Origin of the sequence: Vreelandella indica, from assembly GCF_037070225.1 — a bacterium.
GTDB lineage: Bacteria > Pseudomonadota > Gammaproteobacteria > Pseudomonadales > Halomonadaceae > Vreelandella > Vreelandella arctica.
Genome location: NZ_JBANSO010000012.1, coordinates 1 through 57,091, shown reverse-complemented (window position 1 = coordinate 57,091; position 57,091 = coordinate 1). Strand labels below are relative to the sequence as shown.

Annotated in this window: 56 protein-coding genes (1 of these 56 cut by a window edge); 37 read left to right on the top strand and 19 right to left on the bottom strand. The window is 52.6% G+C overall.

The window, feature by feature from the left end:
* The 6 genes from hemA to V8L71_RS10150 all read left to right on the top strand — a co-directional run.
* Positions 1-792 carry the 3' portion of a glutamyl-tRNA reductase gene (hemA, locus tag V8L71_RS10175; RefSeq protein ID WP_336268563.1) on the top strand. The gene continues 522 nt to the left of window position 1, outside the view, so only the last 792 of its 1,314 coding nucleotides appear in the window; its start codon lies beyond the left edge, outside the window; its stop codon occupies positions 790-792.
* Positions 789-1,877, top strand: a complete 1,089-nt coding sequence (gene prfA / locus V8L71_RS10170) for a peptide chain release factor 1 (protein WP_008957335.1) — start codon at positions 789-791, stop codon at positions 1,875-1,877. Before hemA ends, prfA begins: the two co-directional genes overlap by 4 nt.
* Complete coding sequence (gene prmC / locus V8L71_RS10165; RefSeq protein WP_336268565.1) at positions 1,877-2,737, top strand: peptide chain release factor N(5)-glutamine methyltransferase; 861 nt, start codon at positions 1,877-1,879, stop codon at positions 2,735-2,737. The genes prfA and prmC overlap by 1 nt, the downstream gene beginning before the upstream one ends.
* A 178-nt stretch (positions 2,738-2,915) precedes the next feature.
* Entirely contained in the window at positions 2,916-3,416 is a 501-nt protein-coding gene (locus tag V8L71_RS10160) for an Lrp/AsnC ligand binding domain-containing protein (RefSeq protein WP_336268596.1), read from the top strand.
* 4 nt (positions 3,417-3,420) lie between these two features.
* On the top strand, positions 3,421-4,176 hold the full coding sequence (locus V8L71_RS10155; protein WP_336268566.1) for a HesA/MoeB/ThiF family protein: 756 nt from the start codon (positions 3,421-3,423) through the stop codon (positions 4,174-4,176).
* A gap of 109 nt (positions 4,177-4,285) precedes the next feature.
* Positions 4,286-5,965 (top strand): methyl-accepting chemotaxis protein, encoded by a 1,680-nt coding sequence (locus V8L71_RS10150; RefSeq protein WP_336268567.1) that lies wholly within the window; start codon positions 4,286-4,288, stop codon positions 5,963-5,965.
* A gap of 73 nt (positions 5,966-6,038) precedes the next feature.
* Here V8L71_RS10150 and V8L71_RS10145 read toward each other — a convergent pair whose 3' ends face one another.
* Positions 6,039-6,806, bottom strand: a complete 768-nt coding sequence (locus V8L71_RS10145; protein ID WP_176301955.1) for a class I SAM-dependent methyltransferase — start codon at positions 6,804-6,806, stop codon at positions 6,039-6,041.
* Positions 6,807-7,059: 253 nt separating this feature from the next.
* Here V8L71_RS10145 and V8L71_RS10140 point away from each other — a divergent pair, with 253 nt between their 5' ends.
* The 7 genes from V8L71_RS10140 (at position 7,060) to V8L71_RS10110 (ending at position 13,493) form a co-directional block, all read left to right on the top strand.
* Positions 7,060-7,539, top strand: a complete 480-nt coding sequence (locus V8L71_RS10140) for a metallophosphoesterase family protein (protein ID WP_336268597.1) — start codon at positions 7,060-7,062, stop codon at positions 7,537-7,539.
* 143 nt (positions 7,540-7,682) lie between these two features.
* Positions 7,683-8,471, top strand: coding sequence for an endonuclease/exonuclease/phosphatase family protein (locus V8L71_RS10135; RefSeq protein WP_348534231.1), 789 nt, complete (start codon positions 7,683-7,685; stop codon positions 8,469-8,471).
* On the top strand, positions 8,462-9,673 hold the full coding sequence (clsB, locus tag V8L71_RS10130; RefSeq protein ID WP_176301956.1) for a cardiolipin synthase ClsB: 1,212 nt from the start codon (positions 8,462-8,464) through the stop codon (positions 9,671-9,673). Before V8L71_RS10135 ends, clsB begins: the two co-directional genes overlap by 10 nt.
* 5 nt (positions 9,674-9,678) lie before the next feature.
* Positions 9,679-10,659, top strand: a complete 981-nt coding sequence (locus V8L71_RS10125; protein ID WP_336268568.1) for a lysylphosphatidylglycerol synthase domain-containing protein — start codon at positions 9,679-9,681, stop codon at positions 10,657-10,659.
* A 169-nt stretch (positions 10,660-10,828) separates the two neighbouring features.
* The gene (gene nfsA / locus V8L71_RS10120; RefSeq protein WP_176301958.1) at positions 10,829-11,560 is read left to right on the top strand and encodes an oxygen-insensitive NADPH nitroreductase; all 732 of its coding nucleotides are present in this window, start codon (positions 10,829-10,831) and stop codon (positions 11,558-11,560) included.
* Between the two features lie 156 nt (positions 11,561-11,716).
* On the top strand, positions 11,717-12,682 hold the full coding sequence (locus tag V8L71_RS10115; RefSeq protein ID WP_336268570.1) for a zinc-binding metallopeptidase family protein: 966 nt from the start codon (positions 11,717-11,719) through the stop codon (positions 12,680-12,682).
* Between the two features lie 151 nt (positions 12,683-12,833).
* On the top strand, positions 12,834-13,493 hold the full coding sequence (locus V8L71_RS10110; RefSeq protein WP_336268571.1) for a hypothetical protein: 660 nt from the start codon (positions 12,834-12,836) through the stop codon (positions 13,491-13,493).
* A 28-nt stretch (positions 13,494-13,521) separates the two neighbouring features.
* On the opposite strand, the gene V8L71_RS10105 is transcribed toward V8L71_RS10110, so the two are convergent.
* From V8L71_RS10105 to V8L71_RS10090, 4 genes are read right to left on the bottom strand one after another with little or no spacing between them, the layout of a single operon-like run.
* Positions 13,522-14,334, bottom strand: coding sequence for a PEP-CTERM/exosortase system-associated acyltransferase (locus tag V8L71_RS10105; RefSeq protein WP_336268572.1), 813 nt, complete (start codon positions 14,332-14,334; stop codon positions 13,522-13,524).
* A 47-nt stretch (positions 14,335-14,381) separates the two neighbouring features.
* Complete coding sequence (locus tag V8L71_RS10100; protein WP_336268574.1) at positions 14,382-17,231, bottom strand: bifunctional diguanylate cyclase/phosphodiesterase; 2,850 nt, start codon at positions 17,229-17,231, stop codon at positions 14,382-14,384.
* A gap of 34 nt (positions 17,232-17,265) precedes the next feature.
* The gene (locus V8L71_RS10095) at positions 17,266-18,486 is read right to left on the bottom strand and encodes a hypothetical protein (RefSeq protein ID WP_336268575.1); all 1,221 of its coding nucleotides are present in this window, start codon (positions 18,484-18,486) and stop codon (positions 17,266-17,268) included.
* The gene (locus V8L71_RS10090) at positions 18,455-18,928 is read right to left on the bottom strand and encodes a hypothetical protein (RefSeq protein WP_336268576.1); all 474 of its coding nucleotides are present in this window, start codon (positions 18,926-18,928) and stop codon (positions 18,455-18,457) included. Before V8L71_RS10090 ends, V8L71_RS10095 begins: the two co-directional genes overlap by 32 nt.
* A 430-nt stretch (positions 18,929-19,358) precedes the next feature.
* Between V8L71_RS10090 and V8L71_RS10085 the strand changes: the two genes are divergently transcribed.
* The gene (locus V8L71_RS10085) at positions 19,359-20,267 is read left to right on the top strand and encodes a dihydrodipicolinate synthase family protein (RefSeq protein WP_336268577.1); all 909 of its coding nucleotides are present in this window, start codon (positions 19,359-19,361) and stop codon (positions 20,265-20,267) included.
* A gap of 57 nt (positions 20,268-20,324) precedes the next feature.
* On the opposite strand, the gene V8L71_RS10080 is transcribed toward V8L71_RS10085, so the two are convergent.
* From V8L71_RS10080 to V8L71_RS10070, 3 genes are all read right to left on the bottom strand, one after another.
* Positions 20,325-21,254, bottom strand: a complete 930-nt coding sequence (locus V8L71_RS10080; RefSeq protein WP_336268578.1) for a glycerophosphodiester phosphodiesterase family protein — start codon at positions 21,252-21,254, stop codon at positions 20,325-20,327.
* Between the two features lie 86 nt (positions 21,255-21,340).
* Positions 21,341-23,200, bottom strand: a complete 1,860-nt coding sequence (locus V8L71_RS10075; RefSeq protein WP_336268579.1) for an Lnb N-terminal periplasmic domain-containing protein — start codon at positions 23,198-23,200, stop codon at positions 21,341-21,343.
* A gap of 57 nt (positions 23,201-23,257) precedes the next feature.
* Positions 23,258-23,761 carry a DUF3015 family protein gene (locus V8L71_RS10070; RefSeq protein ID WP_176301966.1) on the bottom strand — a complete coding sequence of 168 codons (504 nt, stop codon included), beginning with the start codon at positions 23,759-23,761 and terminating at the stop codon, positions 23,258-23,260.
* A 349-nt stretch (positions 23,762-24,110) separates the two neighbouring features.
* On the opposite strand from V8L71_RS10070, the gene V8L71_RS10065 reads away from it, so the two are divergent.
* Positions 24,111-24,800, top strand: coding sequence for a VIT1/CCC1 transporter family protein (locus V8L71_RS10065; protein ID WP_101146319.1), 690 nt, complete (start codon positions 24,111-24,113; stop codon positions 24,798-24,800).
* Positions 24,801-24,867: 67 nt separating this feature from the next.
* On the opposite strand, the gene V8L71_RS10060 is transcribed toward V8L71_RS10065, so the two are convergent.
* Positions 24,868-25,248, bottom strand: coding sequence for a hypothetical protein (locus tag V8L71_RS10060; protein WP_336274059.1), 381 nt, complete (start codon positions 25,246-25,248; stop codon positions 24,868-24,870).
* Positions 25,249-25,484: 236 nt separating this feature from the next.
* On the opposite strand from V8L71_RS10060, the gene V8L71_RS10055 reads away from it, so the two are divergent.
* A complete protein-coding gene (locus V8L71_RS10055) occupies positions 25,485-26,114 on the top strand; it encodes an SDR family oxidoreductase (protein WP_336274058.1) in 630 nt (209 codons plus the stop codon).
* 6 nt (positions 26,115-26,120) lie between these two features.
* Here the strand turns inward: V8L71_RS10055 and V8L71_RS10050 are convergent, their stop codons facing one another.
* Positions 26,121-27,059, bottom strand: coding sequence for a LysR family transcriptional regulator (locus V8L71_RS10050; protein ID WP_336274057.1), 939 nt, complete (start codon positions 27,057-27,059; stop codon positions 26,121-26,123).
* A gap of 147 nt (positions 27,060-27,206) precedes the next feature.
* Here V8L71_RS10050 and trpB point away from each other — a divergent pair, with 147 nt between their 5' ends.
* From trpB to V8L71_RS10025, 5 genes are all read left to right on the top strand, one after another.
* On the top strand, positions 27,207-28,436 hold the full coding sequence (gene trpB / locus V8L71_RS10045; RefSeq protein ID WP_336274056.1) for a tryptophan synthase subunit beta: 1,230 nt from the start codon (positions 27,207-27,209) through the stop codon (positions 28,434-28,436).
* Positions 28,437-28,456: 20 nt separating this feature from the next.
* Entirely contained in the window at positions 28,457-29,296 is an 840-nt protein-coding gene (trpA, locus tag V8L71_RS10040) for a tryptophan synthase subunit alpha (protein WP_336274055.1), read from the top strand.
* A gap of 308 nt (positions 29,297-29,604) precedes the next feature.
* Positions 29,605-30,654: an SDR family oxidoreductase gene (locus tag V8L71_RS10035; protein ID WP_336274054.1), complete on the top strand. Its 1,050-nt coding sequence runs from the start codon at positions 29,605-29,607 to the stop codon at positions 30,652-30,654.
* Between the two features lie 360 nt (positions 30,655-31,014).
* Positions 31,015-31,335, top strand: a complete 321-nt coding sequence (locus V8L71_RS10030) for a hypothetical protein (protein WP_336274053.1) — start codon at positions 31,015-31,017, stop codon at positions 31,333-31,335.
* 108 nt (positions 31,336-31,443) lie between these two features.
* Complete coding sequence (locus tag V8L71_RS10025) at positions 31,444-32,163, top strand: YrhK family protein (protein ID WP_336274052.1); 720 nt, start codon at positions 31,444-31,446, stop codon at positions 32,161-32,163.
* 141 nt (positions 32,164-32,304) lie between these two features.
* Here V8L71_RS10025 and V8L71_RS10020 read toward each other — a convergent pair whose 3' ends face one another.
* Together V8L71_RS10020 and V8L71_RS10015 are read right to left on the bottom strand one after the other, a co-directional pair.
* Entirely contained in the window at positions 32,305-33,078 is a 774-nt protein-coding gene (locus tag V8L71_RS10020; protein WP_336274051.1) for an SDR family oxidoreductase, read from the bottom strand.
* Positions 33,078-33,404 (bottom strand): nuclear transport factor 2 family protein, encoded by a 327-nt coding sequence (locus V8L71_RS10015; protein WP_336274050.1) that lies wholly within the window; start codon positions 33,402-33,404, stop codon positions 33,078-33,080. Before V8L71_RS10015 ends, V8L71_RS10020 begins: the two co-directional genes overlap by 1 nt.
* Positions 33,405-33,496: 92 nt before the next feature.
* Here V8L71_RS10015 and V8L71_RS10010 point away from each other — a divergent pair, with 92 nt between their 5' ends.
* Positions 33,497-33,871 carry a winged helix-turn-helix transcriptional regulator gene (locus V8L71_RS10010; RefSeq protein ID WP_336274049.1) on the top strand — a complete coding sequence of 125 codons (375 nt, stop codon included), beginning with the start codon at positions 33,497-33,499 and terminating at the stop codon, positions 33,869-33,871.
* A gap of 195 nt (positions 33,872-34,066) precedes the next feature.
* Here the strand turns inward: V8L71_RS10010 and V8L71_RS10005 are convergent, their stop codons facing one another.
* Genes V8L71_RS10005 through phnC form a run of 5 tightly spaced genes read right to left on the bottom strand, consistent with a single transcriptional unit; the run spans position 34,067 to position 38,492 of the window.
* A complete protein-coding gene (locus V8L71_RS10005) occupies positions 34,067-34,927 on the bottom strand; it encodes a LysR family transcriptional regulator (RefSeq protein ID WP_336274048.1) in 861 nt (286 codons plus the stop codon).
* On the bottom strand, positions 34,921-35,931 hold the full coding sequence (locus tag V8L71_RS10000) for a phosphonate dehydrogenase (RefSeq protein WP_336274047.1): 1,011 nt from the start codon (positions 35,929-35,931) through the stop codon (positions 34,921-34,923). The genes V8L71_RS10005 and V8L71_RS10000 overlap by 7 nt, the downstream gene beginning before the upstream one ends.
* A gap of 9 nt (positions 35,932-35,940) precedes the next feature.
* Positions 35,941-36,771 (bottom strand): phosphonate ABC transporter, permease protein PhnE, encoded by an 831-nt coding sequence (phnE, locus tag V8L71_RS09995; RefSeq protein WP_336274046.1) that lies wholly within the window; start codon positions 36,769-36,771, stop codon positions 35,941-35,943.
* Positions 36,772-36,780: 9 nt separating this feature from the next.
* Positions 36,781-37,650 carry a phosphate/phosphite/phosphonate ABC transporter substrate-binding protein gene (phnD, locus tag V8L71_RS09990; RefSeq protein WP_336274045.1) on the bottom strand — a complete coding sequence of 290 codons (870 nt, stop codon included), beginning with the start codon at positions 37,648-37,650 and terminating at the stop codon, positions 36,781-36,783.
* Complete coding sequence (gene phnC / locus V8L71_RS09985; RefSeq protein ID WP_336274044.1) at positions 37,647-38,492, bottom strand: phosphonate ABC transporter ATP-binding protein; 846 nt, start codon at positions 38,490-38,492, stop codon at positions 37,647-37,649. The genes phnD and phnC overlap by 4 nt, the downstream gene beginning before the upstream one ends.
* 301 nt (positions 38,493-38,793) lie before the next feature.
* Here phnC and V8L71_RS09980 point away from each other — a divergent pair, with 301 nt between their 5' ends.
* Complete coding sequence (locus V8L71_RS09980; RefSeq protein ID WP_336274043.1) at positions 38,794-40,470, top strand: methyl-accepting chemotaxis protein; 1,677 nt, start codon at positions 38,794-38,796, stop codon at positions 40,468-40,470.
* Between the two features lie 122 nt (positions 40,471-40,592).
* Entirely contained in the window at positions 40,593-41,696 is a 1,104-nt protein-coding gene (locus V8L71_RS09975; RefSeq protein WP_176301983.1) for a DUF3541 domain-containing protein, read from the top strand.
* On the opposite strand, the gene V8L71_RS09970 is transcribed toward V8L71_RS09975, so the two are convergent.
* Positions 41,693-42,082: an ester cyclase gene (locus V8L71_RS09970; protein WP_176301984.1), complete on the bottom strand. Its 390-nt coding sequence runs from the start codon at positions 42,080-42,082 to the stop codon at positions 41,693-41,695. The two genes, V8L71_RS09975 and V8L71_RS09970, sit on opposite strands and share 4 nt — an antisense overlap.
* Before the next feature lie 99 nt (positions 42,083-42,181).
* Here V8L71_RS09970 and V8L71_RS09965 point away from each other — a divergent pair, with 99 nt between their 5' ends.
* From V8L71_RS09965 to V8L71_RS09940, 6 genes are all read left to right on the top strand, one after another.
* Positions 42,182-42,517, top strand: coding sequence for a zinc ribbon domain-containing protein YjdM (locus V8L71_RS09965; RefSeq protein ID WP_176301985.1), 336 nt, complete (start codon positions 42,182-42,184; stop codon positions 42,515-42,517).
* Positions 42,518-42,585: 68 nt separating this feature from the next.
* Positions 42,586-43,281 carry a haloacid dehalogenase type II gene (locus V8L71_RS09960; RefSeq protein ID WP_176301986.1) on the top strand — a complete coding sequence of 232 codons (696 nt, stop codon included), beginning with the start codon at positions 42,586-42,588 and terminating at the stop codon, positions 43,279-43,281.
* A gap of 2 nt (positions 43,282-43,283) precedes the next feature.
* Positions 43,284-43,886: a glutathione S-transferase N-terminal domain-containing protein gene (locus V8L71_RS09955; protein WP_336274042.1), complete on the top strand. Its 603-nt coding sequence runs from the start codon at positions 43,284-43,286 to the stop codon at positions 43,884-43,886.
* 197 nt (positions 43,887-44,083) lie between these two features.
* The gene (locus V8L71_RS09950) at positions 44,084-45,592 is read left to right on the top strand and encodes a Fic family protein (protein WP_336274041.1); all 1,509 of its coding nucleotides are present in this window, start codon (positions 44,084-44,086) and stop codon (positions 45,590-45,592) included.
* Between the two features lie 62 nt (positions 45,593-45,654).
* A complete protein-coding gene (locus V8L71_RS09945; RefSeq protein ID WP_336274040.1) occupies positions 45,655-47,022 on the top strand; it encodes a carboxylesterase family protein in 1,368 nt (455 codons plus the stop codon).
* A gap of 173 nt (positions 47,023-47,195) precedes the next feature.
* On the top strand, positions 47,196-48,140 hold the full coding sequence (locus tag V8L71_RS09940) for a zinc-dependent alcohol dehydrogenase family protein (RefSeq protein WP_336274090.1): 945 nt from the start codon (positions 47,196-47,198) through the stop codon (positions 48,138-48,140).
* Here the strand turns inward: V8L71_RS09940 and V8L71_RS09935 are convergent, their stop codons facing one another.
* Positions 48,141-49,037 carry a LysR family transcriptional regulator gene (locus V8L71_RS09935; protein ID WP_336274039.1) on the bottom strand — a complete coding sequence of 299 codons (897 nt, stop codon included), beginning with the start codon at positions 49,035-49,037 and terminating at the stop codon, positions 48,141-48,143. It abuts the gene before it with no gap.
* Between the two features lie 147 nt (positions 49,038-49,184).
* On the opposite strand from V8L71_RS09935, the gene V8L71_RS09930 reads away from it, so the two are divergent.
* From V8L71_RS09930 to V8L71_RS09900, 7 genes are all read left to right on the top strand, one after another.
* Complete coding sequence (locus V8L71_RS09930; RefSeq protein ID WP_336274038.1) at positions 49,185-50,420, top strand: YbfB/YjiJ family MFS transporter; 1,236 nt, start codon at positions 49,185-49,187, stop codon at positions 50,418-50,420.
* Positions 50,420-51,022: a glutathione S-transferase N-terminal domain-containing protein gene (locus V8L71_RS09925; RefSeq protein WP_336274037.1), complete on the top strand. Its 603-nt coding sequence runs from the start codon at positions 50,420-50,422 to the stop codon at positions 51,020-51,022. Before V8L71_RS09930 ends, V8L71_RS09925 begins: the two co-directional genes overlap by 1 nt.
* Before the next feature lie 211 nt (positions 51,023-51,233).
* Positions 51,234-52,028, top strand: coding sequence for a carbon-nitrogen hydrolase family protein (locus tag V8L71_RS09920; protein ID WP_336274036.1), 795 nt, complete (start codon positions 51,234-51,236; stop codon positions 52,026-52,028).
* 84 nt (positions 52,029-52,112) lie between these two features.
* Complete coding sequence (locus V8L71_RS09915) at positions 52,113-52,433, top strand: DUF427 domain-containing protein (RefSeq protein WP_336274035.1); 321 nt, start codon at positions 52,113-52,115, stop codon at positions 52,431-52,433.
* Positions 52,434-52,748: 315 nt separating this feature from the next.
* Positions 52,749-53,081: an AAA family ATPase gene (locus tag V8L71_RS09910; RefSeq protein ID WP_336274034.1), complete on the top strand. Its 333-nt coding sequence runs from the start codon at positions 52,749-52,751 to the stop codon at positions 53,079-53,081.
* A 48-nt stretch (positions 53,082-53,129) separates the two neighbouring features.
* The gene (locus tag V8L71_RS09905; protein WP_336274033.1) at positions 53,130-55,031 is read left to right on the top strand and encodes an ATP-dependent nuclease; all 1,902 of its coding nucleotides are present in this window, start codon (positions 53,130-53,132) and stop codon (positions 55,029-55,031) included.
* Complete coding sequence (locus tag V8L71_RS09900) at positions 55,031-56,887, top strand: UvrD-helicase domain-containing protein (protein WP_336274032.1); 1,857 nt, start codon at positions 55,031-55,033, stop codon at positions 56,885-56,887. Before V8L71_RS09905 ends, V8L71_RS09900 begins: the two co-directional genes overlap by 1 nt.
* Positions 56,888-57,091 lie beyond the last annotated feature (204 nt).

Below are 57,091 nucleotides of genomic sequence, written 5' to 3'. Positions count from 1 at the left end.
TTTGATGATTTTAGCCGTTCACGCGCGTTACTCATTGGCGCTGGTGAAACCATCGAACTGGTCGCTCGGCATTTACACGAAGCCGGTGTTCGCCAGCTTACTGTCGCCAACCGCACCCGCGAACGTGCCGAGCTCGTGGCAGGGCCCTTGGGGGGGACGGCGATTACCCTGCAAGAGATTCCCGACGCCCTTGAGCATGCCGATATCGTCATCTCTTCCACCGCGGCCCCGCTGCCTATCCTCGGTAAAGGGATGGTGGAGCGGGCGCTCAAGAAGCGCCGCCATCGGCCGGTATTTATGGTCGATATCGCCGTGCCGCGTGATATCGAGCCCGAAGTAGGCGAGTTGGCCGATGTGTTCCTCTACACCGTCGACGATCTGGAAGAGGTGATTCAAGAGAATCGCCGTCATCGCCAGGTGGCTGCAGATCAAGCGGAATCGCTGATTGAGCACGGGGTGGGCAGTTGGCAGCATGCACGACGTATTCGCAACGGTGGTGAACTAATCCGTGATTATCGCCAGCATGGCGAAGCGCTGCGCGATCTTTCACGCGATCAAGCGTTAGAGCGGCTGGCGCGCGGTGAAGACCCTGCTAAAGTCATTGAGCGCTTGGCGCATCAGTTGACCAACCGCCTGCTGCACCAGCCGACTCAAGCCATACGTGATGCCGCCTCAGAGGAGCATCACGACTTGCTGAATGCCGCGCCGCGCCTACTGTTGCCTGCTAAGCCAGCCTTTGAAACCACGCCTGCGCCCCCGGTAAAACGCCAGAAGGATGATACGCCCGCATGAAAGAGACTTTGCGCCAACGCTTAGACAGCTTTACAGAACGTTTTGAAGAGCTGGCGATGCTGCTGTCTGATCCGGAAGTGATCAATAACCAGCAGCGCTTCCGCGACTACTCACGAGAATACTCCGAGTTAGAGGAGCTGGTGGCCGCGTGGCAGCGCTATCGTGACATCGAAACCAATATGCATGAAGCCGAGCAGCTTAGCCGCGACAGCGACGCTGACATGCGCGAATTGGCTGAGATGGAACTGAGCGAAGGGCGCGAGCGGTTAGAAGAATTAGATATCGAGCTTAAGCGTCTGCTGGTGCCGAAAGACCCTGACGATGGGCGTGGGGTGTTTTTAGAAGTACGCGCAGGAACCGGCGGCGACGAGGCTGCCATCTTTGCCGGTGATCTTTTCCGCATGTATTCGCGTTATGCGGAAAAGCGCGGTTGGCGGGTCGAAATCGTCAGCGCCAGCCACGGCGAGCAGGGCGGTTACAAAGAGATCATCTCCCGGGTGAAGGGCGATGGTGTTTACGCCCAGCTAAAGTTTGAATCCGGCGCCCACCGGGTTCAGCGCGTACCGGCGACCGAATCTCAGGGCCGTATTCACACGTCTGCCTGCACCGTCGCGGTCATGCCTGAGGTCGACGATGTCGGTGATATCGATATCAACTCAGCCGATTTGCGTGTGGATACCTACCGTTCCAGCGGTGCTGGTGGTCAGCACGTTAACACTACCGATTCCGCCATCCGCATTACTCACCTACCAACCGGCGTGGTAGTGGAATGCCAGGAAGAGCGCAGTCAGCATAAAAACCGTGCCAAAGCGATGTCGCTGCTGGCAGCCAAGCTCAAACGCAATGCGGTAGATTCCCAGCGTCAGGAGCAGGCCGATGCCCGTCGCTCGCTGGTAGGCTCGGGGGATCGCAGCGAACGCATCCGCACCTACAACTTTCCGCAAGGTCGCATCACCGATCACCGCATTAACCTGACCCTGTATAAACTGAATGAAGTGGTCAGTGGCGAGCAGTTGGACGATGTGATTAATCCGCTGATTCACGAGTATCAAGCGGAACAGCTTTCAGCCCTTCAGGACGTCTAATGTCGCTTGATGCGCTGTTGAAACAGGCGGCACAACGGTTACAGGCGGCGGGGTCTACCTCGCCGCGTGTGGATGCTGAAGTGCTGATGTGCCATGTGCTTGAGCGGGATCGTACCTGGCTGTACACCTGGGGCGATAAAATGTGTTCCTCCCAGGAGCATTCGCGCTTCGATGCACTCATCGACGCACGTGCCCAGGGCACGCCAGTGGCCTACCTAACCGGCGAGCGTGAATTTTGGGGGCTGCGTTTAGCGACCTCTCCCAATACGTTAATTCCCCGTCCCGATACTGAAACGTTAGTCGAGCTTGCGCTTAACCGGGCGACGCTGCCCACTGGCCGACTGCTTGACCTTGGAACCGGCACGGGCGCCATTGCGTTAGCATTTGCTAGCGAGCAGCCAGGCTGGCAAGTGCTCGGTGTAGACGTGCGTAACGAGGCGGTCGAGCTGGCAGCAAGCAATGCGCAAGACTTGTGTATTACCAACGCCCATTTTCTGCAGAGTGATTGGTTTAGCGCGCTGGAAAGCGATGCTGAGGCCGGTACGCTTTTCGATATTATCGTTAGTAACCCGCCTTATATTGCTGCCGATGACCCTCACCTTGCCGAAGGCGATGTGCGTTTTGAGCCTCGCTCGGCGCTGGTTGCAAACGCTGATGGCATGGCGGATTTGTTGCACTTGGTGCAGTCCGCTCGGCACTATTTGACAGCGTCCGGCTGGCTGCTTCTTGAACACGGTTATACACAGGCGGAAAAAGTACGCATGGCACTAAGCAGTGCTGGCTATCAGAACGTTGAAAGTGTTCGAGACCTGGGAGGGCATGAACGGGTTACCCTAGGGCGCCTAATAACAGCCACTTAAACTCAGCGGGTTAAATCGACAGCGCTAATGTCAACAACCGCTGCAAATCCTCAAGCGCTGATGTTGAGAGGCTATTTTAATAACTAACTGGTTGATTAGAATTTGTATATAAATGGTCTGATCACTCAGCGCCATTTAGTACAACCCTTAGCAAGGGGCTCGCATGAAGGACACTGGCATGAAACCTAAAAATAGAACGCTGGACCGTATCGATCTTAAAATCCTGCGCTGCTTGCAGGACAATGCGCGTATTTCGTATGTTGATTTGGCCTCGGAAGTAGGGTTATCCACAACCCCTTGTCTCGAGCGGGTTAAACGCTTGGAGAAAGCTGGCATTATCCGTGGCTATCAGGCAATCCTCGATCCGCGTGCCTTGAAGGCCAATTTACTAGTCTTTGTCGAAATCAGTTTAGAAACACAATCGCCCGCCGTATTTGATGAATTCCGCCGCGCGGTCGAGAAACTACCCCAGATTCAAGAGTGTCATCTTGTGTCAGGGCAGTTTGACTACATCTTAAAGTGCCGTATTCCCGAAATGTCGGCCTATCGCCAACTGTTGGGCGATGTAGTGTTAACGCTTCCTGGGGTGAAAGAATCAAAAAGCTATGTGGTAATGGAAGAAGTTAAAGAGAACTTCAATTTACACATTCCTGATTTTGAGGAATTTGAGGATAAATAAGCCGATGATGGATGATCAGGCACTGCTGCGCTATAGCCGTCAAATCATGCTGCCCGAAGTGGATATCGAGGGCCAAGAGCACCTGCTATCTGCTCACGCCGTGATTATTGGGGCAGGTGGCTTGGGCTCACCGGCGGCGCTTTATTTAGCGGCTGCCGGGGTAGGGCGAATCACCATCGCGGATGCCGATCACGTCGAACTTTCTAATCTTCAGCGCCAAATAGCGCATCAGCAGGCAAGTGTGGGATTAAATAAAGCCCACTCTGCCCAGGCCAGCATGCAAGCGCTTAATCCGCACTGCGATGTCGTGGCGTTAGACCAGCATGTAGAAGGCGCAGCGCTTGAGCGCTTAGTGGCTTCAGCGGGCGTGGTGCTGGACTGTACCGACCGTTTTTCAAGCCGTTATGCAGTCAATGCGGCGTCACAAAAGGCTGGAGTTCCATTGATTTCCGGCGCAGCCATTCGTTTTTCAGGCCAACTGGCCGTCTTTGACCCCTGCAAGGCTGAGTGCCCTTGCTACGCCTGCCTATATCCACCCGATGACAGTGGTGACGAAGCGCTTAGTTGCGCAGAGAGTGGGGTAATGGCGCCACTGGTAGGCTTGATTGGCTGCTTTCAAGCGGTTGAAGCATTTAAGCTGCTAAGCGGCGCAGGCACTGCCCACCAGGGGTTATCCACGTTTGATGGTTTGAGCGGCCAATGGCGACATTTTCAAGTTCGCCGTGATCCCGCTTGTCGCGTGTGTGCACAGTACCGTTAAGTCTATTGTTTATTATACAAACGTCTAAAATTACCCCGGAACGTTTCAGTTGTCTTGAGCTTCGCCGATACCTAATTGAATGACTTATAAATGAAAAAGGGATCACCGGATGAAGCACCTCTCTATTAAATGGAGTCTGACTGCCGCGTTAGCCTTGCTGGTGCTGATGATTGGGTTGATCAGCGGGCTTGGGTTCTATGCGAATCACAACAGCTCTCAAGCACTTGAGGAACTGACAGCCACCAACGTAAGACTCACCAACTTAGCCAACCGCACACAAGTGCACTCATTAAGAGCGCAAACCTTCTTAGACCGCTCGGCGAGTTTTAGCACGCAAGGCAACCCCGAAAAAGGGCAGGAAAGCCTTGCCATGGCGGTAGAGGCAGTCGCTGAAGCAGAGGCACGTTTTAATGAGTTTCGTGCTGTGCCAATCAACCCTGAAGGCACTTTGGCACCACATCGTGATGCCATTATCAGCGCTTATGAAGCCTTTGTGACAGAGGGTATTTCCCCATTGCTTGAGGCCGCTCCTTTTCAAATTCAGCGCCGCCAAGAAGAGCTGGGAGCTTTAAGCGCTGAGTTTGATGCAGCCATGAGTGGATTTATTGCCTATACCGAAGGACGCGGCGCTAGTGTCCTTCAACAGGTGAACCACTTAGCCACTGTGATTGGTGTCATTGCCATTACCCTGCTAGTAATTTCACTCCTGGCGGCGGTGGTGATTAGGTGGGCAATGATGCGTAGCGTTGTAAGGCCACTACGCGACGCCAGTGCGTATTTTGCTCGGATTGCCGATGGCGATCTAACAGGGCACATAGAGGATCGTGGCCGTAATGAAATTGGCCAGTTGTTCAGTGGCCTGGCGGCTATGCAGGAGAAGTTAAAACAGCTGGTAATAGCATTACGAGGCAGCAGCGAGCGAGTCTTCAGTGGTGCGGGTGATATTTCAGCGGGAAGTCACGATCTCTCTTCGCGAACCGAACAGCAGGCTTCAGCATTACAACAAACCGCTTCCAGCATGGAGGAGATGTCGACGACGGTGAGTAAAAATGCTGAAACGGCCCAAGAGGCTGATCAGCTTTCAGTCGCAGCGTCGCAGTCTGCGGAGTCAGGTGGTGAAGAGGTAGAGCGTACGGTGCAACTAATGCGTGAGATTGCCGCTAGCGCGAGCCAAGTCAACGATATTATCGGTGTGATTGATTCTATCGCCTTCCAAACCAATATTTTGGCGCTTAATGCCTCGGTTGAAGCGGCGCGTGCCGGGGAGCAAGGTCGCGGCTTTGCTGTGGTGGCCAGCGAGGTGCGTTCATTGGCGACGCGCAGTGCCGACTCAGCCAAAGAGATTCGTAGTTTGATTGAGCAAACCACCACGAAAATTAACGGTGGTGCCGAACAAGCGGAGCGCAGTGGGCAGACTATTCATCAAACAGTGGATGCAATTCGTCAAGTCACCACATTGATGGGTGAAATTTCGACCGCGACGCGAGAGCAGAATAGTGGCATTGAACAGATCAACGCAGCACTTACTGAAATGGACTCGGGAACCCAGCAAAATGCTGCTCTCGTTCAACAAACCAGCTCCGCCGCAAGCTCTTTAGAGAGACAGGCCCGCGAACTAGCCGGTTTGATGGCTACTTTCCGCATTGATGAGAGTGCCAGTAGCAATGGTGCGCTAATTCACCATCATGTTACGCAAGAGCAGGACACTAATCAGCACATTGAAGCAACGCCACACCGGCAAACAACGCAAAGCAAAAAGGCCACCGCTGACAAATGGGATGAATTCTAGGTCTTGGTTTAAGTAAAAGCCGCCGACAGTGAACGTTTACTATCGGCGGCTTTTTTTAGATGCTTGTCAGGTTTTATGCGCGGGCTGAAACGCGTAGACGGACATAATCGGCTGTCCAGTTTCCTTGCTCATCCCGTAGGCTGTGGCCTAAAAGCGTTAAGGTATTTTCCAGCACGGCCTCTCGCACATCTTCATCAAGCCCATGTAAAAATGGGCTGGCAAACGTTTCAAGCCATCCAATCATGCCCGTAGGCAAAGGAGTGGGGCGAGGAATTAGCTCAATGCTTTCTACTTTGAAGCCTACTGTTTCCAGTATACGGCCGTATTCATGTGTAGTAGGAAAGTACCAGGGATGGCGCCCGCGCGCGCTAATGCCCCGGAACTGCAGGGCGGCAATCAGCGCGGTGCAAATGGCGGCTACGTTGCCATGGCCACCAAACTCGGCCACAAACCGGCCCCCAGGTTTCAACGCCCGCTTAACCCCTGCCAAGACAGCCTGGGGATCAAGCATCCAGTGCAGCGCCGCGTTGCTAAACACTGCGTCAAATTCGTGATCAAAGGGCAACTGATGACCATCGACCACGCGCGCGGTAATGCCACGCTGTCGTGCTGCTTCCACCATCTCTTCTGAAGCATCAATCCCTAGTACATCGGCCCCTAATTGCACTAAGCGCTCTGTCAACGCGCCATCGCCACAGCCAAGATCCAAGATGCGTTCACCAGGTTGAGGCGCTAACAGTTTGACGACTTCGCTGCCTAGCTTAGGTACAAAATTAGCATTCTGGGCGTAGCCATTGGCGTTCCACTCTTGCCTGGGTGCGTTTGGAGAAATATTGGTCATGTCGGCTTCCTGGCGTCGTTATTATTCCATCAAGGGCAGTCATATTATGATAGCCAGCATAGTATAGCTTGCTGTTGCTTAACTTATTAGATAGATAACGAAAAACTAAAACAATTACATCGCGATATTTCTGTTGATTTAAAAATATGATCTATTTGAGTAATGTTACGTAGCGTTCTATCAATAAAAGCGACGAAATTGTTACGATAATAAAGTGCAAAAAAGCGAGAAAACCGTATTAATGAACTCATCAATGCCGAGTTACAACATTGCTTCTCCCGTCGGACTTATTGCCGATACTCACGGGTTGTTGCGTGATGAAGCACTTGTCCTGCTGCAGGGGTGCGAGCTAATTTTGCACTTGGGAGACGTGGGCAGCAAAGAAGAGGACAAAGCGATCTTGGAATACCTGAAAACTCTGGCGCCGGTTCACTGCGTGCTGGGCAATATCGACACGGCTGCATGGGCGGGGAGCTTGCCAGTGCATCAGGATATTATGGTTAATGACCATCATCTGCACCTTGTTCATCGTTTAGCGGATTTTGACCCATCGACTCCTTGCGATGCCGTTCTGCACGGCCATTCTCACAAATCTCGCAACGAAACCCAGTCAGGAAAGTTGCTCTTTAATCCAGGTGCAGCGGGAAAGCGTCGGTTTAAGCTTCCCATTACGTTAGGCAAATTATGGATTGATCAACGCGGTATACGCGGGGCGATAATACATTTGTTGTAATTTGTTCTGTCGCGTTGCTCTCCAGAGATTGCCATTGGCTTCAAGAAGAGGCCAGTAAAAGGCAAGACCAAGGCTCTCCTGCTACGCTTTTCCTTGATGGGTTGCCCTACGGGCCATGTCTTGGAGCAGAAGGGGAGTGTTTGGTGAGCGCCAAGGAACAGTCTGCAACAAAGGGGACACGACTTATTACGCCTGTCGCGTCGTTACAGGTCATGACGCTCAATGTGCACAAGGGATTCAATGTATTTAATCGACGTCATATCCTGCCGGAGCTGCGTGAGGCGGTAACGACCCTATCCGCAGACTTAGTCTTTCTCCAGGAAGTGATAGGCGAGCACCAAAAACATGCGGTTCGCTTTCATGACTGGCCCAGCGTGCCCCAGTACGAATACCTCGCTGACACGTTATGGCCAGATTTTGCCTATGGTCGTAACGCTGTTTACCCTCATGGCGACCATGGCAACGCGCTGTTATCCCACTACCCGATACTGCAGTACGACAATAAGGATGTCTCCATTCGGGACACCGAAAAACGTGGCCTGCTCCATTGCCAACTGGATGTGCCCGGCCACAGTGGGGTGCATGCCGTTTGCGTTCATCTCGGGTTACGGCAGGGACATCGCCTAGCGCAAATGAAGCTACTGTGTGAACTGCTCGACACCTTGCCGGATGACGAGCCGGTTATTGTCGCGGGAGACTTCAATGACTGGCGGCGTCAGGCAGACCATGTGCTGACGGAATGTGGGCTGTTTGAAGCATTCGTGCACCATTATGGTCACCCAGCGAAGTCGTTTCCGGCGCGCTGGCCGCTATTGTGCCTTGATCGTATCTATGTGCGTAACGTTTCAGTGCGTAATCCCCGCGCATTGTCTCGAAAACCCTGGACTCACCTGTCTGATCACGTACCCCTCATTGCCGAGATATGCTTGTGAATTTCCAATGGACGGAGAGTAACGAAGCTGAATTGCTAATCAATGGAAGTCAGTATTTTAATAGCGTATTTGACTGCATTCGTTCGGCTCGCGAAGAAGTATTAATTGAAACCTTCATCATTTTCAATGATGAAGTAGGACAGGAGCTTAAGGAAGCTCTACTTGACGCTGCCGCTAGGCAGGTACGTATTGACGTCACGGTAGACGGCTATGGGACAGCGGATCTGGACAACGACTACATAACAGAGCTGATAGACGCTGGCATTCACCTGCATGTTTATGACCCCAAACCGCGCTTGTTCGGTATGCGTACTAACCTGTTTCGCCGTCTTCACCGAAAGATCGTCGTGGTGGATGGCGATGTGGCTTTTATCGGTGGTATCAACTTCGGCGCCGATCACCTGCCCGACAAATATGTCATGGGCAAGCAAGATTATGGCTTGCGAGTGCGGGGCCCGATTGTAATGGACATTCGTGATGCGGCTGGAGCGCTACTGGTAGAGCATCAAGCGGTACAGGGACTGCCGCAGATTCGGGCATTGCCTTCCCCCGCTGGCAGCGCCGCTATACGTCTGGCTATTCGTGATAACAGCCTTCACCGTAATGATATCGAAGAGCATTATCTCCAGGCTTTTCGTTCGGCAAAGTCACATCTAGTCATTGCTAATGCCTACTTCTTTCCCAGTTATCGTCTTTTTCATGAATTGCGAAACGCGGCGCGACGGGGCGTTAACGTCACGCTGATCTTGCAGGGTCGTCCCGATATGCCCTGGGCTAGAATGTTCTCCAGCTCGCTTTACAGCTATATGTTGCAGCAGGGCATTAGCATTTTCGAGTATACCGAGCACCCTTTACACGGAAAGATCGCGATTGTTGATCATGAATGGTCAACGGTGGGGTCAAGCAATCTCGATCCACTCAGCCTGTCACTGAACCTGGAAGCCAATCTGTTCGTTTGCGACGCTGGGCTCAACCAACAGATCCATAAACACCTATCTGAGCTTATCGAGAGCAATTGTAAAAGGATAACAACCGAAGTCGCGGAAAAAGGCCGCTGGTGGCGGGCGCCGCTTATGTTCGTGAGTTTTCATTTCCTGCGTCATTTTCCCAGGCGAATGGGATGGTTACCCGCTCATGTGGCTCGGATGGAAACGTTGGCGCCCAGGTCTCGGAAGCACAAACACAAGCGTGCAGAGGAGTGAGCCGGATGCAGTCAAACAGCAAAAAAGCGAGCGCTAAACTGCGCAATGCCTGGGGGCGTTGGCTGAAGCATGGCGTCACTTTGCTGCTCTTTATGGTGGTCGCGATCTTATTATTTTCACTGGTCCGGAACATGGACTGGCAGGCCGTCATCGAAACGCTGCGCGGCTATAGTCCTGCCCTGGTCATGATGGGGCTTGGTATTACTGCCACAAGCTTTGCCGTCTTCAGCAGTTATGATCTGCTCGGCAAGTTTTATACCGGTCATGAGCTGCCGATCAAGGAGGTGCTGCCGTTAGCCTTCGTATGCTACGCCTTTAACCTCAACCTGGGCGCCTGGGTTGGCGGCATTGCCTTGCGCTATCGGCTATACACAAAGTTTGGCTTGAAAGTGGCGACCGTGACGCGTGTGCTGAGTGTGAGCTTAACCACCAATTGGCTGGGCTATATGCTGCTTGCCGGAACGCTATTTACGCTTAGGCTGATTGAGTTGCCTGCGCACTGGCAAGTTGGCACGCTAGGGTTGCAGTTTATTGGGGCGGGTTTATTGCTTGTTTGCCTTTTCTATCTGTCAGCGTGTCGTTATTCACGGCGACGCACCTGGCTATGGCGGGGTCATGAAATCGTTCTCCCTTCGCTACGACTAGCTCTGCTCCAAATGTTGTTAGGCGCAGCTAATTGGTCCTTGATGGCCGCGCTTGTCTACCTACTGCTACCCCAGGGCGTTTTCTATCCTACTATTCTCGGTATTCTTCTTGTCAGCAGTATTGCGGGGGTGGTGACCCATATTCCCGCAGGCCTGGGTGTGCTTGAAGCTGTGTTCATCGCTTTGTTGCAACATCAAGTGTCAACGAGCGAGATTATTGCTGCTTTGATCGGCTATCGCGCGCTCTATTTTTTGTTCCCGCTGGGGCTGGCGTGCATGGTGTATCTACTGCTGGAGCGCTGGAGCAAGAAACAACAAAGAGAATCAGAGTCACGACACTAAAAAGAGGGCGCTTAAAAGGTAGCTATGGTGCAACCATCGGCAGAAGAGCGATTGGCATTCGATGCTGGCAAAAACTGGTGAGGTTTTGGCATAGCCGATAGGATAAGGGAGTTATGCTAGGTGGTTTTAGCGCTTACTAGCGACAGCCAATATGCCAAGACGAGGTACCATGAACGACGTTATTGAGTTACTTAAATCCCACCGTTCGATCCGTAAATTCAGCGACCGCCAGATCCCACGGGAATTGCTCATTGAGCTTATCAAGGCCGGGCAGGGCGCTGCTACGTCCAGCCATGTTCAAGCATATACCGTTATCCATGTTAAAAATCAGGCTAATCGCGAACAGATTGCGGAACTGGCGGGAGGGCAAGGATACATTGCGACCTGTGCCGACTTTTTAGTGTTTTGCGCCGATATGAAACGGCCTACTGAGGCATCTGAGAAGACGGGTGCGAACGTAGTGCGCGGCATGACTGAACAACTGTTAGTAGCGACGGTAGATACGGCGCTGATGGCGCAAAACGTTGCAGTGGCGGCTGAATCTGAAGGGTTGGGTATCTGCTATATCGGCGGCATACGTAATAATCCCCAAGCAATTAGTGATCTATTACGCCTACCTGAGCATGTTTATCCCGTGTTTGGTATGTGTCTTGGCTACCCGGACCATGATCCTGAAGTAAAACCGCGCCTACCAGTGGAAGCGGTTCTAAAAGAAGACTACTACACTGAAGACGGTGAGCAGGTGAAACGCTTTGATGCCACTATGCAGGCTTACTATCAAGCGCGTAGCAGCAGTAATAAAAATACCGATTGGTCGCATAATCTCAAGCCACTTTTCGATACCAAGCTGCGCCCGCATATGCGTGACTTCTTGATCAAGCGTGGCTTTGAAATGAAGTAGCCTTGAAATGAAATAGCTTGGAAAAGAAATGGCTTTGAAATGAACAGTATTGCAATGAATAAATAAGCGCAGCACTTTTTATTAGGATTTAGGAGAAGAGAAAGCTCAACAGTTTATTTGATGATCTCTTTTCCTCGTTTTCAGGAGCTCCACCGCATGCGCGTATTTGCTAACCCCGTCGGTTCCGGCTCTCTTTGGTTCGACAATCTTACGACGGCTGACGGTGTCCCCGTCGCCTATGATCCCCAGGCCCGGGCTTTTGTGCCTATGCCGCCGTTCTGTATTAATCGAGACATCATCGGTTGTAATTGGATAGCCCCCGAACAAGGCGCTTTTTGCCGCTCTTGTGCGATGACTGCGCTGGCGCCCGATCCCAGCCTTCCTAACGCGATTCCGAACTGGGCCCAAACCGAAGCGGCGAAGCGCTGGGTGCTGGATAACCTGGGCCGCTGGCACTGGTTCCGCCCCGAAGACCCAGGCGCGCCGCCGGTTTTTCATCTTCTAGCGGAAGGCAAAAAGCCCGTGCCCATGGGGCACATTGAAGGTGTCGTCACCATCAGCGTGGCCGAGGTAGATCCTGTTCTGGTGACAACACGGCGTGAGGCGTTAGAAGAGCCTTACCGCACCATGATTGGCCACATGCGCCATGAAATATCGCATATGCTTTGGTGGCGGCTTAGCCTGCGCGAAGATTTTCTTGCTGCTTTCCGGGAAATGTTTGGTGACGAGCGCCAGGATTACACCGCTGCGCTCCAACGTCACTATCAAAACGGACCGCCCCCTGATTGGAAAGAGCATTATTTAACCACTTACGCATCTGCACACCCCCATGAGGATTGGGCCGAGACGGCCGCGCATTTGCTGCATTTAACCGATATCGCCGATAGCTTTGCAGCATCCAATCTCTCTTCACCAGAGCTGCCCAGTCATCAGTGGGAGCCATATGCGGAGCCAGATGCCGATCGCTTGATTTACGTGGCAGCGGCGCTCACCGTGGGCGTTAATCATGTTAACCGCTCTATGGGCTTGCCGGACCTCTATCCCTTTGTGCTTTCTGAGAACGCTCGTCGCAAGCTGGCGTTTGTGCATGATTGGCTGCGTCGGGGCGCCCAGGGGCTTTAATATAAACTTAAATTAAGTCGTTGACGCGGCGTGGCGTGTAGAACTCACAACATTGCCTATACTGCATAAAGTATGACGAGAACCATAGCCGATAAAAACAAAGGCCGGTACACCACTTATGACACCGGCCATTAAGCATGGAGATTGACTGATGAATCTAGACCGCGCTTACCGCCTATTAGCAGCTTTCTACACAGTGATACTTATCATCGGTGTCATCGCCTTATTAGCAGGTGGCGGTACACTGCTCTCTCCCGTGTATTTGCTGGTGGGCGCATTAGCAGTAATTGGGCTGTGGGGGTACACCCTGAAGCGGCGGTTTATGAACCCGCGTATGTGGAGGCCGTTGGCGGGAATACTAGCGGTGGGTATTGTGATTCAGTTAGTCGTAATGCTCACCACACCTTTATCGAGCGTTTTATTAACCTGGATGCTTACCAGCAGTATTTTTTCCGTCATGTTGGTAATTATGCTTTTCCACTACGGGGATCGCGATCAACCTCTATGGGCGACTGAAGAAGAACACACGGCTGCCCAGCAGCTTGATGCCTTACTAACGAGTAACTCTTCCCTAACCGCTGTTACCAGTGATGGTGCTCGAGAAAATAGCGTTAAAGTGACAAAATCTAACAGTGGCTATCAAGCGAGCGTGACGCGGCGTTCGCAAGAAGGTCAAGAGCGCTTTGTAGAGCGCTTTCGATATCCCGAAACGCTAGTATTTTTCTTGGAGAAATTTACCAGCGTTACGGTTAATGATTTTAAGCGTTCGAACACTTTGGATGATCGTGGGAGCTCAACCGCCGAAGCCTAGGCTCTATGTTTATAACAGGCCTTTTTGTTTAAATGGTAAGAGAAATGCTGGCTTCTTGGGCCAGCATTTCTTCTAACTGAGGGGCGAGAGTTTGTTGTATGTGCAGATATAAGGGTAGTAACGTTTTCTTTAAACCACTTTCTGCTTTTTGCTTATCTATGTAGTAGGCGCTTCTTCTGCCATGAAAGTTAATGGTTTCTCCTACCTTGGTGAAGTGAAACCCTGTTAGCGCGAGAAGGCGAGGCAGGCTAGGTTCCATCATGGCAAACACCTGTATTTTACCTAGCTGCTTTCCTAATGAATAACCTGTAATGAATAGCCCGCTTGCTAGTAATGGGAATAGCTGCCTTTCCTCTAGGGAAAAACAGGTAATAGCGCTTGTGTTTGTTAACATGTTTTTTTCTTTTGCTTTTGTTCTGAATAGAGGGTTAACGGCAAGGCGAGAAATTTCATAGTAACTATTGATAGCCAGCTTTTCAGGATGGAATTCCGGATGTGTTAGGCTCTGACTGCCATATGCCTGTAAAGGAAGCTGGTTTAGCGGCTGAGGGCTAGAAGGCTTTGGAATGACGATTCGCACACATCCGGCCACCAGGCCGGTTCTGCAATGCTCAATCAAGCAATGAATAGAATTTTGATCATGAATATCATATTCGAGCTTGTTGTAAGGGTCAGTCGGTTCTTCATATTGCAGCTCTTCGCAGTAAACCTCATGCCTTAAACGGTAAACTTTATGCTTTTCCTGCTCAGTGATACACAGTTTAAATTTAAATTCTTGAATAAACCTTTCCAGTAATGCTGAAGGTGCTTCCCTATTTGTTGCTATACGAGGTGAAGACATCACGCGCTATCCTTTTCAGTCCAAGAATGAAATTTAAACTGCTTCTATTATAAGTAACTGATTCCAAAAAATTCTTCGGTAAGTTTGGTGGGCTTACCTAAATGGTACCCTTGCCCATATGTTATTCCATAGCCTTTTAATATGGGCAACAATGCTTCTTGGTCAACGAACTCAGCAATAGTTTGCTTACCAAAGCCTTTGGCTATATCCGCTATAGCGCGAACGATAACGCGGCTGTCGGGGCTAATTAACAAACTGCGAATAAAAGAGCCGTCTATCTTAATGTAATCAACGGGTAGCTGCCCAAGGTAGTGAAAGCTACTAAAACCAACACCAAAATCATCCAGAGCGGTGCGGCACCCTAGGCTGCGCACGGCTTTTAATACACCACGTGCAGCAGAAAAATCGGTAACCGCTGCGGTCTCTGTCACTTCCAATATTAAATGGTGAGGGTCAGCGCCGCTGGCGGTTATTTCCTCGGCTAAATATTGCTTTAGCCCCTCATCATGCAAGGACTGGCCGGAAAGGTTAACTGCAAACGTAATGCCTCGATCTTGAAGTTGGCTGAGGGCTTTTAAGCTGTGCCGCACTACCCAACGATCAATCAACACGATTTGACCGCTCTGTTCGGCGATAGGAATAAAGTGTGCGGGAGAAACTAAGCTGCCATCTGCGTTGCGCATTCGCAGCAGTACTTCGTAATGTTTTATGTCTTGATCTTCTAGCCTAATGATAGGTTGAACCATTAGCTCAAAGCTGTCTTCTTCCAGCGCACTGCGTATCCGCTCAACCCAGTAAACGCGATCCTGCAGCTCATCTTTGGCATTTTCAGCTTTAGAAAGAAGGTGCCAGTGCTGAAGGCCACTCTCCTTCGCTTTGTACATAGCCACATCGGCGCTCGCCATTAGATCGGCAGGCGTATTGCCATGGGTGGGAAACAGCGCAATACCAATACTCGCCGTGACCCGATGCCGCCGCTCTCCGACTACAAAGCCGATACCGTCTAGCAGCTGAACGATATATTGCGCGACGGTTACTGCTTGGTCGGCATTGGTATCTTCGAGTAGCAGCGAAAATTCGTCTCCCCCTAAGCGGGCGATGACGCCACGGCGGCCTAGCTTATGGAACAGTGTATCGGCCACTTCACGCAATAGTTTGTCGCCCACGTGGTGGCCGCTTAGCTCGTTAACCTCCTTGAACTGATCTAAGTCCAGCAGCAGTACCGCCCCTTTTGCAGTGGCAGAGCGCTCAATGGCGATTTGCAGCGCATGTTGGAAGTAGCGCCGGTTGTATAGCTCGGTCAGCGGGTCTCGCTCGGCAAGCCAGGTTAGCCGCGCTTCGGCGGCCTTGCGTTCAGTGATATCAAGGCCAACGGAAATACGCGATACCGGTTCCTCATTACCTGTATGCAAAGGCGCATGATACCAAGCGATAGTGTGGAGATGATGATCGGGGGTGCGCAGTGTTTTCTCTTCTTGTTGAGGAAGATCAACGGTATTTGCTGTGGTAAAGACGCCAGCCTCGAAGACATCTACAAAATTGCGCCCAAGCAGGGAAGCCCCTGTTATTCCCAACATCAATTGAGTGTACTCATTGACGAGGCTGATGCGTCCTGCGCTGTCTTGGGCAACGATAAATACTTGGGCTGTATCCAGTAAGCTATTGACGAAATCACGCTCTTGGGCCAGTTCATCAATACGCTCAGCTAATTGGCTACCGCGCTCTTGTACTTCGCTTTCCAACCTTTCGAGTTGATGAGAAAGCTCAAGCGTGGTGACTTCGAGTATATCTATCTCGTCTGCAATGCGATGGCGATGATTGGGAAGGGCGGAGCGTATATCGCTAAATTGCCCACTCGCCAGTATGGGTAGCAAGCCAGCGACTCTACGCAGCCGTGCCATAGGGCCAAGCAGTATGACGAGCAGGAGTAATTCAGCGGCAATCCAGCCAAGCACACCAACGAACAATAGGGTGCGTGTATCGTTATTGATGGCATTAATTTGGCTGGTAATATCCGATATCAGCAGGAAGTAACCATTATCGTTGCGCTCACTGCTCTCCACCATGCGTGCGGCGCTAAGCTCCAAATGCCTGCCAGTATGCTCAAAGTGTAACGGTGCCTCTATCAAACGCTCCACTGGCGCGGTTTCTGCTGCTCGCTGCAACGGTGCTAGGCTTTGTTCTTCACTGGTCAGTGCGAGCAGATACCCATTCCATGCCTTCAGTTGTCGTTGAGCCATTACATTACGGCCTTCACTGTCTTCAATAGCGCCTTTGACCAGTAACGCGATTTCGCTGCCAGAGACTTCTTTCGCCTGCCGAGTGACATCCGCTAATGAGCGGGACAGCACGACCATGCCGACACTTTCGCCATCTACCAGTACCGGCACTGCAGCAAATTGTTGGCAACTAGCGGCACAGCGAAGCGTGGTTAGTGGCCGTTCGGTATTCATGACTCGTTGCACCCAACTGAGTATGGGTAGCTGCGCTTCTGAATTGCCGGAGCCCCATGTGCCTAAGACTTGGCCACGCGTATTAATGATTAGGATTTCATCGATTCCCGCCTCAAGCTGGAGTGCAGGCCACTGGGAATCCAGCGCTTGCTCCACCTCAATAGTATTACCTGCTTGTAAAGGTGGGCCTAAGCTTGCTGAAGCAGCGGTCAATCCGGCTAATTGACGTAAATTCTCGGAGGAACGCGTTAACGCTAAATGAATTTCACGCTGTTGACGTTCATGGTGTTGGCTTCGGCTTTCCTGAAACTGGCGGGTGAGATTTTCGTGGCCCAGCCAAGTAAATAGGCTAACTAATACTAAAAGCAGTAAGCTACTCAACGCGATAACACGCCAAGTCAGGCTAAGGCGCTGAGGGGTTCGAAAAAGGGCGGGTGTTTTCATCGCGATAGCATCCTAGCCAGAATCGAGTAACCCATCAAAAACGCAGTGATAACTGGAACAACCACATGTTCCAGCGTCGGCTGGTGGCTGATGAATCCGGGTTGTCCTGAAGGGGCAGCCAGCCAGTACCATCCACATGATGATATTCGCCTGCCAGCATTACCTGAGGGTGCGGCGTCCATTGCAAACCAAAGGTTAAATCATCTGCATACTGAGAGTGAGCAGGCCCCAGGCCATTAGCCTCAAAGGCTTTGCCTGACGCATCATCACGATTACTGACCAAACTGTCATAACGGATTAGCCACTGCCAATCGTCATAAAAGCGCCGCGTATACTGCACATACCAACTTTCACCGGTCGTATCAAAATTTAAAGCCGGTTGATTGAAGTTTTTTAACCCTGAGTGGCGCAGTGCATACTCAGCCGTTAGACTCCAGAGTTCTTGATTATACTGCAACGAAAATACCCAGGGCCTAAAGTAAAAGTCTCCATCACTCACGTTTGGGGAGTGGGTATCTATTTGGGATCTGACATGGGCATGGCTTAGAGCCGCAACGATACGTCCTGCATCATGCTCATAGCGTACTTGTGCAATGCCAGACTGCTGTGGATCGAAAGAGCCCCGGATACGATGCAACTGAAGCGTCTGGTTTAAGCCACCGTCAGCCTGGGGTGTCCCTAAACCAAGCTGACCTCTTATAACGCCGTTATCCAATCGCTCTTCCAGGTAGAGCGTTAGTCCATCCCCTGTTAGAGCCAGTGAGCGGGTGCGGTCAAAATAAAGTGATTGGGGTAACAGTATGCTAGGGCGTGTAAATGCCACATCGCGTGTTTGATTGTAGAACCCAAACGGGTTTTTAATCCTGCCTAGCTGAATACCAAAGGTGCGCTGCTGGTCGGAAACTATTTGGTAATCAATAAGGCCATAGTCAAGCTCTGGATAAGCATCACTACTTTCGCCACCTGCACGGCGGCTTAGCATTTGTGCGGCAAGTAACACATCCTGATGAGGGCGTAATGAAACGTTGAGACCGATTTCGGTGAACTCGAAACTACCTTCATCTTGGCTGCTGGGGCCAAAAAAGTCGTTATCATCAGTAACGACTAACGCCTGACTAAGAAAGCCATGCATCTGCAGAGTATCCCTAACGTTTTCATCGCTACGGGCTTGGGTAGAAGCTCCTAATATAACAACGCCTAACAGAGCGGCAACAGCACGGTATTCACTCCATTGAGATAACTTGGATACTATCATCCAGATACTCCCTTTCTAGGTAGCCAATGGCGCCGGGTGTCGTGGCAACGTGCTCGCGCATCTCTGCCTGATCAGCGACGCGGTCAGGGGCTTGGCCGGTTCCCGAGAAGACCATGCGATCCCAGGCTAACTGAAGCTGGTGCGGATATACCGCTAATTGCTCTTTGGTGAAGCGAGCATGTACGGGATCACTGTTATTTAAAACGAAGACCCTGACAGCTTGGCCATCCGGCCATGTGCGTTGACGCATCGCAAAAATCGCGCGGGTAGTATCACGATTCAACCAGCGGGTGGAGACGTCAGGATGGGCGACTAAAAAAAGAGGGGTCTCCCGAGCGATGGCATTTGTGCAGGTGAAAGTGAACATCACCAGCAAAACGAGGGTGACCACTGCCAGTAACGCCAATCGCATTAGAGCACCGCTCAAAACAGGAGGAGGCATGGGCGGTATCTTACTGGTTGATTGATGAACGCCAGGTTCATGCACGATGCAGTTCTATATTGGACTTTATCTGTGTATGAGTTGATGACGCGTTCTCCCTCGCAGTCTATCGGCATTGCTTTTTATCTTCAGTGCCCTTTGATTAGCTAAGGGATAAGCACCAAAAAACTGTGCCGTAACGATACGGCATATACACAAACACTACATCAAATTAAAAAAAATAACAGGTAGTTATGTTGAAGAAGAGTGAGGGCTCTTGGTGGCAGTTGTTTTTTAATTTTTGTTCATTTAATTTTGTCAATTTAGATTGACTTATGCTTCGCGGCGCTCATGAGAGCTTGAGCTTAATGGTTAAGCGTCTGTGCGATACACATTTCATTTTAAGGCTATTTGAAAATTCCCCTCTGCCATCCTAAAAGGATCATCCGCCATGTTCACCGGCCTGAGTGCATTTCCGCTAACCCCCATGAACGAACAGGGCGTCCAAGAGCGTGAGTTTATTCGCTTAGTGAAGCACTTGGCCGCGGCAGGTGTGGACTCCATTGGTGTGCTGGGGTCGACCGGCAACTACGCCTATTTAAGCGTTGAAGAGCGAGCCCGCGTGGCTAACCTCAGTATCGAAAACGCCGGAGGCGTGCCTGTTGTCGTAGGCATAGGCGCATTGCGTACTCGCGATGTGCTGGCTAATGCGGAATGTGCCCAGCAAGCCGGTGCCAGTGGGGTATTGCTGGCGCCGGTGTCTTATCAAAAGCTGACCGACGATGAAGTGTACGAGCTCTATGCAACCGTCAGCCGTTCGCTGAGTGTTCCGCTATGCGTGTATGACAATCCTGGCACCACCCATTTTGATTTCAGCGATGAGCTGCACGGACGTATCGCTCAGTTGCCACAGGTTCGCTCTATCAAGATCCCGCCTGTGGTGAATGATATTGAGAAAGCGCGTGAGCGTGTGGCGCGGCTGCGCGCACTCATTCCTTCAGAGGTCACCATTGGTATCAGTGGGGATCCGGCCGCCGCTACAGGGCTAAGCGCTGGCTGTGATGCGTGGTACTCCGTTATTGGCGGGCTCTATCCCCACACAGCACTGGCGCTGACCCGGGCTGCTCAAGCGGGAGATACCCAGCAGGTTAATGCGCTTTCCAGTGCGCTTGAGCCGTTATGGGCGCTTTATCGTGAATATGGTGGCAGCTTGCGGGTAGCGGCCACCATTGCAGAGGTAACCGGTAAGGTCAGCCAACCCTGCTTGCCTCAACCGCTTAAAGCGCTACAAGGGGATGACCGTAAACGAGTGGAACAGGTAGTGGCGCAGCTCGACCTGGCCACTGACTTCAGGGCGTAAAGCGATTCACCAAAAACGCCCAGCCAGGGCTGGGCGTACTGAGTGCTTATAAGCGGCTTACTCTACGAGTTCGAGCAGACGATCAGGATAGTTGGTGAAAAGACCGTTGACGCCCATTTCCATCAAACGCTCCATCTCATCGGCTTCATTGATGGTGTAGACATGTACCGGCAGGCCGTTATCGTTCGCCTGACGGATGAAGTCAGCGTCAATCACTTCCTCACCTTCGTAAATGAAATTGGTGCCCAGTCCGACTGCATAATCCGCCACTGCCTGGAAGTCCTCATCGGTGATCTCTTCTGGCCCCGGCGTCACGTCCGTCCACTCCACCAATCGCCCATCCTCCTCTTCGCTGGGGTAATACCAGACCAGTTGAATAAGCGGGATGTTCTCGTTTAATTCGTGCACTTTTAGCAAACTATCTTGCTCAAACGATTGCACCAGAACGCGACCCCTCTCGATCAAATCGTGCTCTTCGAGTAGTGCTACCAATGCCTCTTCCAGGCCGGGATTCAACTGCGGCGACTTGGTTTCTATGTAGTAGCGTGCATCGTGCCCAAAGTGCGCCAATAACTCCTCAAGGGTAAGTATCTGCGCACCTTCAAAGGCAGTATCGGCACTGTCAGGGTTTTGCTCGTTGAACCACGTGCCAGTATCCAGTGCTTTCAGTTCTTCCAGCGTGTAATCATTGATCTCGCCTTCGCCGTCACTGGTGCGGCCAATAGTGTCGTCATGAAACACCACCACCTCACCGTCCGAGGTGATTTGCGCGTCCAGTTCCAGGTAATCGACACCCCACTCTTGAGCCAGTTCGTAGGCCGCCATCGTACTTTCCGGCGCATGGCCGCTGGCGCCGCGGTGGGCAATGACCTGGAATGACTGCAGATCTTTTATCTGCTGTTCCAACGGCGATGTTTCGGCCAGCACGGTGGTAGCAGCAGCGAAAAGGCCCAGGGAAATTGACGTAACCAGTAAACGGCGTTGCATGGGAATTCCTTAATTGAATGTTCGTTCAATAAGCGTACATCCCCTGAAGCGTTAAAGCCAAAAGAGGGAAACTGTTCAGTGTTTACTCAAAAGTAACGGGATAGACCAATACTCGCTTCGTTAGCGGAATAGTCATGCTGAAATTCAAACCGCATGTCCCAATCAGTGGATAGGGCAAAACGATGCTGTAATTGCCACTCTGTTCGTTGGCGATCGCTGTAACCCATATTACTACGATGTGATAACTGAATGTGGGTGCGTTGGCTTGGCGACCAACTACTCACTACGCCCGCCTTCACCATCGGTACCGCCATGCCATCGTAATGCCGCTGTGTTCGCAATTGCGCACCTGCTAAAAAATAAGGTAAATGTGGCCCCAATGACCATGATTTACCGGCTAGCACATTAGCAACACCATCAAAGCAGCGCCGACAACTTAGCCGGTTCCTCTCAATGCCCGCAGATATTTGCCATGCCGTTTGTGGCAGGGTAGGGAGCGCTATGGCATTAGTATGTAAATTGGTAACGTTAAAAAGATCCAAGCGGTTTAACGATACACCTTGATCATCGGCATTAATTTCTACAGTAGCAATTTCAACAGCCGAATTGGGCATACGAGCTTGATTGGTATCGAGCAAATCGTACTGAAGAGGTCGAAACCTTAGACGAGCGCTATTAGTAGAGTAGCTATTATGAACCCCACTGAAACCTACCAATGAGGGCGCTGCTACTTCATGTATTGCAGGCGATGTTTCATAGTTCACTTCGGCATGGCCGGTAGGAAGGCGTAACCGTGCTTGAAGCAGTTGACGCTCTATTTCCGGCAATTGCTTTGTATCGCCCGTTTGGCGCAAAAAAGAGACATGACTGAGCAGCGTATCCAAGACATCACTACGCTGCACTGCTGATAACTCAGAAAACGACTGCGCCTCCATTCTTAAATCATTTTCGGAAGGCCATACGGCGTTAGCTGCACGTTGCTGATCACTATTTAGGGCATTGAAAGAGCGTTGGGTAATAAGCCTTCTTGAAGGTATTTGGCGCGTTTTGACTAATAAAGGGCTGCCATGATGCGTGGTGTTGCTCAAAGCCCTTAATAGATCCTCAGGCGCTACCCATGGCGAAAAGCCAGGTGTAAGATCATCCTCTACTACCAGCTCCAGGGTTCTAGCAATTCGGGAAGCACAGTTTTGCGATAAAAATAAGTACTCGTAGTCTTTGCCAATAATCTCAAATAAGTGGGCGGTTAATAGGGATACTTCTTCCTCTGTAAAGCCTAATTGGTAATGCCATAAGTCGCGCATTTCTCGTTCAGAATAAAGCGTGGTATTGCGATAGAACGAAGCATTTGAAAACTGCGCGTCGTAGCCGCCCAAAAGGCCCTTCGCCATGTAGGTAATCAACCCTTCGTCATTGGGTACATCAGCACCAAAATTTAAGCTGGTGTCTAGCAGATACTGCGCATTAGATGATGAGCTTTGCGTTTCTGGCACGGAAGAGTGAAGCATTACATGGCCAAAAAATGAGGCTGGATTACCCAGATAGCCCGTTGCAAACATCAGGCCTATTTCAGAGCCCTGATGCTGTTCTTGCCATTCATTAAATTGGGAGCAATTAGTGTCGGGCCACTGCTCACCAGTTTTAGCTGACAACCACATTGCTCGTGCCGGGAAGCGGCAACTTGCGTGACTGCCGGTTGCCTCAGGTGGCTTGCGTAAGGCGGCAAGCGTCGCAACGAGTTCCGCCTGGGGGTCATAACGTCCATTTTCGGCAAGGAAAAAAGCGCTGTCGATAACGGCACTTCTAGGGGGAGAGAAAGGGGTTTTACGGTCAAAGTGCAGCAGTGATAGCCACTGTGAGTCTTGAGAAAGGGTCGCGACATTTGCGTGAACAAAGGTGGACGATAGTGAGCAAAATAAAAGAATCGTCAGCCAAAGCCGCCGCATGCGAAATATATCCTTTAGAAAGCGAAGTGGGCTGACTGGGCCAGCCCACGTATGGCATTAGCTAGCTGAACAGTTGGCAGCCGCTTGATTTAAGCTAGTGTAAAAGCTGTAGGCTTTGTCATTATGGCTCATAGAGGAGTAGCTAGAGTCGGCGCTTACAGCGCTCAAGTCGCTACGTAGCTGAGAAATGCTAGTAGCATCGCCAGCGTCACAACCTACCAGTCCGAGTGCAGCGGCTAAGTGGTTACCTTCTCCCATGGCTGCTTCCATCGCGAGTTGGTCGTACGTCTCATCGATGAACTGAGCTACTTTGATCTCTTCGCCTTCACAAGAACCAGGTGAAATAGTTGCTGAAGTCACGGCAGTGGTGCCTGAGTCCCAAATAACGTTTGAGATCGCTGCAGCGGTAGTGTTGTCATCAAAAATAGCAGCGCCGATGCCGCAATGTTGCCAAGGATTGATTTCGCCTTGATGATCATTAGCAAAAGTGGTCGCGCTTAATGTAAGTGCAGTTGTCGCACCTAACAGTGCAATAGAGGCGGTAATAGAACGTTTCAACATGAGATTCCCTAATGATTTTTTTGTCGGTTAGAATTTTTATCTAGAGGTACCGACAAGCCTCAAGATTTGTACATACGTTTGAGGCGAGCTGTTCGCTAAATATTCTTAATTCTACCATTAGTCGCATGCTTTTTTTGTAAGTTATAACTGACAGCTTTGTAAGCAATTACTTACGTTCTTGTAGGTTATTGCTTACAGGGTGGGCGTAATAACTAATAGATTTCTTGCTGCAAAGCGTAAATGCAAAAATTGCTAATCGGTCGTTTTCATAAAAGACCTGCTAGGCTCTGAAGGAGCCCAGTGTATTTAAAACCCAGTCCCGCGACTCAACAACGATGGAAATAAACCCATGATCCATACAGAGCATCATCGCTCTCACCGGTCCGGCTGGTTGCGCGCTGCAGTGCTCGGCGCCAATGACGGCATTGTGTCTACCAGTAGCCTCATTCTCGGTGTTGCAGCGGCCAGCACTGCGCAGAGTGAGATCATGCTGGCAGGCGTTGCTGGCCTGGTGGCTGGCGCTATGTCGATGGCGGCGGGGGAGTATGTGTCGGTGAGCTCGCAATCCGACACCGAGCACGCCGACCTCAACATTGAGCGTAAAGCACTGGCTGAACATTACGAACTTGAGCAGGAAGAACTTGCCGACATATATGTCACTCGTGGCTTAGAGCCTGAATTGGCACGTCAAGTTGCTGAGCAATTAATGACGAACGACGCTCTCGGCGCTCATGCAAGAGATGAGATTGGCATCACCGATACTGGTCAGGCTCGCCCGCTTCAAGCAGCCCTCTCATCAGCAGCGACCTTTACCGCTGGCGCGCTGTTGCCACTGTTGGTTGCCTGGTGGGCACCATCATCATTATTAACTCCTTTGGTAGCGCTGTTTTCGTTGCTCTTCCTGGCTTTGTTGGGCGCTGTTGCGGCTCGAGTCGGCGGGGCACCTATTTTTAAAGCTGCAGCAAGAGTGATGTTTTGGGGCGCGCTCGCAATGGCGCTAACCTCTGCCATCGGTCGTGTATTTGGAGTCGTGGCTTGAATGCGTGAGCGCCGAATTTAGCGTTCGTATCGAAGAGCTGGCAATTATTGATGCCGGAGTGCTTGGATCAGACTTCAGCATTGCTGCGGCCAGAAGCTTCAATAACCTCGTGGTGTATGCGTTGCTGCTGTTCAGCTGAGAGGTTTTGGTACGAACAACCAAATAGTTGTTGCGCGTATCGCTCGAAAAGATCAGCAAGGCTAGGTGGTGTTTTTTTTATCTGCTCTGCTTTCGCCAATCCCTGCTCACTTGTCAGTTTCCTATACTCATTCATGATTTGGTTGCGCATTGCATGGCAGTACTTTGCTGCTTCAAGATAACTGGCTCTGCCTGCTGAGATGTCTGCTTTAGCAGTCGAAGAAATACGCTGAATTTGCGATATATAACGTGCTCGGGTATGAGCATCGTTACTCGCATCAATACCGACACTGTGTTCTCCCTCGGTCATAGACCCCTCCTGGTAACCACTAGGCGCAAAGCGCTCACTGATTCATTATAGCTTTACCACTTCAAGTTCACGCTTAAACCATTCTGTCGGCGTCTCGCTGCCGGTTTAAAAAGCCGTTAGAGAGGCCACTAGTCCTTGTTAAAGTGCCGGTGCAGGGGAGAATTAATCAGCAATAGGTTGAATTACGCCTAGGTGCCTGCACTTATTAATAAGTAACTCATTCACAAGGAGCCGTTATGACAACGTTAGTGATTGGCGCGAACGGACAGATTGGCAAACAGTTTTGCGAACTGGCCCAAAAAGCGGGCACGCCCATCAAGGCAATGATTCGCAGTGAAGAGCAGGCAGCCTGGTTCAAAGAGCACGGCATCGATACCGTGGTAGCTGATTTAGAGGGCGAGTTTGAGCACGCCTTTGACGGCTGCGACCAAGTGGTCTTTACGGCGGGCTCAGGGCCTCACACCGGGCCAGACAAAACGCTGATGATTGATCTTTTTGGCGCCATTCGTACCGCCGATATCGCCAAGCAAAAGGGCCTTTCCCGCTACATCATGGTCAGCGCCATGCGAGCAGAAAAGCCATTGGAAGCGCCCGAGAAAATGCGCCCCTACATGGCCGCGAAATTCGCTGCTGATGCCCACCTTCGCAACAGCGGTATGCCCTACGTTATTCTTAAGCCTGGGCGTTTGACCGACGAAGCCGCCAGTCAGCAGTTTGCCAGTTCACTGGAGGAAGCAGGCGACAACCAAATCTCCCGAGCCAACGTCGCCCATGCGCTACTTCACGCTGTGCAAAAGCCCGATTTGGTCAATCAGAAGTACTTACTACTGGATGGCAAGCGCTCAATTAGCGAGATTATCCGCTAGTAATTGCTAAACGCTATTGAGAGTTAATGCACTGCGTTGATCAGTTGCCAACTCCCGCTTGAGCCACTCTGCAAGTGGCTCGCTGCGGCGGGATTGAGTGAGAACGTTGGTTTGGCTGGGCAACCACAGGCAAAGACGAGCAGGAGTCTGAATACTTCCCCAGGGGGCCACCAGCCTGCCACTTTTCAGGTCGTCTTCTACCAACAACTTGGGGGCGATCGCCACGCCCAAGCCCGCCACCGCCGCTTCCATCAAGTAGTAAAGGTGATCGAACCCCTGGCCTTTGCTTAGCGCCGTTTCAAGCTGTGCCAGATCCAGCCCTTTGGCAGTGGCCCACTGCGGCCACGCCTGGGGGCGCGAGGATGTATATAAAAGCTTATTGGCAAGCAGCGATTCGGGGTTGGTCGCATCGCACTGGGCCGCCAGCTGCGGGCTTGCTACTGCACATATCTGCTCCGCCATCAGCTCGAATACCTCAACACCCGCAGGCCAGGGAGGCTCGGCAAACGCTAGGGTGGCGCTGGCATCCGTTTGCGTACCCGGCTGTTCGCTTTCGCTCACCACGACTTTTAGCTTGAGCTCAGGCAGCTCGCGGTGCAGGCGATCCAGGCGGGGAATCAACCAGCGTGCTAGCAGGCTGCCAGGGCAGGCGAGAGTAAAGGGGGCTTCTTCCACATCACGTTTGAGCGCTGCGCAACTATCCTTGAGACGGTCGAACGCCTCTCCCACGCCGATTTGCAGCTTTTCGCCATGTGGCGTAAGCGCAATGCCTCGGCCCGCTTTGGCAAAAAGCGCGACACCAAAATGATCATCCAGGCTCTTTAACTGGCGGCTGACCGCGCCGTGAGTCACGTTTAGCTCATCGGCAGCGGCGGTCACGCTACCCAAACGGGCGGTGGCTTCAAAGGCGCGCAAGGCGCTAAGCGGCGGCATGCTGTGTTGCATGGGCTATCCTGCTGATAGTTGATTTTAACTCACGTGTTGCTGACATCTTATCGATTTTTATCTCCCCCTGCTTGCGCTACTTTCATTTCATTGTTTTTCACTGAGCTGTTTTTACTGAACAGTTCGATAACGCATTCAGAGGTCGCGATGAATCAACCTGTCGATGTATCCAAGAGCATGCCCGATGCCAATGGCCTATTTGGCAGCTTCGGTGGCCGCTTTGTCGCCGAAACGCTGATGCCACTGATTTTAGAGCTGCAAGACGAATACACCACTGCCAAGAACGACCCCGAATTCCAGCGCCAATTGGCCTATTTTCAGGGTGATTATGTGGGGCGGCCAAGCCCGCTCTACTTTGCCGAGCGGCTGACCGAGCACTTTGGCGGTGCGAGTATTTACTTGAAGCGCGAAGAGCTGAATCACACCGGCGCGCACAAGATCAACAACTGCATTGGTCAGGTGTTGTTGGCCAAGCAGATGGGTAAAAAACGCATCATCGCGGAAACCGGTGCAGGCATGCACGGCGTTGCCACCGCTACCGTTGCGGCGCGCTTTGGTTTGCCTTGTGTCATCTACATGGGTGCCACCGACATCGAGCGTCAGCAGCCCAACGTATTCCGTATGAAGCTGCTGGGCGCGGAAGTGATCCCCGTTACCTCGGGCACCGGCACGCTAAAAGACGCCATGAACGAAGCGCTGCGCGACTGGGTAACGAATGTCGACGACACCTTCTACATCATTGGCACCGTGGCGGGGCCACACCCGTACCCGGCCATGGTACGTGACTTTCAGGCCGTGATCGGCCATGAAACCCGCGCCCAAATGCTGGAAAAGAAAGGTCGCCTGCCGGATTCGCTGGTGGCCTGCATTGGCGGCGGTTCAAACGCCTTGGGGCTGTTTCACCCCTTCCTTGATGACCTCGACGTGAAGATGATTGGCGTGGAAGCGGGTGGCAAGGGTGTTAAAAGCGGCCTGCATGCAGCCAGCCTGAATGGCGGCACGCCCGGCGTGCTGCACGGCAACCGCACTTACTTGCTGCAAAACGAAGATGGCCAAATTATCGATGCCCACTCGATTTCCGCCGGGTTGGACTATCCCGGTATCGGGCCAGAGCACGCCTGGTTGCACGAGCAGGGGCGGGTCGAGTACGTCTCTGCCACCGACGACGAAGCGCTAGAAGCGTTCCAGATTTGCTGTCAACAGGAGGGCATTATCCCCGCCCTGGAGACCGCCCATGCCCTGGCCGAAGTCGCCAAGCGCGCCCCCAACCTGCCCCGCGAGCATTTAATGGTGGTCAACCTTAGCGGCCGTGGTGACAAAGACATGATGAGCGTCGCCCATCACCTGGGTGAAAAATTCGGGGTTAAACAGCTATGAGCGCGGCACAGGAGAACGTCATGACCCATAAATCACGTCTTGAAAACTGCTTTGCTGCGCTCAAGCAGCAAAACCGCCCAGCGCTGGTGAGTTACCTCACCGCTGGCGATCCGGACGCCGACACCTCCCGCCGCCTGTTGCATGGGCTTCCAAAAGCGGGGGTGGATATCATCGAGCTCGGTATGCCATTCAGCGACCCCATGGCCGATGGCCCCGCTATCCAAAAAGCCGCGCTGCGTGCCTTGAATAACGGCCAGACCCAAGCCAAAACGCTGGAAATGGTACGTCGCTTCCGTGCAGAAGACAGCACCACGCCCATTGTGCTGATGGGCTACTATAACCCCATTTTCTGCTACGGCGTCGAGCGTTTCTTGACCGATGCCGCTAAGGCCGGGGTAGATGGTCTGATCGTGGTAGACCTGCCGCCCGAGCACGATGAGGAACTGTGCACGCCAGCGGCCACGCACGGCATTGATTTTATCCGCCTGGCCACGCCGACCACCGATGCCAAGCGCCTGCCCAAAGTGCTGGCCAACGCCTCGGGGTTTATCTACTACGTTTCCGTGGCGGGCGTCACCGGCGGCAGTGCGCCCACGCCAGAGCGGTTGGAAGGCGCAATAAATCAACTGCGCACACACACCGAACTGCCCATTGCCGTGGGCTTTGGTATTCGTACCGCCGAGCAGGCCGCCGCCATCGGCCGTTATAGCGATGCCGTGGTGGTAGGTTCTGCGTTGGTCGACTGTATTGAACACGCCAATACGCCCGATGAAGCCGTGGAGCGTGTGCATGGCCTAGTCAGTGAACTGGCAGAAAGCGTCAGGGCGTGTCGGGAAGTGAGTGAACCGCAAGCCTGCTGATAAAAGGTCAGTAAAGAGCGAGTTGTTGTGAGACAGGTATAAAAGCAGGCCATCGCGCCTGCTTTTTATTATTCATCTCTTGCCACTTTTCAAATTGCTTATTTAAATTTTGGTTTATAACTATCATTTTTTAAGTTTATGGCTTCTTTCGGTACTCCGCTTGGTAATCACCGTTATTCCAACTAGGGTCAATAGGGTTTTACACGAGCTGACGCATTTCCCTATTGCATACTCTATCAGGGATAGCACGCGCGTTTTAGGCCATGCGCCCAGAATGGATTCACGACGATTACTTATGGGGGATTACTATGAAGCCCGACAACACGTTTGACCCGACGCGCCGTCAAGTGGTGGGCGGCCTTGCTACTGGTATGGCGGCGGCTATGGCCGCTCCCGCGTTTGCCCAGTCATCTTCAACATCGCCGTCCGGTGGTTCAGGTAATACCTCAAATACCAACAACTCAGGAGGCACGTTAAACCAAATGCAGGATCCCAAAAGCAAGTACCCCACCCCCCCCTTTGAACGCCAGCCGCTAGATTGGCCTGGGCTTGCCAGTGACATGACACCGCGCCCAGACCACGGCGAAGAGAGTTATCGTGGCAGTGGTCGTTTAACCGGAAGAAGGGCACTGATTACCGGTGGAGATTCCGGCATTGGCCGTGCGGCCGCCATTGCCTATGCGCGTGAAGGCGCTGATGTGGCGATTAACTACCTGCCCGCGGAAGAGTCAGACGCGCGCGAAGTCATTGAGCTTATTGAAGCCGAAGGGCGTGCCGCGGCGGCTATTCCAGGTGATATCCGTGATGCATCGTTTTGTAGCGAGTTAGTGGAAAAGGCCGTTGAGCAATTAGGCGGGTTAGATATTTTGGTCAATAACGCTGGTCGCCAGCAGTGGCAGCCGTCGATTATGGATATTAGCCATGAAGCCTTCGACGACACCATGAAGACCAATCTGTATGCCATGTATTGGATCACCCAGGCGGCGATACCCCATATGGAGCCTGGGTCAGTGATCATTAATACCACCTCCGTGGTCGCTTACGATCCGCCTAAAATCCTACTCGATTACTCCATGACCAAAGCGGCCATCGTCGCGTTCACCAAAGCGCTGGCGAAGCAGCTTGCCGAGCAAGGCATTCGCGTCAACGGTGTCGCGCCCGGCCCGTTCTGGACCCCGCTTCAACCCAGCGGTGGCCAGCCACAAGACGCCGTGGAAACGTTTGGCGAAAGCACGCCGCTTGGTCGCCCCGGCCAGCCGGTAGAGTTGGCCGGTACTTACGTACTACTGGCCTCGTCAGAATCCAGCTACACCACCGGTAATATTCACGGCGCGGGCGGGGGTGCTGGTGATCCCTAAGCTTTTCTAACGGGTTTTTACTAATCTGTTTTTACTACCCTGCTTTTTTCGGGCCTGACCTTCAATGCTTCAGGCCCTTGCAGTGGCTGCTCGGTTCTTGGAATAGAGGCGGGCGCCAATTCTCTCTTTCTCAAGAATATTTGATAGCGTAGATTCCGTGCTATCGTGCTTTATGCTCATAAACTTTAAAAGACAAAGCGGAGCAGTTAGAGCACGACGATATATGAAGCATTTACGCTGTGTCACATGGGCAGAAAATGGTTTAAATATAGTCGATATAAAATAGTACTTATCAATGGTTGCGCCACCTATTAATGGCAGGCAATAACCATTAAAGCGTTTACAAACTAGAGAGAAACAATGGGAAAGCTCCTTTCACTAATCGTAATAGTAGCGCTTGGCTACACTGGTATTTACTTCTATTACGGCGTGGTCGTTGAGCGGGAAATCCAAGAACAGCTGGATGACCGTGGCCTCTCCGCTGTTAGCATTGATAACGTTGAGTATGATGTGCTGGCGCCCGTTAGTACCTCTGCTGAAATCGCTGTCACGGTCACTTATCGTGGCTCGCAAGCAACGCTGGATTTGGCAATGCAGGGCCACCCCCTGTTTTCTGATGAAGTCACGGTCGAATTTGATGGCCTACAGGCACTACGGCTGGGCATCAGCTTCGGGCAGTAAAATGCAATAGCCTACTAAACTACCGAGTGGCGTGGGCAAGCTTAATGAGTGTTTAAATCAGCGCTGGAACGGCCATTCTGTTAGCTCGTGTAAATGTAAGGACGTGATATGCCACATCACATCACTAACCGAAAACGCAGTTATCGAACGTCGTTACCCAAAGATAGTTTTTTATGGGAAGGCCTGAATGCTTCAGCCTATATCGCGGGTGCCGCTGCCTTTGTGGTAGGCAGTGTCTTTTTCCTGCCAGCCTTTGAGAACTACATGGCGGCGGGGGCCGGGCTGTTCATTTTGGGCTCGTTATTCTATCTAGCGGTGGCGGCAAACGATTGCATAGAAATCATCACCTATTACCGCCGTCACCCCTCGCACGGCAAGAAGACCATGCTCGAGTTTATAATGTCGGCAGGCTATATCATCGGCAGTGTACTGTTCCTGATAGGCAGCGCCTTGTTTCTGCCCAGCGTGGGCTGGGAAAGAGGGGGCGCCTGGTGCTTTATCGTTGGCAGTGTTCTGTTTACGATTGGCGCGACGGTCAACGTGACGCAGATCACTCAGGCGGGAACCTTAGTGGTCTTGCAGCTACTCAATGCTGTTGCCATCTCGTTTGTCATTGGCTCCATCCTGTTTTTGGCCGCCTCGATTCCTTATCTCTGGCCGAGCTATCAGACACCGCTTGCCCATGCACTGCACACCTATTTGGGTGCTCAGTTTATTTTCGCCAGCCTGCTGTTTCTCGCCGGAGGAGTCGTCAACTTCTACAGAGCCTATCGGGCTCACCAAGACCATCAACAAAACCCAGACGTAAAGAACCAGTACCTCACCTAATAAGGTTTATTGAACACCGGTTTTAATGGCTAATCGTCAGTAGGGCAATGTAGCTTGCGAACAATTGCTAGCCGTCATCGCAGACCGGGAAGCTATTAAGGGGGCGGTATAAACCACTCTCAAACCGCCCTCAGACCACCTTCAAACCACAGGCACCGTACCCCCATCGATCACGTACTCCGTTCCCGTGATGGTGGCTGCCAGCGGTGATGCCAGAAACGCAATCAGGTTGGCCACTTCTGCAGGCTTCGAAGGGCGGCCAATCGGGATGCCGCCCAGCGAATTCATGATGATCTGCTTGCCGCCTGCGTAATCGGTGCCTGCGTCGTGGGCAATCCGCTCGGCCAGCGCAACGGCGGCTTCTGTCTCGATCCAGCCCGGCGACACCCGAACCACACGCACCCCTTTGGGCGACACTTCCTTGGACAAGCTCTTGCTATAGGTGGAGAGCGCCGCCTTGGCAGCCGCATAGGCCGTGGTCGATTCGGGCAGGGGGAGCTCACGCTGAATGGAGGTCACGTGGATAATCACCCCATCGCCCTGGGCCAGCATGCCGGGCAGCAGGGCGCGATCCAAGCGCACGGCGGGGAACAGGTTGATGTCGAGCTCTCGCTGCCACTCTTCCTCCCCAAGGGCCGCGAACCCGCCGCCGGGGGCGGATGAACCACCCAGTACGTGAACGACAATATCCACGCCGCCCAAGCGATCGTTGACTGCATCGGCCACCGTGGCACAGCCTTCGGCCGTCGTCAGGTCAGCAGTTACAAACAGCTCCTCGGGCAGGTCGGCGGGGCGAGTACGGGCGGTTGTTAGCACTTGCGCGCCTTCCTCGCGAAAGAGTGCCACCGCGGCCGCACCAACCCCTTTGCTGCCGCCGGTGATCAATACGCGTCGCCCGTTCAAGTTCAGGTTCATTAGTGGATCTCCAATGACTGGATTTGCGACTCGGCAAGCTGGAAAGCATGGTCCAGTTGCACCGGGCTGCCGGGGAAGTTGCCGGTCACGGTGGCAGTTACCACCATTGTGTTGCCTTGTTGGGAAACACTGACTGGCTCGACGCGATACTCAATCTTCTCGCGGGTGGCGCGCATCCACGCTTGAATAGCGGTGTGCCCGCGGTGCGTCTCGCCTTCGTCGAACACACAGGCATCTTGAGTGAAGCAATCCGCAATGTGGGAGGCATCCGCACCGTTGCTGATGCTGAAGTAAGTAGTGATCGCGTCTGGCAGTGACAAGCTCATGATGGTCATCTCTCGCAAGGGTTAATATGCGAGAATCTTCTGCCTAGACTGACGCGTTATCAAGAACGCACAAAAAGGTAAGTGGCTCACCCATGAGAAAGATTTATACGCCCGCTACCGCCGCAAGCGATGTGGAAAATGTATTAAAAATGCTGGAAGGGCGCTGGAAGCTCATTATTCTCTTTCATCTCTTCGATGGAAAAGTGCAGCGCTACTCCGATTTCGAAAAACTCATCCCCGATATCTCCCAGAAAATGCTGGCCCAACAGCTGCGCCAACTGGAAGCGGATGGCATCGTGGCCCGTAAAGTCTATCCCCAGGTGCCGCCGAAAGTGGAGTACCGCCTGACCGAATGGGGGCAAACGCTCTGCCCGGCGCTGGATGCCTTGTTGAAATGGGCAGAGCAGAAAGACCACTTCAACGACCCTGCCGAGCAGAACGAACAAGACGATGCCGCCACCCTCTGAGAGCCGCCTAATGCACTACCGCACCATGACCATCAACGACTATGACGCCGCCATTGCCCTGTGGAGCGAAAGTGAAGGCGTGCGGCTGCGCGATGCCGATTAACGTTTCAGCGAAGCTTGCGGGGGTGGGTCTCAATGGCACCTATTCTTAGCCACCCACACGCCTTCCCTGGCTCTAAAGATGTCACTCAATTTTCACTGACATATATGGCTGACGAAAGTGGAAACTGGAGGTTGCCTTGCTAGAGCCTCAGGGCAAATGACCATCAGTTTTTTTGCCAATGCGGCATCACTGACCGGGATGGCACACAAGGTGCCCGCTTGAATCTCCTCTTCGACGCAAGCTGCCAGCACCAGTGATACGCCAAGGCCAGCTTTGACAGCCTGTTTAACCGCTTCGGTACTGCCCAGTTGCATTGAAACCTTCGGAAACGGCCCTCTTTCGCCAAAGAAATTTGCCAGCAACCGGCCAGTACCTGTTCCGGGTTCACCACCAAGCAAGCTCATTCCGGCAAGGGTTTCCCGGTCTATTTCATGCCAGCCCGCATAGGGGTGGTCTGGTCGGGTAATTAAAACCACGGGTTCCTGTCGCCAATCCTTTGCCTGGAAGCCAGGTTTCGGGTGCCACCACTCCATCACCGCTATATCCAGCTCGCCGCTAGTCAGTTGTCTAGCAATGTTAGGATTGTTATCAATCACAAGATCCAGCTCAGGTACCGCCGGAATGTTCTTGAACGTGCTCACGTAGGGCTGGAGCATGTAAATACCGATGTTGGAACTTGCCCCTACGCGTAAACGCGTACCGCTAACGACTTCTCGAGCACGCTCGTCCAGTTGCAACATACTAAGCGCTAGAGGCATAAGCGCCAGGGCTGCTTTGGTGGGCTCGCATCCAGCTTTACTGCGGCGTATCAACAGGGCACCTAGCTGTTCTTCGAGCTTTTGAATGTGCTGTGAAAGCGTGGGTTGTGCGATACCGAGAGCTTGGGCGGCGGCCTGAAAACGTCGGTGCTGAACCAGTGTGGTAAAACTTTTCAGCCAGACCAAGTTCAGCATGGAGTTGTCTCAGTGATAGTGGGCGAATTAGCCGCATCCTGAGGGCGTTCTCCTTGTAACGCTTGAAGAATGTTGTCGGCAGCACGCTGTTCAATCATCAGCCGCACATCCTGGACGGCAGAGCCAATGTGTGCCGTGAATAGCGTGTTGGGATGTGCTCGTAAGGTGGGGCAAATCTCTTGCGGGCGATCCTCTCGAGCCCAATCTTCCATTTCAAAAACATCCGCTGCGTAGCCGCCTAACTGCCCGGATTCCAGTGCTTCCAAAACGGCAGCTTCCTGCGCTACAGACCCCCGGCATGGGTTGATCAAAAAGGCGCCTGGTTTCATCAGGGCCAAGCGCGCAGAGTTCATGGTATGCAGGGTTTGTTTATTGAGCGGCAGGGCCAAAATGACAATGTCGGCTTGCCCGAGCAGCTCTTCAAGCGACTTGCGCGCCACGCCGAGGGTTTCCTCCTCCGCAGCGGGCAAGGCGTCTGGCTGAGAATACAGCAAGGTTGCCCCCCAGCCTTTGAGCCGCGTTGCCACAGCCTTGCCGATGGGCCCCATGCCGACGATACCCACGGTGGCGTCTGCAATCCCAAGCCCATAGAACGTTGGCTGCCACCCCCTGAACTGGCCAGAACGAACATACTCGTCGGCCGCCCGAACATGTCGGATTAGGCTGATGGTTAGCCCTATGGTGAGTTCAGCCGTTGGCACTGTCAGCAGGTCCGGTACGAAGGTCAGCCAAACACCATGACGCGTACAGGCTTCCACATCGAAATTATCGTATCCCTTCAGGGCAGCGCCAATGACTTTCAGCTTGGGGCAGCCAGCTAGAAATTCCTCGCTGACCCGATCCGGCATAAACACCATCATGCCATCTGCGGTTGCCGCGCGGGCCTTTACCTCGGCGGCGGGCAAGGTAGTGTCTGACTGGTTGGTGATTAATTCACAGCTCTGTTCCAGCCTTTCCAGCACACTGTTGTGTACCCGGTGGGTAATGAAAACCCTTGGTTTCATTTGATTTCCTTACTTGAATTTCTTACGAAGATGGCCGCTAAGGCTATCCACCATCGTCACCATAACGAGTATGACAATCAGGATGGCGCTGACTTCCTGATACTGCATGACGCGTAAAGAGCCCATTAGCTCGAAGCCGATCCCGCCGGCTCCCACCATGCCCATGACCGTCGAGGCGCGAAAATTGTATTCCCAGCGATAGATGGAGACATCGGCAAACTGCGGAAGAACCTGCGGCAGCACCGCGTGCCAGTGAACCTGTAAGCGAGTCGCGCCAGCGGCATTGGCGGCTTCCACTGGGGCTGGGTCGACATGCTCAATCGCTTCGGCAAAGAATTTACCCACCATGCCGATGGAATGAAGGCCGAGCGCTAGCACGCCCGGCAAGGCGCCAAAACCCACTGCCGCAACGAAGATAATGCCCATAATCAACTCGGGCACCGAGCGCAGAGCGTTTAGTAACGTGCGGGTCACGTGGAAGACCACGGGATGGGGCGAGGTATTGCGAGCGGCCAGGAACGCCAGGGGCACGGAAACGATGACCGCTATCGCCGTGCCAGCAATGCTCATGGCGAGCGTATCGACCAGCGGAGACATCCAATCCCTGGCATTGGTGAAATCGGGCGGTAGCGATTCACCCAGCAGGGTGGCGATGGCAGGAACCCCGTTGGCTAGGGTGCGAAAATCCAGCAAGTCCACGTACCAACTCGCCAGGAGAACCACTGCCAGTAACGAGCCCACTTGGAAGAGCTTACTCCGCCAGCCGCGCGCGTGTTCGGCCAGCACCGCGTCAGGAGAGAATGATGAAAGGGCCGGCGGATCCGTTTTGGTCTGATTCATAATGCCCCCTTACATCTTGGCGAAGTCAAGGTCGAGCAGACTACCCATTTCCCGGATCACATCGTAATCGGCGTCAGTGATAACGGCGAAACCTTCGGCTTTTAGGTTGCTCAGGATTTCTTCATCATCAATGCTAATGAAAGCGTCTTGTATCTCCTGCTTGAGTTCCGGGTTCAAGTTGGAACGCATCGCCCAGGGGTACTGCGGATACTCCCCACTGTGACCCAACACCCTAACCTTGCTGCGATCTATCAGGCCGCGGTCCATCACATGTTCAAAGATCACTTCCGATAGTCCCCCAGCATCTGCATTACCATTGGCAACGTTCACCGCCACGGCATCATGGGAGCCAACGAAATGGGCTTCATAGTCTTCGCCTGCTTCCAAACCAGCCGATTCAAGCAACACGGTTTTGGGAATCAGGTGGCTTGAAGTGGAGGCTCGGTCGCCATAGGCCATCTTCATGCCCTCGATATCGGCATAGGACTCAACGCCGGAATCGACATTGGCAATGATGATGGAGCGGTAGGTGGGCTTGCCATCTACAATCATGGCCGCAAAGGGCTCGATCTCGCTTTTGCTTTTTGCCATCACATAGGAGAGGGGTCCGAAGTAGGCGAGGTCGATGCGACCAAAGCGCATGGCTTCGATCATGGAGGAGTAATCTGTAGTGACGATTAGCTCAATTTCTTTGCCAAGCGTGCTTTCAAGATAGTCTTTCAATGGCTGGTTGCGTTTGATCAGTTCAGAAGCGTTTTCATCAGGGAGCAGCGCGACTTTTAACAGGTCTGGATTTGGATCAGAATCCGCAGCTGAGGCCGACACGGTCATTCCAGCCATAAGACAGATAGCGAAGAAAAAGCTGAATAGCGGTTTCATTGTGCAATCTCCAGTTTTATCGAAGGGGTATTCGCGGATTGAGGGGTGGGGTTGGTGGTTTCATCGGCTTCGGGCAAAACCCCTGGCGCACCGTGGTAAATCTCATCCAGGTGGCATTGCTGTAACTGTGCCGGGGCTGCATCGAAAACGATTTGGGCATTCGCTAAACCAATAATGCGGTCAGCAAACCGCTGGGCATATTCCAGCTGGTGCAGTGAAATAATGGCGGTAATACCATCTTCACGGCAGATGTCTCGCAGTAATGTAAGCACTCGCTCAGAGGTTGCCGGGTCAAGGCTGGCCACTGGCTCGTCCGCCAGGATCATGGCGGGCTGCTGCGCCAAGGCACGCGCAATGCCCACGCGTTGCTGCTGCCCTCCGGAAAGCTGATCGACCCTGGTAAGCGCCTTCTCAGCCAGGCCTACGCGATCCAGGCAGTGCAGGGCAAGCTCCTGTTCCTGCCTGGGTAGCGGAAACAAACTGCGCCAGGTGCTGTGGTAAGCAAGCCGACCCATCAGCACATTCTGGAGCGCAGTGTGGCGTTCAATGAGCTGATGGTGCTGGAAAACCATGGCGGTTTTGCACCGATGGCGGCGTACCGTAGTAATGGTTTCGAGTGCACCTAGTTCAGCCGATATCACTTTGCCGGTGCTGGGCCGCACCAAGTGGTTGAGGGAGCGCAGTAACGTAGATTTACCTGCACCGGAAAGACCGAGTAGAACCGTAAACTCCCCTTTGTGGAAATCAACGGTGGTGGGTCGGAGTGCGAGAACATTCCCAGGATATGTCACCCCCATTTTCTCGATGCGGAGCATTAAGTCAGAGGATTGAACAGGCTCCATTGGATCACCTTCTGCAATGTATGAGCTCACTTGATTGTGACTCACAATGCAACGTTAGCGCTCCTAGGTGACAAAGCTGTGTCATGCAGATGATAAGTTAATGACCATCAAAGGGGGCGGGTAGCATGTAATGACATAAGAAATTGGCGCTTTATAAGTTAAAAAAATTTAATGTTTCTGTGCGCGTGCCGATAATGCATTTTGCTTGGTATCAAGATGCGTTGGGTCTAAACGCTTGAAGTTACCGAGATGGCTTCCACCTGCCCAATGCAACGCGCTGCGGGCTTTCACGAGATCCCCCATGCTACTTCTGAATCGAAGCGTTAAACTGCGGCTTGCCGTGAGTTTAGGCGCGTGTATCTTGATGTTAATTGTTGTCGGTATTATCGGTCTCTACAGTCTCAGCAAAACCAACGATGCCCTCAACAGGACTTATGAGGGGAACTTACTCACCTTGGGTGATCTTATTAAGGTCAACCAAGCACTGCTCGGCAACCGGGTTAAGATAACGGCCGAGCAGCGCGATCGAACCCCGGCATCTGCTATAACAACGAAACAAGAGGTTGCGGAAAACGATGCCATTATCGACGCCGCCTGGAATGATTACTTCCCTGAGCGTGTTTCTGGTGATCAAGAGCGTGCGGTAGCCGAAAGCTTTATCGTGTCGCTAGCCAGTCTGCGTGCCGGTATTGACGATATTAACGCGGCAATGATTGGCAATGATTATGACGCCGCCAGAGAGATAGCCACCACCACGCTACGTGCTGAATACCCTAAAGTGCTCACGGCGATTCAGGGCCTTATCGACCTTAACAGCGCCCAAGCCGCCGCCAATAACCAGCAGTCATCAAGCGACTATATTTGGACGCGCAACTTCGTTACAGGCGTTATGGTGGCGGCGATCATCTTCGGCATTCTGCTCTCAATATGGTTGGTTCGCGGCATCATGACACCGCTGGGCAAGGCGCAAGCACTTGCCAACGCCATGGCTGAAGGCAGGCTCGATAACGACGTCGACGCTTCAGCCAAGGATGAGTTTGGTGTGATGCTCAGAGCGTTAAAGAGCATGGAAACCAAGTTCTCGCAGGTGGTCATGTCCGTTCGTAATAACGCTGAGTCCGTAAATGTAGCCGCCGACGAAATCGTGCTAGGCACTGATGATCTCAGCCGCCGGACGCAGGAGCAGGCCTCCAGCATCGAACAGACCGCGGCATCGATGGACGAAATCACCTCGACTGTGCGTCAGAACGCCGATAACGCTTCCGAAGCCGACAAGCTCGTTCACGATGTCAGCCAGCAAGCCAACGCCGGGGGCGAGATCGCAGGTCAAGCCATCAAGGCAATGGAAGGTATCAACGCCTCAAGCCGCAAGATTGCCGGTATCGTCGGCTTGATCGATGAAATCGCCTTCCAGACCAATTTGCTGGCGCTGAATGCCTCGGTAGAAGCCGCACGTGCGGGCGAGCAGGGGCGTGGCTTTGCGGTAGTGGCGAACGAAGTACGCAACCTGGCAGGGCGTAGTGCTGAAGCCGCCAAAGATATCAAAAAGCTCGTTGAGGAGAGTATCGGCCAAGTCGACAACGGCTCAAGTCTGGTCAACCAAGCAGGCAAGTCGCTCGAAGGTATCGTTCATGGCGTTAAGCGCGTCTCGGTGTTGATGGGTGAGATTGCCACTGCCAGCCGCGAGCAGTCCCAAGGTATCGAGCAGGTAAACACCGCCGTCTCGCAAATGGACAGTGTCACCCAGCAGAATGCGAGTTTGGTGGAAGAGTCCAGTGCGGCAGGGCGTTCATTGCAAAGCCAAGCGGAAGCGTTGTTGAAGGAGGTATCGTTCTTTAGAGGAGCGACCACCGGCCAAAACCAACGCGCGCTACCCGCAGCGCCAAGAGCGCGTGACAGCCAGCCGCGGGCCAACAAAGGCTTGCCGACTCACGTGGTTGGTGGCAAGCAAGACACCGAGAAATGGACTTCTTTCTAATCGCTAGCCGTTATGAAAAGCGCCCTCAGGGCGCTTTTTTTCTGAGCAATCAGCTAACACCTAATTGCTCATCAACTGTGCAATGATGGCCTATCGATAGTGAACGCCACCAAGGGGCCGTCATGAAAAAGCTCTTTTCACTGATGATTGTGCTGGTGTTGGCTGGCTGCGCCGCCATGGAGCCTCATGCGGAGCGTGACGTCCAGCGCGACGCCGGTCTGGCCATCCAGGAGATCTACGAGCAGGCGCTGCCGACGCTGTCCGAGGACAAGCAGCGCCACTTTGCCCAGCGGCTCTACCGCCTGACTGGCGAGCAGCGCTGGTGCGCCCTCAATCACGCCTACGGCGAGCGACTACTGGCGCGACTCGAGGAGGACATCGTCGGCCTGGCCGAGCCCGGGTACGCGGCTGCCCGCAGCCGGGCGATCGTTGCCGACTATTCGCAGCGCACTGCCAAGCAGCGTGCCCGGCGCGCCATGCTGAGTGAGTGGGAGGAGATCGCCTTCGCCCGGGGGCTGTTGTTCAGGCTGGTCCAGGCCGAGTACCACGGCCTGCTGCCGGCCATTGAGGACCACGAGCGGGCGCTGGGCTACCAGGCAGAAGTTGACTGGGCGGCCTTCCTGACCGACCCCGCGGTGATCGGGATCTATGCCGCTCAGGTGGCCAACTATAAGTACTTCCTTCACCAGCTCGGCGTGATGGACCTGCGCCGGGAGGTGGAAGAAGCCTTCCGACGCCACTACCCGCCTGATCGAGTTGCCGGGCTCAACGACGCCGAGTACCGTAACTGGCTCTATGGCCTGACCCACTTCGTCATCGCTGACAGTCGCTACTACCAGCGGAAGGTGGACCCGGAGGTGCACGCCTGGGTGCTGGAAGCGCTGGAACGGGAGACGGCCGGTATCATGGCCCGCGCCACGGCCGACATCCAGGCCGAGGTGGCGTTGGCCTTCCTGCTGGCCGGCCGCGAGGACCACCCGTTGGTGGGACGGGTGCGCGAGGCGCTGGTGGCGGCGATCGACCCGGCCAGCGGCATCATTCCCTCGCCCGAGGGGGAAAACGAGCTGGCGGGTGGTGAACACCGCAACGTTCTGGCGATCATGGTGCTGCGCTGGCCGGGCCGCCTGCATCCCGGCCCCGACCTCTCGGACGCGCTTGGCGGGCGCTCAGCCGAATGCGATATTCTGCTCTATTCGTTTGTGAATGGAGATAACCAGAATGTTTAGCCCAGCTGAGCTTCTATCGCGACTTTATCGATCACCGACCAGACTTCCTGAATCTTATTATCGTGGAAGCGGTAGAACGCGTTCTCGCAAAACATCACTTTTTTGCCATCCACCGCAAGGCCGAGGAAGCTACCTTTGGGGGTGACATCGAATCGCAGCCTGCACGCAACATGCGGTGAATCAACGGCCAGCAGCTCAATGTTAAAGTGAAGATCTGGTATCTGCTCGTAATTGGCTTCCAACATGGCGCGATAACCATTAACGCCTAGGCGCTTGCCGTTGTGGTGGACATCGTCATGCACGAACTGGCCAAGGTTCATCCAGTCCTGATTATTGAGGCAGGTGATGTAATCACGGTAGGTCGCTTCCAGGTCACGTTTGTTCATCCTGGCTCTCCTTTCTTGGGCTGGCGTGAAGGCATTCGCCACGGTGCCTCTGGCTAAGTATCATCATCAGCCTAAACCAAACCACAGAAGTCATCACTCATGCCGTGCCCACCTTGCCCAAACTGCCAATCTGAATTTGTCTATCAGGATCAACGCCTGTTCATCTGCCCCGAATGCGCCCGCGAATGGAACCCTGCTGAAGCTGCGGCGGAAGACACCGTGACGGTAAAAGATGCCCACGGCACGCTGTTAGCGGAAGGCGATAAGGTAACGATGATCAAAGACCTCAAGGTCAAAGGCAGCTCGCTGGTACTCAAGGTGGGCACCAAAGCCGTGATCAAGCGATTAATGGACAGCAAGGATCACCAACTAGACTGTAAGGTCGACGGCGTCGGCGACATGATGGTGACCGCCCACTTTGTGAAAAAAGCCTAAATAAGCCCGGAGTTCTTCTAGCCACCTAACGACGCCGTCAGCAATAACCATCCATCAAGGAGATACGAATGAAAGCCATCGTGTTTGACGTATTTGGCACTATTGTTGATTGGCGCTCCAGCTTGATTCATCAGTTCAGGGGGCTTGAGAAAGAACTGGGGATTGATCTACCCAGTGAAGAGCTGGCGGATCAATGGCGGCAGCTTTATGCGCCTTCCATGGATAGAGTACGCAGAGGGGAAATCCCCTGGACGGTATTAGATGAGCTGCATCGAGAAAGCTTAGTCAAGCTACTCGATCAACAGGGGATTGCGCTAGACGAAGCGACCATTGATCGCGTCAATCACTTTTGGCACCAATTAGAACCCTGGCCAGATGTACCACAGGGCCTACAGCGCCTGAAAGAGCACGCCATCATCGCAACGTTGACCAACGGTAATGTCTCATTAATGGTCGATGTTGCCCGTCACGCCAAGCTACCGTGGGATATGATTTTTTGCGCCGAGTTATTCGAGCACTACAAGCCTGACCCGGAGGTTTATTTAGGGGCTTGCCGCTTGCTACGCCTACCGCCGGAAGAGGTAATGCTGTGCGCGGCGCATAATGCTGACCTGCGTGCTGCCCGTGCATTGGGACTGAAAACGGCGTTTATCCCCCGTCGCACAGAGTATGGGCCCCACCAAAGCAAAGATTTAGACGCAGAAGAAGCGTGGGATTTTGTGGCTGAAGACCTCGTCGCGTTGAGCGAGCAACTAGGGAAATAACAATGGAACTCTACCTAAACGCCACCTCGCCCTATGCGCGCCTGGTGCGCATCGTATTACTGGAAAAAGGCTTGGCGGACGCCGTGACGCTGAAGTGGTGCGACCCCTGGGCAGACGATGCCGATCTCTTAAAGGCCAACCCCGCCGGGCGCATTCCGGCGCTGATAACGGAGGAGGGCACCACACTTAGCGAATCCATGCTGATTGCCGTTTACCTGGATAGCGTAAGCCCCAACCCGCCAATGCTGCCAGCCGCCAGCCTGGGGGATGTGCTGCACTTGGCGGGGCTGGGCCAAAACCTGATGGATGCCGCGTTCACGACCGTGATTGCCAGAAAGCATGTTGGCAACGAGATTGACGAGAGCGAGCTAGGCCAGCGTCGTTCGCGAGCTATTCAGCGGCTGTTGAGTCAGTTGAACAGTGAGCTTGGGGAAAAACAGCAAGGCTCATCCATCAATCTTGGTGAAATCGCCATTGCGGTGGCGCTGGATTATCTAGCTTTCAGGCTGCCAGATGTGAACTGGAAAGAAGAGCATTCGCAGCTTCAGGCATGGCATGCTGGCGTTACTGCGCGAGAGAGCTTTCAGCAGACGTCTTTCTGTTAGGATTTTCTATCAGGAGAAGTGGGGCCAAGCGTGTTTACCTAGCGAGCATGAACGGGCTTGCCGCGAAACATGAGTAATGTGCGATTAAAAGCTAATCCTACAGGGTGTTACAGGTTAATAAAAAATCATCTTCTAGTTGCTTACTGAATATTTTCTTGATGAAGTGAACAAAATATTCTGTTTCGAGGCACTTCAAGATGAAACTGATAGGCTATGCATACCTTCACGAGCATTTAGCCTTGGGAGTATGCCCGCCCAAACACCCCGCGCGGGTTCGTCCCGTGACGCGCATCATGACTATGGGGGACGAGATAGCGGTACCCGCAGGACGAGCCCCGGATGCCTCACTGCTCGCTCATCTGGTGTTTGCGCTGAAACACGAAGGGATAGACCTTGCCATACTGGCAGGTACTTTGCCCCATCTGCCCACAGAAGAGTTACAAGAGGCCTTACAAAACTCGCCAAACGGCATTTATTTGAGGAAGTTAGCGTATCTATATGAAGCGATGGTCAAACGCTTGCCGTTTGATATCGCTGTCAGCGGTCGGGCAGTGCCTCTCTTCGATCCTGAGCATTATATTGTTGGTCCCTCGGTGCGGGATAGTCGTTGGCGAATCGATTTCAATGGTCTAGGCACGCTGGAATACTGCGCCACCGTGCGTCGTAGCTCGGTGATTACGGCGCTTTTAGAAGAAGACATTCTGAGGCAAGCTGCCACTTTTATGGCCTCATTGCCCACAGGAATGCTCGACCGTGCAATTCAGTGGGCATATTTGAGTGAAACTCAGTCCTCGTTCGCGATCGAACAGGAGTCGCCATCGCCTGATAAGCAACAGCGCTTCATGCAACTGCTGCGCCAAGCCCATGAACGTAGACCGCTGACAGAAGCCTACCTCGTCGAACTTCAAAACAGCACTATCAGTAATCCTTTCGACAAAGCCGCCACCTTTCGCCATGAGCAGAACTACTTGCACAATGGCTTACCCGGAGCGCTAGGCGTCAGCTATCTGCCACCACCGCCAGCGCTTTGCGATGAGCTGATGAAGGGGCTAATGGCCTGGGCCAATCTAGATTCAGAGAAGGGGATAGCAGACGGCGTTTCGCCACTGGTGGTGTCAGCGGTGCTCTCCTTTGGATTTGTTTTTCTACACCCTTTCATGGACGGTAACGGACGCATCTCGCGGTTTTTGATACACCATACGCTATGCCGAAAGGGAGGGTTGGATCGCGACAACCTTTTACCTATTTCGGTTGCCATGAAGCGTCATGAAGCAGAGTACCTGGCTGCTCTCGAAGCGTTTTCAAAGCCCACCCGAGAGCATTGGAACGTCACCTGGATAGATGCTGATCAATATGACTTTCACTTTAAGGGGTTGGACGCCCTGTACCGTTTTTGGGATGCGACAGAGGCGGTGGCATTTTTACTAAAAATGGCAAAAGCAGCCTTGGAAGACGAGCTAAAAGCCGAGACTCACTACTTGGCGTGTTTCGATCATGTGTATGCTGCAATAAACGAAGCTTACGATATTCGTGGTAGTGATTTGGCGCGCTTGGTCATGATGTGCCTGAGCAATGAGGGACGCCTTTCAAACAATCGTCGTAAACAATTTCGTTATCAAGTAGCTGACGAGGTACTTGATGCCATTGAAACCGAAGCGCGTAAGGTGCTTGAGGCGCATCAAAATGAACAAGCGCCTCCGGATTAAACGACGCTTCGACCTGCTGTAGCGACGCTGCGCTTATTTCATGAAGGCAACCAAGGAGCGGTATGCGCTACGATGAGCTAGATGACCGTGCTGAGTTAAACGACGACGATGCGCCCCGCTTTTCCACCCCTGCTGGTGAGATTATCGGTTGGCGGGATCGCGGCGTTGTCCGCGCCACAGGCATTTGCTATGCCCGCACCCAGCGCTTTTGCGCCCCAAAAGATGAGCTGCCATCAGCCGCGCCTATCCAGGCCAATGAGTGGTCGCCTTGCTCGCCGCAAAACCTTATTCCCGAGCTAAACGCTGTGCTGGGGATTAGCGCCCAGGAGTTCTCCTCCTGCGAAGGCGCGCTACATTTGTCGGTTACCTTGCCAGAAAGCCCCTCGGCTACGCCGCGCCCCGTGATGGTGTGGATACACGGTGGTTCTTACGTGTTTGGCGCCGGGGATCTCTCGGTGTTCGACGTACGCCCGTTAGCGCTTGAGCAGGACGTGATTGTGGTCGCCGTGACGTACCGGCTTGGCCTATTAGGCTTTCTGGGCGGTTACGCCAATCGGCCCGCGAACCTGGGCCTGCTCGATATGATTTCGGCCCTGCGCTGGGTGAACATCAATATCGCCGCCATGGGCGGAGACCCCGCCAACGTCACCCTGTTTGGCCAGTCCGCCGGGGGCGACGCGGCGGCGCATCTGATGATTGCCGAAGGCACCGAGGGATTGTTCCAGCGCGCCATTATTCAAAGCGCGCCGCTTGGCATTAGCCGTGGTCGGGCAAAGATGTATGCCAAGATGGGCCAGCAGGTGCCCACGGTAAACGACGATGCACCGCTTGAAGAGATTTTGCGCCTACAGACCCAGATAGCGGAATCCGTCCGTGGTTTTGGCCTAAAAGCGGCGATGCCATTTGGCACCCAGTACGGCCATTACCCGCTGCCCAGTGAAGCCCAGACCGATGCGGCCTGGCGTCGCGCGGCCGCAAAAATCGACCTGTTTATGGGCTATACCGCGGAAGAGAACACGCTGTTTGTGGTGATATCGCCGAGCCTGACGCGGTTACGTAACACGCCCTTAGTGGGGGAGGCGCTCAATAAAGCGATGGTGGCCGTCACCACACGCTCAGTCTATATCCGCGATGCGCATAAGTTTGCCCGCCGCCACGCCCAGGCAGGTGGGCGCGCTTACCTGTATCGGCTGGACTGGTGCAAGGGCCGCTATCCGTTTGGCGCCACCCACACAATCGACCTGCCGCTGCTACTGGGCGAGCCATCCAGCTGGCAACATGCCGATTTGGTAAAAGGCGTGGACGAGACCACTTTGCTGGAACATGGCCAACGCATGCGTGCGCTATGGGCCGACTTCGCGCGCAACGGTCAGCTTCCGGCCACCGGCCATATCGAGCCCCAGGTGCTTGAGTGGTGGGAGGTAAGCTAGCGCTAGCTCATCTTGAAAATGGGGATGCCAGACTACTGCTGGGTAATAGCAGTTAAACTGCTAGCCCAACGCGATAGCATCGTTCTTATACAGGCTAAAAAAAGGATTACCTACTCGATGAAAGCATTTCAAATTGGCGAACAACACAGCACCAACACCTTAAGTGAGAACCTATCGCAGGTCCTGGAGAAGCCATCATTGCGCCACGATTAGTCAGCCTAATCAGCCGAGACATACAAATACTCACCGGCACCTACGGCCCATTACAAGACCCTAAGCGCGTGCCTGGCACAGAAGGCGTGGGCGATGTGATTGCCGTTGGCGAAGGCGTAACAGAGGTCAGCGTTGGCGACCGCGTGGTGTGTGGTCACTTTGCTAACTGGCACGAAGGCCCTTTCAGTGCCAATATTTTCTCCCACGACATTGGCATCACCCACGACGGCTGGCTAGCTGAAAAAATCCTGCTGCCTGCAGCGTCACTCATTCGCTTACCTGACAACATCCCAGATCAAGATGCAGCGGTTCTCGCATCCGCAGGGCTAACCGCTTGGAACGCACTGGTAGAAACCTCTAACATAAAAGCAGGTGAGCTCGTGCTGTGCCTTGGCACTGGGGGCGTGTCTTTAGCCGCGTTAAAAGTAGCGAAAATGCACGGTGCACGAGTAGCGATCACCTCATCAAGCGACGAGAAACTCAGCGTTGCTCGTGAACTGGGTGCCGACATCACCATCAACTACAAACAATACCCAGATTGGTCTGTCGAGCTAATGAAGCAAACTAACGACCAAGGCGCCGACATCATCGTCGAAACCGGCGGGCAAGACACCCTAGGCCACTCCGTTGCCGCGGCGGCTGTTTATGGTCGAATCGTTATCATCGGTGTTACCCCAGGGCAGAACTCACCGATCCCCAACTACATCAGCTTCAGCACCAAAAACATCACCATCAAAGGCATCGCCAACGGCAGCCGCGCCATGTTCGTCAACTACATCAACGCACTGGCAGCAAACGACAGCACCGCCTTCATCAGCAAAACCTTTGACTTTGACGACGCCCCAGAAGCCTACCGCTTCCAAGCTGCCGCCAAACACATCGGCAAAGTACTGATCAAATTCTAATCACGACGCAGTCAGCTGAGGCTCATCCACCACCACCACCGCGTCACGCAACGTTTCAGCGAAGCTCGCCAGGGCGGGTGTCCAGGTTTCTGGTTCGGGGGCGACAAAATAGGTATCGATATTGGCGATGGACGTGGGCAGTTCCAGCGTATGAATCCCGAACCGGTGCTGGTGGGCTTCAACCGTGCCACGGGGTAGCACCGTGTAACCCATCCCGGCAGCAACGCAGCCAAGCATCGCGTCCAGCGAACCAAACTCGAAGATCCGACCTGCATTGACTCCCTGGGACGCCAGCAGCAGCTCGATACGCTGGCGGTAGCTGCACCCCTGGCGAAACGCCAAGAAAGCAGACGTCAGCAGCGCTTGTGAAGAGGGCATCTTCGTCATCGGCGTTGAGCCGACTAAGACAAGCTGCTCGCTAAACGCTTTGAGCGAGTGGTAGCGGCCATGCTCGAGCCGACCGGCCACGAAAACACAGTCCACCTGCCCGTTAAGCAACAACTCAACCAGCTCAGCCGTGGGCCCGGTCTTGATCTGGATATCAACGTGAGGCTGCGCTGCGTGGTACGCCGCCAGTATCGGCGGAAGACGCAACGCCGTCGTTGTCTCCATGGCGCCGATGCGCAGCCGCCCACACGCCTTCTCCTGGCCTTTGAACAGCGACACCGCTTCGTCGTGGGCCGACAGCATGCGCTCGGCGTACTCCACCAGCGCCAATCCGGCACTCGTAGGGCGAACGCGCCCCGCACGGTGAATCAGCTGTACGCCTAACTCCTCCTCGAGCTTTTTAATATGGGTGGTCACATTGGATTGCACCGTGTGCAGCCGCTTGGCCGCCGCCCCAAAGCTGCCGGTTTCGGCCACGGCCACGAGCAGTCGCAGCGATTTAAGTTGCACGCGCCGTCTCCCTGTCAGGCTATCTATAAACAAGATAGTAGCGATCAAAACTAATCGTTTCTAGAAATAATTCCTCGCGCGTAGTCTGGCGATGTACCAACGTGCTGCCGACCCCACCAAGGGGTGGCACAAAAAGGAACTGGCGTGATGAAGCGAACACTCACTACCGACGATCTGCCCGCCCTAATGACAGGCATAATGGCGACCCTAGCGGCGATTGGCATCGCACGCTTCGCCTATACGCCGCTATTGCCCGCGATTATTCAAGAGGGTTGGTTCACCGCGAGCCAAGGCGCTTACCTGGGGGCCGCCAACCTGCTGGGCTACTTTATCGGCGCACTCGCCGCCCACTCGCTGAGTGAGCGCTTTTCGCCTCGCTTAGTGATGGCCGCAAGCTTCGCGGGTATCGTGCTTAGCTTTGTGCTCTGCGCCGGGGCGGGCGGTTTTCTCTGGTTCTTCTTCTGGCGGTTAGTCTCGGGGGTTGCCGGGGCCATCTTAATGGTCGTTGGCCCTTCGCTTGCGCTAGCAGCCACGCCACCTGAAAGGCGAACGCGTGTCGGTGCCATGGTGTTTACAGGCATTGGCTTTGGCGCACTGCTTTCGGCCTTCATCGTGCCGTTACTCCTAGCGTTAAGCCTCTCCGTCACCTGGGGCACTCTTGGGCTGCTGTGTATTGCCGCTGGCCTTTTGTGCGACTGGGGTGTAGCACACTTGGCCTCACCGATCACGGCTAGCCCAAGGGGGAATAGCCCTTCAGGGTATGCGCGGGTAAAGGTCATTGTGCTGCTTGTTATCGGTGCTTACGCCCTGGATGCGATTGGCTTTGTGCCCCATACCGTGTTCTGGGTGGACTATCTCGCCAGGGAAAACTCCCTGGGCAATCAAGCGGCTTCATTGCAGTGGGGAATCTTCGGGGTGGGCGCCTTGTGTGGGCCGTTCATGGTCGGCGCGCTGGCGCAGCGGGTGGGTTGGCAGGGTGGATTGATGATCGCCTTTGCGGCGAAGGCCGCCGCCGTCTTGCTGCCGGTGTTCTCGCTCGCACTGCTCAGTCAGTCGGTTTCCTCGTTTATGGTGGGGGCGATGATACCCGGCATTGTCGCTCTCACCTCTGGCCGCCTTGCTGAGTTGGTAGGGCCAACCGCCCACAAGAAGCTCTGGGGGCAAGCCACCGCTGCCTTTGCCGCCGCCCAGGCAGTGGCAGGCTATGCCATGTCCGCGCTTTATGGCACCTGGGGCAGCTACGCGCCACTATTTGCCATCAGCGGCCTTATTCTCGTTGCGGGCTTTTTGCTGGTGCTGCTTAGCCGTGGCGTACAGCAGCGCCACACGCATCTTTCTGCCCAACAATCTTCAAAGCACTTTACACACCATGGGAGGCAATAATGGAACTCTACCTGAACGCAACCTCGCCCTATGCGCGCCTGGTGCGCATCGTGTTAATGGAAAAAGGCCTGATGGACGCCGTGACGCTGAAGTGGTGCGACCCCTGGGCAGACGATGCCGACCTATTAAAAGCCAACCCCGCCGGGCGCATTCCCGCGCTGGTAACGGAGGAGAGCGCCACGCTTAGCGAATCCATGCTGATTGCCGTTTACCTGGATAGCGTAAGCCCCAACCCGCCCATGCTGACAGCAGCCAGCCTGGGGGACGTGTTGCATCTGGCGGGGCTAGGCCAAAACCTGATGGATGCCGCGTTCACGACCGTGATTGCCAGAAAACATTATGGTAATGAGATTGACGAGAGCGAGCTGGGCCAGCGGCGTTCACGAGCCATTCAGCGGCTGTTGAATCAGTTGAACAGTGAGCTTGGCGAAAAGCAGCAGGCCGCAGCCATCAACTTGGGTGAAATCGCCATAGCCGTGGCATTGGATTATCTAGCGTTCAGGCTGCCTGAGTTGAATTGGCAAGAAGAGTATCCGCAGTTGCAGGAATGGCATGCTAGCGTGACCGCACGGGCGAGTTTTCAGCAGACTGCATTCGTTTAGCAGAGCCTATGTCAATCAATACCATGACTGCCAGTATCGCCTTGCTACTGCGGGGTGTTATCGTCTGGTCAAACATTACCTAGCCACTTTTGTTTTTGGCCGAGAAGCGGTATTTATCTTCTTTTATGGCAAAAGACGTATAAATGGCACCGGGGGAGGTTGCTTTAGCCCACGACCTTTTCAGCACCCAGCCAGCTAAGCGATGTAAAAAATGACAACCACCACAGCCGCACCCATCACCATTGCACTCGCCCAACTGCCCATCAGCAAAGCGGCGGTAAAAGAAAACCTGCAAACGCACCTGGCCTACATAGAGCGTGCCGCTGCGCTAGGAGCCAATGTGGTGGCCTTCCCCGAACTCTCGCTGACCGGCTACGAGCTGGCGCTACTCAGCCAGTTGGCTATGCCCCGCAACGATAAAACCTTTGCGGCGCTCACCGCAGTCGCCGTAGCCACCAATACAGTCGTGATCGCAGGCTGTCCACTGCATAACCCTAGCGGCAAGCCCTACATTGCAGCGGTGATCTGCTTCCCCAACGGCGAACAAACCTTCTACCTAAAACAGCACCTTCACGAAGGCGAGGATGTTTATTGTGCCCCCGGCCACGAAAGCGGCCTGGTCAACGTCAACGGCACCCACATTGCCCTAGCCGTTTGCGCCGACTTCACCCACTCCAGACACGCCGCTACCGCCGCTGCCCAACAAGCGGACGTTTACCTAGCGAGCGCGCTGATCTCCCCAGGCGGTTACGCCCAAGATGCCGAGCTGCTTGCCGACATTGCAGAGCGACATCAACTGCCGGTGTTACTGGCTAACCACTTTTCCATCACGGGCGGCTGGCAAACCTGCGGCAATAGCGGCGGCTGGAACGCAGCAGGTGAGCTAACTATTACAGCCAACGGCACACAGCCCAGCCTAGTGCTGTGCCGCGTTCAACACGGTGCATTAAGCGGTAGCGTGGAAGTGATGGCTCACCTACATCAAAAAGGATCAGTTTCCGACTAAAAGCTAATCCGGCAAGGTAGGCTTAACCTAAGTTAACTGCTAGTCTCAAAGCATTAGAGCGAAAAACGCCGCAGGGACAATACGATGCAGAATGCCCGCATAACGCTTCACCCTAACCAACAGCGCATCCAAGTGCAGGTTGATGGCATTCTGCTAGCCGACTCTACCAACACGCTTGAACTTCGCGAACACGGCTACCCGCCACGCCACTACTTTCCACGCGAAGATGTGCGGATGGACTTACTTACCATTTCAGAAACAATGACGTATTGCCCCTTTAAAGGACATACGGTGTATTTTTCGCTGGGTGAGAGTTGGGATATTGCTTGGAGTTATGAGGAGCCGATTGAAGGTATGGAAGCTATTGCAGGCAAGGTGGCATTTTCTGAGGAAGTGAGCGGATGACGCTTTTCGTCCCAAAGCGGTCATGCCGGGAAATGCAGCAGGCGCGCGAGTTTGGATATATAGCCTAGTGGAAATTAATGGCTATAAGAATCATAGGCTTGGGAGAATCTGGTAGGCTACATTTGCAGGAAAAAAGTGGCAGCACGTTGATTCAATCTTAGAGCGCGCCGTCTAATGCGCTGTTATACGATGGTCGTAATAATTAAACTTACGAACCGAAGCGGAAAGCTAGATATGAACTGGAAAAAAATGGTGAATTTTTATATTAGGAAAAGTAAGCCATCTACAAAATTAACAAGATAAAGGATTTCCCAATTGAAAATTTCTCATATTGATATTCAAAACTTCCGCAAATTAAAAACATGTCGAGTTGAACTTTCTGATAAAAGTACAATTTTTGTTGGTGCAAACAATAGCGGGAAAACCTCCGCTATGGATGCGCTAATTATGTTTTTGAAAAAATCAAAACGCCGAGAAATAAGCACTACTGATATAACATTATCTAATTGGGCAGCAATTAATAAAATTGCAAGTGACTGGGTTACTAATGCTTCTGCAGAACCACCAAAGCCATCAGACCTATCTCTAAATGTTTGGCGACCATTTTTACCAGCTATTGATGTTTGGCTTGACGTAGATGAATTATAAATCCACTACGTTAGCCATATTCTGCCTACTTTAGATTGGGATGGTGGCTTGTTGGGTGTCAGGTTGATACTGGAGCCGAAAGAGCAAGAAACTCCAGAAGCCATTTATAAATCCTATATGGACGCGTATTCAGCAGCCCAAGGAACGTTAGCAGCACGCAAGAGTACAAAAGAAAATAAAGGTGCCAATGAATCTCTATCGACATTGGCGCTATGGCCTACGTCGATGCGTGATTTTTTGGATAGAAAGCTACAAGACTTTTTCTCTGTTAATGCTTATGTGTTAGATCCAGCGCATGCACAATCAGATTTGCCACAACCGTTTACAGAATTCATGGAACCACTTGAAGGCGACCCTTTTGATGGGCTGTTCAAAATCGACATCATTAACGCTCAGAGAGGCTTCTCTGATCCGAATTCAGGTGAGGGAACTGCCAACACCGACCGCCGCCTCTCCTCGCAATTAAGGCATTACTTTAATGAGCATCTGGACCCAAGCGAGCTACCGGACGCAAGTGATTTGGATGCACTTGAGTCCATGGAAGCTGCGAGAACAGCGTTCGACCAGAAATTGAAGAGTAGCTTTAGTGTCGCCATTGGCGAACTTGAAGGTCTGAATTACCCAGGGTTTAGTGACCCACAAATTTTACTGTCAAGTAAAGTGAACCCTGTTGAAGGGTTAAACCATGACTCAGCCGTTCAATTTAAAGTTGTTCGCAGTGAAGACCCATCGGTTAATAATCTATGCCTACCTGAAAAATACAACGGTTTAGGCTACCAAAACCTAATCTCTATGATTTTTAATCTGATCCGCTTTCGTGATGAATGGATGCGTGTTGGGAAAGTAGGTAAGCGGGAGAAAATTGGTAATACGCCTATAGAGCCTTTGCACTTAATGCTCATTGAAGAACCGGAAGCGCATCTACACGCACAAGTGCAGCAGGTTTTTATTAAGAAGGCATATGGCGTATTACGCAACCACTCTGAACTAGCTGAAAAACTACAATTTTCTAGCCAGATGGTGGTGAGCACGCATTCTAGTCATATCGCGCATGAGACAGACTTTACTGGATTACGCTATTTCCGGAGGAAACTGTTGGCAAGCGAGCTAGAAATACCATGTGCCTTAGTCGTTAGCATGAGCACAATATTTGGTGGTGGAACCGATACATCCAAGTTTGCGAGTCGCTATTTAAAAACAACACACTGCGACTTATTTTTTGCTGATGCTGCAATTCTTGTTGAAGGGCCGGTGGAGCGAATGCTGGTTCCCCACTTCATTAGAAACCACTATCCAGAGTTAGAGAGAAGCTATATCTCTCTTTTGGAAATCGGCGGTAGCCACGCGCACAGATTACGTCCGTTAATTGAGGCCTTGGGTATTCCTACGCTTGTTATCACCGATCTTGATTCCATTAAACATGAATCTACTGGTAAAGCACGACCGCAGAAGGGTCAAAACCTTAGAACGGGAAACGATACATTAAAAAGCTGGGCGCCAAAAAAAATCACCTTAGATGAAGTCTTGGCTGCAATACCCAAAGAAAAAACAACTGATGAAGGATTGGTTCGGGTAGCATATCCCTGTCTTACAAAGATTCAATATCTTTCAGCAAAAGATGAAGAAGCTATCCCCTATACATTTGAAGATGCTTTAGTACTGGAAAATCTCACGATGTTTAAAGCGATAACGGATAGCAAAGGCCTCGTGAAGAAAATGGCCGACGCCGTAAATAAAGCAACGTTCGATGAGGCCTGTGAGGACATGTTTATTGCACTGGGTAAGAATGCTAAGAAGTCTGAAATGGCTCTTGAGTTGCTTTACACCACCGAGCCAAATTTACTTAAACCTCCGGCATATATTAAAGAAGGCCTTGATTGGCTTAATACTATGTTAATCAATGACGCATCTTTGGAAACTCTGTCGTTAGTTATGCAGGAGGACGAGTAATGACAGATGTAATCGACACAAAAGACGTTGATGATGAAATCTTTAGCTGTCTCGACCTCGACAAGCCAAAAAGCTTTTTTCTTTTTGCTGGTGCAGGGTCAGGGAAAACTCGCTCATTGGTCGAAGTACTAAAAAGGTTTCGTGAAAATAATATTCATCGCTTACGAACCAATGCACAACAAGTGGCAATTATCACTTATACCAATGCAGCCTGTGATGAAATTAAACGGCGACTGGAGTTCGATCCAGCATTCAGTGTATCAACCATTCATAGCTTCGCTTGGGAGCTTATTAAGTCTCATACAACTGACATTAAAAGCTTGCTTAGAGTACGCCTTCAAAATGATATTGATGAACTTGAAATAGCGCAAAGCAAAGGGCGGGCGGGATCAAAGGCGGCTGAAGATAGGCCTAGGCAAATAGCGTCTAAAAGCAAACGACTGGAGTCTCTAAGCACCGTTCGAAAATTTACCTACAACCCCAATGGGGAGAACTCGGGCAAAGACACTCTTAATCATGCTGAGGTAATAGCATTAACAGCGGAATTACTCGCAAGTCGTCCACTACTGCAAACAATTTTGACACGTAAATTTCCAGTCTTACTGGTGGATGAAAGCCAAGACACAAAAAAAGAATTAATCGACGCACTTTTTACAGTTCAGCGTGTACATAAAACTCAATTTTCACTTGGGCTTTTTGGCGACATCATGCAGCGAATCTACATGGATGGAAAGGAAAATCTAGGGCTGACTCCATTACCTGATGATTGGCTGACCCCGAAGAAAATATACAATTACAGATGCCCGCGCCGAGTAGTTAAACTCATCAATAAAATTCGGCAGGATGTTGATCAAAACTCACAAGAACCTGTTAAAGAAAATAAAGGTTTAGTAAGGCTATTTATTAAAGATGTCGGCCAGCCTATTGATAAAACGGCATTTGAAAATGTTGTTTGCCAAAAAATGGCTGAATTTACCAATGACATGCTTTGGACCGATCCAAAAGAAAATAAGACTCTGACATTAGAACACCATATGGCGGCTCAGCGTGGTGGCTTTTCAAATTTCTTCAACGCTCTGTACGTCGATAAGCTCAAAACTGGCTTAATAGATGGGACTTTATCCAGCATTACTTTATTTTCTCAAAGGGTACTGCCGCTAATTAACAGCCTAGAAGTTAATAACCAATTTGCTGTATCTCGAATACTGAACAATCATTCTCCATTAATGAGCAAGGAGAAATTTGAAAATAGTGAAAATCCTAAAGCCGAAATTAAAAAAGCGAAGGAAGCAGTAGATGCGCTTTACTCCTTATGGGAAAACGATTCGGACCCAACATTACAAAGCATTCTCAAAGAAATTTATCGCAGTGGTTTATTTAAAGTGCCCGATAGCCTAGCTACTATTGCAGGCAGGCAGGAAAAAGACTTCGAATTAGTCGAAGATGATGTTGACCCCATTATTGATGCTTGGGATAAGGCATTATCGTCGCACTTTAGTGAATTCAAAGAATATGTGTATTACGTCTCCGATAAATCCCGGTTTGGAACGCATCAGGGAATCAAAGGGCTCGAATTCCCGCGCGTAATAGTAGTTCTTGATGATGAAGATGCCGGTGGTAATTTTTTTAGTTATGAAAAGTTATTCGGCGTGAAGGCCCCGACAAAATCAGACATTGAGAATCAATCAAAAGGTAAAGAAACCAGTATCGACCGCACTAGACGTTTATTTTATGTGACTTGCAGTAGAGCAGAAGAAAGTCTGGCGATCATTGCTTACACCAGTGAGCCTATTAAAGTGAAGGAAAATGCTTTAAGACAAAAATGGTTTGCGGAGGAGGAAATTGTCACATTGTAGTATCAATATTATCTTCACCTCAGCTTCTTTTAAGAGTGTTCAACTTTCGCTATTGGTTGGATGTGAACATAGAGATCACGTATAATCGGGTAGCCGGGGGTGTCTAGCCCCCAGCCCCCACAACACCCTGCATGCGGAACCGCACAGGGCGTTTCACTCAGTAGTGAAGCTTGATCCATCCATCGCGCAGTGATACCAAACCGG

Bases quoted from the DNA above. Each gene is read 5' to 3' on its own strand.
- V8L71_RS10010 (WP_336274049.1), top strand. From the start codon at position 33,497: ATGAGAAAGATTTATACGCCCGCTACCGCCGCAAGCGATGTGGAAAAT.
- V8L71_RS10070 (WP_176301966.1), bottom strand. From the start codon at position 23,761: ATGTTGAAACGTTCTATTACCGCCTCTATTGCACTGTTAGGTGCGACA.
- V8L71_RS09925 (WP_336274037.1), top strand. From the start codon at position 50,420: ATGGAACTCTACCTGAACGCAACCTCGCCCTATGCGCGCCTGGTGCGC.
- V8L71_RS10060 (WP_336274059.1), bottom strand. From the start codon at position 25,248: ATGACCGAGGGAGAACACAGTGTCGGTATTGATGCGAGTAACGATGCT.
- prfA (WP_008957335.1), top strand. From the start codon at position 789: ATGAAAGAGACTTTGCGCCAACGCTTAGACAGCTTTACAGAACGTTTT.
- V8L71_RS10160 (WP_336268596.1), top strand. From the start codon at position 2,916: ATGAAACCTAAAAATAGAACGCTGGACCGTATCGATCTTAAAATCCTG.
- V8L71_RS09965 (WP_176301985.1), top strand. From the start codon at position 42,182: ATGCCGTGCCCACCTTGCCCAAACTGCCAATCTGAATTTGTCTATCAG.
- V8L71_RS10065 (WP_101146319.1), top strand. From the start codon at position 24,111: ATGATCCATACAGAGCATCATCGCTCTCACCGGTCCGGCTGGTTGCGC.
- V8L71_RS09980 (WP_336274043.1), top strand. From the start codon at position 38,794: ATGCTACTTCTGAATCGAAGCGTTAAACTGCGGCTTGCCGTGAGTTTA.
- V8L71_RS10155 (WP_336268566.1), top strand. From the start codon at position 3,421: ATGATGGATGATCAGGCACTGCTGCGCTATAGCCGTCAAATCATGCTG.
- V8L71_RS10085 (WP_336268577.1), top strand. From the start codon at position 19,359: ATGTTCACCGGCCTGAGTGCATTTCCGCTAACCCCCATGAACGAACAG.
- V8L71_RS10030 (WP_336274053.1), top strand. From the start codon at position 31,015: ATGGGAAAGCTCCTTTCACTAATCGTAATAGTAGCGCTTGGCTACACT.
- clsB (WP_176301956.1), top strand. From the start codon at position 8,462: ATGCTTGTGAATTTCCAATGGACGGAGAGTAACGAAGCTGAATTGCTA.
- V8L71_RS09950 (WP_336274041.1), top strand. From the start codon at position 44,084: ATGAAACTGATAGGCTATGCATACCTTCACGAGCATTTAGCCTTGGGA.
- V8L71_RS09930 (WP_336274038.1), top strand. From the start codon at position 49,185: ATGAAGCGAACACTCACTACCGACGATCTGCCCGCCCTAATGACAGGC.
- V8L71_RS10080 (WP_336268578.1), bottom strand. From the start codon at position 21,254: ATGCAACGCCGTTTACTGGTTACGTCAATTTCCCTGGGCCTTTTCGCT.
- V8L71_RS10025 (WP_336274052.1), top strand. From the start codon at position 31,444: ATGCCACATCACATCACTAACCGAAAACGCAGTTATCGAACGTCGTTA.
- V8L71_RS10005 (WP_336274048.1), bottom strand. From the start codon at position 34,927: ATGCTGAACTTGGTCTGGCTGAAAAGTTTTACCACACTGGTTCAGCAC.
- nfsA (WP_176301958.1), top strand. From the start codon at position 10,829: ATGAACGACGTTATTGAGTTACTTAAATCCCACCGTTCGATCCGTAAA.
- V8L71_RS10055 (WP_336274058.1), top strand. From the start codon at position 25,485: ATGACAACGTTAGTGATTGGCGCGAACGGACAGATTGGCAAACAGTTT.
- V8L71_RS09900 (WP_336274032.1), top strand. From the start codon at position 55,031: ATGACAGATGTAATCGACACAAAAGACGTTGATGATGAAATCTTTAGC.
- trpB (WP_336274056.1), top strand. From the start codon at position 27,207: ATGAATCAACCTGTCGATGTATCCAAGAGCATGCCCGATGCCAATGGC.
- V8L71_RS10110 (WP_336268571.1), top strand. From the start codon at position 12,834: ATGAATCTAGACCGCGCTTACCGCCTATTAGCAGCTTTCTACACAGTG.
- V8L71_RS10150 (WP_336268567.1), top strand. From the start codon at position 4,286: ATGAAGCACCTCTCTATTAAATGGAGTCTGACTGCCGCGTTAGCCTTG.
- V8L71_RS10145 (WP_176301955.1), bottom strand. From the start codon at position 6,806: ATGACCAATATTTCTCCAAACGCACCCAGGCAAGAGTGGAACGCCAAT.
- V8L71_RS09915 (WP_336274035.1), top strand. From the start codon at position 52,113: ATGCAGAATGCCCGCATAACGCTTCACCCTAACCAACAGCGCATCCAA.
- V8L71_RS10090 (WP_336268576.1), bottom strand. From the start codon at position 18,928: ATGCCTCCTCCTGTTTTGAGCGGTGCTCTAATGCGATTGGCGTTACTG.
- V8L71_RS09970 (WP_176301984.1), bottom strand. From the start codon at position 42,082: ATGAACAAACGTGACCTGGAAGCGACCTACCGTGATTACATCACCTGC.
- V8L71_RS10075 (WP_336268579.1), bottom strand. From the start codon at position 23,200: ATGCGGCGGCTTTGGCTGACGATTCTTTTATTTTGCTCACTATCGTCC.
- V8L71_RS10050 (WP_336274057.1), bottom strand. From the start codon at position 27,059: ATGCAACACAGCATGCCGCCGCTTAGCGCCTTGCGCGCCTTTGAAGCC.
- V8L71_RS10000 (WP_336274047.1), bottom strand. From the start codon at position 35,931: ATGAAACCAAGGGTTTTCATTACCCACCGGGTACACAACAGTGTGCTG.
- V8L71_RS10115 (WP_336268570.1), top strand. From the start codon at position 11,717: ATGCGCGTATTTGCTAACCCCGTCGGTTCCGGCTCTCTTTGGTTCGAC.
- V8L71_RS09975 (WP_176301983.1), top strand. From the start codon at position 40,593: ATGAAAAAGCTCTTTTCACTGATGATTGTGCTGGTGTTGGCTGGCTGC.
- V8L71_RS10125 (WP_336268568.1), top strand. From the start codon at position 9,679: ATGCAGTCAAACAGCAAAAAAGCGAGCGCTAAACTGCGCAATGCCTGG.
- V8L71_RS10020 (WP_336274051.1), bottom strand. From the start codon at position 33,078: ATGAACCTGAACTTGAACGGGCGACGCGTATTGATCACCGGCGGCAGC.
- V8L71_RS10105 (WP_336268572.1), bottom strand. From the start codon at position 14,334: ATGTCTTCACCTCGTATAGCAACAAATAGGGAAGCACCTTCAGCATTA.
- V8L71_RS09955 (WP_336274042.1), top strand. From the start codon at position 43,284: ATGGAACTCTACCTAAACGCCACCTCGCCCTATGCGCGCCTGGTGCGC.
- V8L71_RS10100 (WP_336268574.1), bottom strand. From the start codon at position 17,231: ATGAAAACACCCGCCCTTTTTCGAACCCCTCAGCGCCTTAGCCTGACT.
- V8L71_RS10035 (WP_336274054.1), top strand. From the start codon at position 29,605: ATGAAGCCCGACAACACGTTTGACCCGACGCGCCGTCAAGTGGTGGGC.
- V8L71_RS09960 (WP_176301986.1), top strand. From the start codon at position 42,586: ATGAAAGCCATCGTGTTTGACGTATTTGGCACTATTGTTGATTGGCGC.
- V8L71_RS09945 (WP_336274040.1), top strand. From the start codon at position 45,655: ATGCGCTACGATGAGCTAGATGACCGTGCTGAGTTAAACGACGACGAT.
- prmC (WP_336268565.1), top strand. From the start codon at position 1,877: ATGTCGCTTGATGCGCTGTTGAAACAGGCGGCACAACGGTTACAGGCG.
- phnC (WP_336274044.1), bottom strand. From the start codon at position 38,492: ATGGAGCCTGTTCAATCCTCTGACTTAATGCTCCGCATCGAGAAAATG.
- phnE (WP_336274046.1), bottom strand. From the start codon at position 36,771: ATGAATCAGACCAAAACGGATCCGCCGGCCCTTTCATCATTCTCTCCT.
- V8L71_RS10015 (WP_336274050.1), bottom strand. From the start codon at position 33,404: ATGAGCTTGTCACTGCCAGACGCGATCACTACTTACTTCAGCATCAGC.
- phnD (WP_336274045.1), bottom strand. From the start codon at position 37,650: ATGAAACCGCTATTCAGCTTTTTCTTCGCTATCTGTCTTATGGCTGGA.
- trpA (WP_336274055.1), top strand. From the start codon at position 28,457: ATGACCCATAAATCACGTCTTGAAAACTGCTTTGCTGCGCTCAAGCAG.
- V8L71_RS09920 (WP_336274036.1), top strand. From the start codon at position 51,234: ATGACAACCACCACAGCCGCACCCATCACCATTGCACTCGCCCAACTG.
- V8L71_RS10095 (WP_336268575.1), bottom strand. From the start codon at position 18,486: ATGATAGTATCCAAGTTATCTCAATGGAGTGAATACCGTGCTGTTGCC.
- V8L71_RS10140 (WP_336268597.1), top strand. From the start codon at position 7,060: ATGCCGAGTTACAACATTGCTTCTCCCGTCGGACTTATTGCCGATACT.